Below are 55,706 nucleotides of genomic sequence, written 5' to 3'. Positions count from 1 at the left end.
TCTGAATCCGTGGACAAGTGGACTGATGTGATCTTTGGCGGCAGCGTTAATTTCAACAAAGTCAAAAAACCTCCGCAGTACATTGTCTTCTGCTGGGATTCCTATATTGACCAGCAGACCTATGAAACTAGCGCCGTCTTCGGCCCCGAAACCTGGCTGAGGATGAAAACACCTGCCGATCATACCTGGTATGGCGAGACCGTCTGGTACGACAGTATGGTGTTTGGCCTGTCTCCCGGCGGCAAGGTCAAAATCTGGTTTTCCGATGTCGCCGGACGCCCCAGCCTGCCGGTCACGCCCCTGAAACTGACAACCCGCTCCGGCAAGGACCTGACCCTGTGTAAAGACTACGTCGTCCCGGGCGGCAGTTTTACCTTCCTCCCGTCAACGCAGGCATTTATCAACGGTAAAACCTACCCCTATGGCAACTGGGATTAAGACTAGCTCTAAGAAAAGGGCCGCGAATGCGGCCCTGATGGGGATTATTTAGCAACTTTGCTAATCTGTTTCACGTCGATTTCAACGGAGTTCCAGTCTTTATCCACTTCGCCCTGGATCTCAACCACATCCTGCGGCGTTACGGTTACGCCGTTCCAGCGCTTATGGTCAATATCCACATTCACCGTGCCGGTCGCATCTTTAAACACATACAGATCGTCGGAAATACGCTCAACGATGTTCCCACGCAGGGTAACCCACGCGTCATCACGCAGCGATTTAGCACTTGCTACCGTCGTGATGCTGCCGTTCGGGCCAACAAACCCACCGCTTTGGCTTTGTGTGGTCGTCGTTGGCCCAGAGAAGCCGCCCTGTTGCGCTGCCAGAACAGGTGCGGAACACAGTGCCATTACGGCAACCAGTGCTGCTAATTTTTTCATCGTCATGTCTCCCTTTCATGTTGGTTTACGACTATTAAATAAGTTAATCCTTAACAAGTTCTTAAGGAAAAAAAGATTCTTTTTTGCTGTACAGATGCGGCGGCGACAAGGTTTACTGACGGCAAAGAGAGTTATCGCAGGGAAGAATATATGCGCATTTTACTGGTTGAAGATGATACGTTGATCGGCGATGGCCTTAAAACCGGTCTGAGTAAAATGGGTTTTAGCATCGACTGGTTTACCGAAGGACGTCAGGGGAAAGAAGCACTCTACAGTGCCCCGTATGATGCGGTAATCCTCGACCTGACGCTGCCAGGCATAGACGGACGAGACATCCTGCGCGAGTGGCGAGCCAACGGGAAGCAGGAACCGGTGCTGATTCTGACCGCCCGCGACGCGCTGGCGGAACGCGTTGAAGGCTTACGTCTGGGCGCGGACGACTATCTGTGTAAGCCCTTCGCGTTGATCGAAGTTGCCGCCAGGCTGGAGGCGCTGGTGCGTCGTGCCAGCGGCCAGGCCAGCAACACATTGCGCCATGGCGAGGTGACGCTCGATCCCGGCGCGCTGGTCGCCACGGCGGCGGGCGAACCTTTGTCTCTTAAGCCCAAAGAGTTCGCGCTGTTGGAGCTGCTTATGCGCAACAAGGGCCGCGTCCTGCCCCGTAAACTGATTGAGGAAAAACTGTATACCTGGGACGAAAACGTCTCCAGCAATGCGGTTGAAGTACACGTCCATCACTTACGCCGTAAGCTCGGCAGCGACTTTATCCGTACCGTGCATGGCATTGGCTACACCCTGGGTGACGCATGAAATTCGCACAACGCCTCAGCCTGCGCGTCAGGCTAACGCTTATCTTCATGATTTTGGTTTTAGTGACCTGGCTGATTTCCAGCTTTGTCGCCTGGAAGCAAACCACCGATAACGTGAATGAGATGTTCGACACGCAGCAAATGCTGTTCGCCAAGCGTCTTGTCACGCTGGATCTTGATGAACTCAAAGCCTCTGAACGTATCGCGCATACCCCGAAAAAATTCAAACATGGTCATATTGACGACGATGTACTGACCTTTGCGGCCTACACGCCAGAAGGGAAAATGGTTCTTCACGATGGCGACAATGGCCAGTACATTCCCTATAGCTATCGCCGGGAAGGTTTTGACGATGGCTATCTGAATGGCGACAACGATAAATGGCGTTTTGTGTGGCTGACTTCCGCAGATAAAAAGTATCGAATTGTTGTCGGCCAGGAATGGGAATATCGTGAAGATATGGCTTTAGCGATTGTGACAGCGCAATTGGTGCCGTGGTTGGTCGCTCTGCCGCTGATGCTGTTGATCCTGATTGTGTTGTTAAGTCTTGAACTTAAGCCACTGAAAAAACTGGCGCAGGCGCTACGTTTACGCGACCCGGAATCAGAAGAACCGCTCAGTTTGAAAGGCATTCCTGGCGAGGTTCGCCCGCTGGTTGAATCACTCAACCAACTCTTCACCCGTATTCATACCACCATGGTACGTGAACGGCGCTTTACTTCAGATGCCGCTCACGAGCTGCGTAGTCCGCTGACGGCGCTGAAAGTGCAAACCGAAGTGGCGCAACTGTCTGACGATGACCCGCAGGCACGGCAAAAAGCCTTAATGCAGATGCAGGCCGGGATCGATCGCGCCACGCGTCTGGTCGATCAGTTACTGACGCTTTCGCGCCTTGACTCCCTCGACAATCTTCAGGATGTGGCGGAAATCTCGCTGGAGGAGTTGCTGCAATCTTCGGTGATGGATATCTACCATTCGGCCCAGCAGGCGCATATTGACGTACGTTTGCAGATTAACGCGCATGGCATCACATGTACCGGGCAACCGCTGTTACTCAGCCTGATGGTGCGAAATCTGCTGGATAATGCGATTCGCTATAGTCCCCAGGGAAGCATTGTGGAAGTGACGCTCAACGCCCGCAATTTTAGCGTCAAAGATAATGGTCCTGGTATTGCGCCGGAAGTTCTGATGCACATTGGAGAACGCTTTTATCGCCCACCAGGGCAAAGCGTGACCGGCAGTGGTCTGGGGTTGTCGATTGTCCGTCGCATCGCGTCCTTACACAGAATGTCAGCCTCGTTTGGCAATGCTCCGCAAGGTGGCTTTGAAGCTAAAATCAGTTGGTAACTGCGTTATTATTGCGCAGCCAGCAAAAGACTTTGCACATTTTGCTAATTTCACCGTACCGATCATCAGCGTAGAATCGGCCTCAAACGTTATTCTTTGAGGACACAAAATGAGCAATATCCTGATTATCAACGGTGCGAAAAAATTCGGCCATTCTAATGGGCAATTGAATGACACCCTGACCGAGGTCGCGGACGGTATCCTGCGCGACCTCGGGCATGATGTTAGAGTCGTACGCGCTGACAGCGATTATGACGTGCAGGCAGAAGTGCAGAACTTCGTCTGGGCAGACGCCGTTATCTGGCAGATGCCGGGTTGGTGGATGGGCGCGCCGTGGACGGTGAAGAAATACATTGATGACGTGTTCACTGCCGGGCACGGTACGCTGTACGCCAGCGATGGTCGCACGCGTTCAGATGCGTCAAAAAAATACGGTTCCGGCGGACTGATTCAGGGCAAAAAATACATGCTGTCTCTGACCTGGAACGCACCGATGGAAGCCTTCACTGAAAAAGACCAGTTCTTCCATGGCGTGGGGGTTGATGGCGTTTATCTCCCGTTCCATAAAGCAAACCAGTTCCTGGGAATGGAAGCGCTGCCGACCTTTATCACCAATGATGTGATTAAAATGCCGGATGTCCCGCGTTATATCGCAGAATATCGCAAGCATCTGAACGAAATTTTTGGTTAACTGGTAATCTGGAATTAGAAGGAGTTAACCATGCTTACCGTTATTGCAGAAATCCGTACACGTCCAGGTCAACATCACCGCCAGGCGGTACTGGATCAGTTCGCTAAAATCGTTCCGACCGTACTGAAAGAAGAAGGCTGCCACGGCTACGCGCCGATGGTCGATCATGCTGCTGGCGTCAGTTTTCAGACGACAGCCCCGGATTCTATCGTCATGATTGAACAGTGGGAAAGCATCGCCCATCTTGAAGCGCATTTGCAGACCCCGCATATGAAAGCCTACAGCGAAGCCGTCAAAGGCGATGTGCTGGAGATGAATATTCGTATTCTGAAGCCGGGCATTTAAGTTTGTCGATTTGCCGGATAAGGCGTTTACGCCGCCATCCGGCATTTAAGGATCGATTACCCTTCGAGATCCGCCAGGTCGCCTTTCTCCTGCAACCAGTTACGACGATCTTCAGAACGCTTCTTGGCCAGCAGCATATCCATTACCGCGTTGGTGCGCTGATCGTCTTCATCATCAATGATGAGCTGCACCAGGCGGCGCGTGTTCGGATCCAGCGTGGTTTCGCGCAGCTGCATCGGGTTCATTTCGCCCAGACCTTTAAAGCGCTGCACGTTCGGCTTGCCTTTCTTGCGTTTTAGCTGCTCCAGTACGCCCGCTTTTTCTTCTTCCGTCAGCGCGTAATACACCTCTTTACCGAGGTCGATACGGTATAACGGCGGCAGCGCCACGTAGACGTGACCGTGTTTCACCAGCGTGCGGAAGTGTTTCACAAACAGTGCGCACAGCAGCGTGGCGATGTGCAAACCATCGGAGTCCGCATCCGCCAGAATACAGATCTTGCCGTATCGCAGCTGGCTCAGATCGTCGCTGTCCGGATCGATACCGATCGCCACCGAAATATCGTGAACTTCCTGCGAGGCCAGCACTTCATCGGAAGAGACTTCCCAGGTATTGAGGATCTTACCTTTGAGCGGCATGATCGCCTGGTACTCACGATCGCGCGCCTGTTTGGCCGATCCGCCCGCAGAGTCACCTTCGACAAGGAACAGTTCGGTGCGATTGAGATCCTGTGCGGTACAGTCCGCCAGCTTCCCTGGCAGCGCCGGACCGCTGGTCAGCTTTTTACGCACCACTTTTTTCGCCGCGCGCAGGCGACGCTGGGCGCTGGAAATCGCCATCTCAGCCAGCAGTTCGGCTGACTGCACGTTCTGGTTCAGCCACAGGCTGAAAGCATCTTTCACCACGCCAGAGACAAATGCCGCGCACTGGCGCGAGGAGAGGCGCTCTTTGGTTTGCCCGGCAAACTGCGGATCCTGCATTTTCACCGACAGCACGTAGGCGCAGCGATCCCAAATATCTTCCGCCGACAGCTTCACGCCGCGCGGCAGGATATTGCGGTATTCGCAGAACTCGCGCATCGCATCCAGCAGGCCCTGACGCAGACCGTTAACATGCGTACCGCCCTGCATGGTTGGGATCAGGTTTACATAGCTTTCGGTCAACAGCTCGCCGCCTTCCGGCAGCCAGAGCAACGCCCAGTCAACGGTCTCTGTCTCACCGCTAAAATTACCGATAAACGGTTTTTCAGGCAGCGTCGGCAGGCCATTCACCGCTTCGCTCAGATAATCATTCAGACCATCCTGGTAGCACCAGCGCTGTTCGCTATTGTTGACCTCATCTTTAAAAGTGATCTCAACACCCGGACACAATACCGCTTTAGCTTTCAGTACGTGCGTTAAGCGCGAAACGGAAAAACGCGGGCTGTCGAAGAAGGTTTCATCCGGCCAGAAGTGCACGCTGGTTCCGGTATTGCGTTTACCGCAGGTCCCGACAACCTGTAAATCCTGCACCTTATCGCCGTTCTCAAACGCGATGTTGTACACCTGTCCGTCGCGACGTACGTTCACTTCCACACGCTTCGACAGGGCATTGACCACAGAGATCCCCACCCCATGCAAACCACCAGAGAACTGATAGTTCTTATTGGAGAACTTACCACCCGCATGTAAACGGCAGAGGATCAACTCAACCGCCGGAACACCTTCTTCAGGGTGAATGTCTACTGGCATGCCGCGGCCATCATCAATGACTTCCAGAGATTGGTCGGCATGTAAGATCACGTCCACACGTTTTGCGTGGCCCGCCAGTGCTTCATCCACACTGTTATCAATCACTTCCTGCCCAAGGTGGTTCGGACGGGTTGTATCGGTGTACATCCCCGGGCGACGGCGTACCGGCTCAAGCCCAGTGAGTACCTCAATGGCATCAGCGTTATAAGTTTGCGTCATGGTTTAAATAAGCAATTCGAATTGATCGTCAGAAACTGTGCAGTCCAAGAAAATCGACAATCTGGTTGAAATAATCTTCGAAGCCCGTGAATGCGTGGTTTCCGCCCTCAGTCACTGTCTGACGGCAGGAGGCGTAATACGCCACCGCCTGGCGGTAGTCCAACACTTCATCGCCCGTTTGTTGGAGCAGCCAGATTAAATCCGGCGCTTCCAGCGGGTCAATCTGCATGACTTTAAGATCGTAAATATGGCGTGACTCTAGCACATATTGCTGCCCCGTGTAGGGGTTCTCGTTTTGACCGAGATAGTCGACCAGCAGTTCATAAGGCCGGACCGCCGGATTCACCACCACCGCTGGCAGCATAAAACATTGTGACAGCCAGGTGGCGTAATAGCCGCCCAACGAGGAACCGACAATCCCCAGCGACTCGCCGCCATGCTCAAGAACGATCGATTCCAGCATCTCTGCGGCCTGAGCAGGATACGGCGGCAGCTGCGGTACGATCATCTCAACGTGCGGATGGTGTTCCGCCAGCCAGCTTTTCAGCAAACATGCCTTCGCCGAACGAGGAGAACTGTTAAATCCGTGGAGATAGAGAAGTGTAGACATCAGTAGCCTTCTGAAGCGGTATCAGGGTGGAACCGATTACCCTGCAGACGACACACCTGAGTCTGCAACGTACCGTCAGCAAATAGCTCCAGCGTACGCCAACCGGGGCTGATGGTATCTAACGTGAAATTAGAACAATGCGGCTTAAACTGCACGCAGGTCGACGGCGTCGCCAACAGGCGGCGACCGTTCCAGTCCAGATCCAGTTCCTGATGAATATGCCCGCAGAGCAGATACTTCGCGCGCGGGTAGTTCACCAGCACGTTGTCCAGTTCGGCGGCATTGCGCAGACTGTGCTGATCGAGCCAGCTGCAGCCCGCAGGCAGAGGATGATGATGCAGAAGCAGCAAAGTATTGCGTTCAGGCGCATCGGCGAGTTTACGCTCCAGCCATTCGAGCTGAAATTCGCTTAACTCGCCGTGGGGAACGCCAAACACCTGACTGTCCAGCAACAAGATTTGCCACTGTTCGCCAATGAAGACGCGCTTAGCCGGGGAAATGCCAGCTTCCTGCAGCGCGCTGTACATTGCAGGCTGAAAATCATGATTACCCGGGAGCCAAACGCAGGGCGCACGAAAACTTGCGATGCCCTCAGCAAAATGCTGATAAGCCGCAGCGGATTGATCCTGCGCCAAATCGCCAGTCGCGACGATCAGATCGTACTCTGGCGACTCAGCATGTATTGCATCCAGTACGGATTGATAACTGTCCCAGGTGTTCACACCCAGCAGCGTCTCATGCTTTTCGGCAAACAGGTGAGTGTCTGTAATTTGTAAGATCCTGACTCTGGCCTCACCAGCCAAAGGAAGGGTTAACAGGCTTTCCAAATGGTGTCCTTAGGTTTCACGACGCTAATAAACCGGAATCGCCATCGCTCCATGTGCTAAACAGTACCGTAACCAGTCGGCCAGAAACTGGTTAATTTGATGCTTTTCGTCGCGTTGATGCAACTTTTTATTTGGATAATCATACCGCGCTTTGAAGCGAAAGATCTGCTGACTTGAACACACTTCAGCGACCCTCGCATCATGATACAGACGCACGGTTAACGACGGCAGGCTCCAGTAAGTCACAGCCGGTGCCGTTTGTTCGATCGCGACAAGCGTAGTGTATCGGGTCGATTCAACGATCGTTAACCGATATTGTGCGTTTGCCACCTGATAGCTCACTGTTTCGCCGGCTGCGTCATTACGCGGCAACAGGCGGCGCAATTGCGAATAATTGGTTTCGCACAGGCGCATCATTTCAGGGAAGTCAGGTGTGTAACGCTTCATTTTTTCCACTCAGTTTTTAACTCTTGATAGTGCAGCTGTAACCATTGCAAGGCGATGACAGAAGCCGCGTTGTCGATTATCCCCTCTTCTACCCATTGATAAGCCTGTTCCCGGCTCACCACATGAACACGAATATCTTCGTTTTCATCAGCCAGACCATGAATTCCGCTCGCGGTCGTGGCGTCCACTTCACCCACCATAATCGATGAGCGTTCGCTCGTGCCTCCCGGGCTTGCCAGATAACTTAGCACCGGTTTTACGCGTTTAACGTTAAGCCCAGCTTCTTCCATCGCTTCACGGCGCGCGACATCTTCAACACTCTCGCCTTCTTCGATCATCCCGGCCACCATTTCCAGTAGCCATGGGCTGGCGCTGGTATCAAACGCCGCGATGCGGATCTGCTCGACCAGCACAACTTCGTCCCGCTCAGGGTCAAAGGGTAGCAAGACTGCCGCGTGTCCGCGCTCAAAAATTTCGCGCTTTACCTCACCGCTCATCCCACCGTTAAACAGGCGATGGCGGAATCGATAAAGATCCAGTGAAAAAAATCCGCGGTATAGCGTTTCTCGTGCAATAATTTCTACATCATTTTTAGTGAAAGTCATTGGCAAGTTGTCTGGTTTACGCATTGTGCTGTCCTGAAACCAATAGTGTTTAAAATGTGAATTTCAAGGTCGTTTGACTGATGTTTCAACGCCCTTGTGTTAAATTGATGCAAATTAACGCCGTATGGCACGTAACGCCAACTTTTTGCAGTGGCGGATTCTGCTAGAATCAGCAAATATTTTTACAATTTGATCAGCGCTAAATACTGCTTCACAACAAGGAATGCAAATGAAGAAATTGCTCCCCATCCTTATCGGCCTGAGCCTGTCGGGGTTCAGTACTCTGAGCCAGGCAGAAAACCTGATGCAGGTTTATCAGCAAGCACGCCTGAGCAACCCGGAATTGCGTAAATCCGCCGCCGATCGCGATGCTGCATTCGAAAAAATTAACGAAGCGCGTAGCCCATTACTGCCGCAACTGGGATTAGGTGCCGATTACACCTACAGCAATGGCTACCGTGATGCAAATGGCGTCAACTCCAACGCCACCAGCGCATCTCTGCAGTTAACTCAGTCCATTTTTGATATGTCAAAATGGCGTGCCCTGACGCTGCAAGAAAAATCAGCGGGCATCCAGGACGTGACCTATCAGACCGATCAGCAAACGCTGATCCTGAATACCGCCACCGCCTATTTTAACGTACTGAACGCGATTGACGTGCTGTCTTACACCCAGGCACAGAAAGATGCGGTTTACCGTCAGTTAGATCAGACCACTCAGCGTTTTAACGTTGGCCTGGTCGCTATCACTGACGTGCAGAACGCCCGTTCACAATACGATACCGTGCTGGCAAACGAAGTTACCGCGCGCAACAATCTGGATAACGCGGTGGAACAGCTGCGTCAGGTAACCGGTAACTACTACCCGGAACTGGCTTCGCTGAACGTTGATGGTTTTAAAACCAACAAACCGCAGGCGGTGAACGCACTGCTGAAAGAAGCGGAAAACCGCAACCTGACCTTATTGCAGGCACGTTTAAGCCAGGATCTGGCGCGTGAACAGATCCGCCTGGCGCAGGACGGTCATTTACCAACTCTGGACCTGACCGCATCTACTGGCGTATCTGACACCTCTTACAACGGTTCCAAAACTAACAATAACGCCCAGTATGACGACAGCAACATGGGCCAGAACAAAATCGGTCTGACCTTCTCTCTGCCTATTTATCAGGGTGGAATGGTTAACTCGCAGGTGAAACAAGCACAGTACAATTTTGTTGGCGCAAGTGAACAACTGGAAAGCGCACACCGCAGCGTAGTGCAGACCGTTCGTTCTTCGTTTAACAACATTAATGCGTCCATCAGTAGCATCAACGCGTACAAACAAGCGGTTGTTTCTGCGCAAAGTTCTTTGGATGCAATGGAAGCCGGTTATTCCGTTGGTACACGTACCATCGTGGATGTATTGGATGCCACTACCACGCTGTACAACGCTAAGCAACAGCTGGCTAATGCGCGTTATACCTATCTTATCAATCAGTTAAACGTTAAATCCGCGCTCGGTACGCTGAACGAGCAGGATCTTGTGGCCCTGAACAATACGCTGGGTAAACCGGTATCCACTACCCCGGATACCATCGCCCCGCAAAACGCGCAGCAAGACGCCGCAGCGGATGGTTATACGTCCAACAGCACGACGCCGGCGGCGCAGCCGACAGCAGCACGTACAACCAGCAGCAACGGCACCAACCCGTTCCGTAATTGATGCTGATGACGGGGCTTCGGCCCCGTCTGAACGTAAGACAACGTAAAGATCCGCCCCTTCCTACGCATTCTCGCCTCTTCCCGCTTCAATTTCGACCAGTCATCCTCTATTCTGAGCAGTATTTACCACTGGGTCCTGGAAGACATAAATGAAACGGACAAAATCGATACATCACGCCTCGTTCCGCAAAAGCTGGAGCGCACGCCACCTGACTCCTGTCGCCCTGGCAGTTACCGCTGTGTTTATGCTCGCGGGCTGTGAAAAGAGCGACGAAACGGTTTCGCTTTATCAAAACGCGGACGACTGCTCGGCAGCGAATCCGGGTAAAAGCGCCGAATGTACTACCGCGTTCAACAATGCGCTGAAAGAAGCGGAACGCACCGCGCCAAAATATGCCACTCGAGAAGACTGTATCGCCGAATTCGGCGAAGGCCAGTGCCAACAGGCACCTGCGCAAGCGGGTATGGCGCCGACCGGCGAAGGCCAGGCTCAGGCGCAGAACCAAAGCAGCGGCAGCTTCTGGATGCCGCTGATGGCAGGCTACATGATGGGCCGACTGATGGGCGGCGGTATGGGCGCGCAGCAACCGCTGTTCAGCTCGAAAAATCCGGCCAGCCCAGCATACGGCAAATACACTGATGCCAGCGGTAAAAACTACGGTGCAGCGACGCCGGGTCGTACCATGACCGTGCCGAAAACCGCCATGGCGCCGAAACCAGCCACCACCACTACCGTCACCCGCGGCGGATTTGGCGAATCTGTGGCTAAACAGAGCACTATGCAGCGTAGCGCCAGCGGCACCACCACACGTTCAATGGGCGGCTGATGGTCATGGAAAGAGTCAGTATTGTTGAGCGCCCGGACTGGCGCGATAAGGCCACCGAATACGGTTTCAACTTTCACACTATGTACGGCGAGCCGTACTGGTGTGAAGACGCGTACTATAAGCTCACGCTTGCTCAGGTTGAAAAGCTGGAAGAGGTCACCGCAGAGCTGCATCAAATGTGCCTCAAAGTGGTGGAAAAGGTCATCGCCAGCGATGAGCTAATGACCAAGTTTCGCATTCCAAAGCATACCTGGGGCTTTGTTCGTCAGTCCTGGCAGACACAGCAGCCGTCACTTTATTCGCGTCTGGATCTGGCGTGGGACGGCACGGGTGAACCCAAACTGCTGGAAAACAACGCCGATACGCCAACGTCACTGTACGAAGCCGCGTTTTTCCAGTGGATCTGGCTGGAAGATCAGCTCAATGCCGGCAACCTGCCGGAAGGCAGCGATCAGTTCAACAGTCTGCAGGAAAAGCTGATCGAGCGCTTCACCGAGCTGCGTGAACAGTATGGTTTTCAGTTGCTGCATCTGACCTGCTGTCGTGATACGGTTGAAGATCGCGGAACGATCCAGTACCTGCAGGATTGCGCTGCCGAGGCTGAGATCGCCACTGAATTCCTTTATATCGAAGATATTGGCCTGGGTGAAAAAGGTCAGTTCACGGATATGCAGGATCAGGTTATTGCTAACCTGTTCAAGCTTTATCCGTGGGAATTCATGCTGCGTGAAATGTTCTCCACTAAGCTTGAAGACGCGGGCGTTCGCTGGCTGGAACCGGCCTGGAAGAGCATTATCTCCAACAAGGCGCTACTCCCGCTGTTGTGGGAAATGTTCCCGAACCATCCGAACCTGTTGCCTGCTTATTTCGCCGAAGACGACTATCCGCAGATGGATAAATTCGTCGTTAAGCCAATCTTCTCGCGTGAAGGCGCTAACGTCTCCATCATTGAAAACGGGAAAACGATCGAAGCCGTGGAAGGGCCGTATGGCGAAGAAGGTATGATCGTACAGCAGTTCCATCAGCTCCCGAAATTTGGCGACAGCTATATGCTGATCGGCAGCTGGCTGATTAACGATCAACCTGCTGGCATCGGCATTCGTGAAGACAGAGCATTGATCACGCAGGATCTCTCGCGCTTCTATCCGCATATTTTTGTCGAATAATCGTTGTGCCGGATGGCGACTCCGCTTTGCCCGGCCTACGGCATGAACCGTAGGCCCGATAAGCGCAGCGCCATCGGGCATTAATTACCCTACCAGCACCGACAGCATACTCAAACTGCCCATCTCAATACCGTCAACCGGGATCGTCACCGGTTCCTTACCGTCCCATGCGCCCAAAACGTACAGTAGCGGCAGATAGTGATCCGGCGTCGGGTTCGATAACGATCCACCTTCATGATCGAGATAATTGACCAGCGGGTGCTGTTCAACCGGTCCCTGCCATGTCAGGTTTGCCTTCACATAATCGTTGAATGAGATCGCCCAAGGGTATGGCGTGTTCTCACCGTGCCAACGCGCAGTACGCAGATTGTGTACCACATTGCCGCTGGCCACCAACATAATGCCTTCATCACGCAACGCCGCCAGCTTACGGCCCATCTCAAAATGCCAGGCCGCGGGTTTGGTGCTGTCGATGCTCAACTGCACCATCGGAATATCCGCATTCGGATACATCTTGATCAGCACGCCCCAGGAGCCATGGTCGAATCCCCACGCTTCTCTATCTAACGTGACGGGCACAGGGGAAAGCACGTCAACCAGATGCTGCGCCAGTTCCGGTGAACCGGGGGCCGGGTAATGCGTGTCATACAGCGCCTGCGGAAAACCGCCAAAATCATGGATTGTTTTTGGCGCTTCCATCGCCGTCACGCCTGTTCCACGGGTAAACCAATGCGCCGACACCACCACAATGGCTTTCGGACGCGGCAACGTTTCCCCCAGTTGCTGCCAGGCACGGGTATAAACGTTATCTTCCAGAACATTCATCGGGCTACCGTGGCCCAAAAACAATGCTGGCATACGAGCTGAAGACATGATGATATCCTTACTGAGGGAGTCATTTTGATACCATCACAATACGCTTTTTCGGTTAATGAAGAACTCAGATAACCATGATGAAGATCATCAGTTATTTTGACGATCTGGCCCGGACAGCAGATTGATAAGGAGTTAGATTTGTCGATGTCAGTACCTTTACTTCTGACTTTACTGGCAGGCGCCGCCACGTTTATCGGCGCATTTCTCGGCGTGCTGGGGCAAAAACCCTCTAATCGCGTTCTTGCCTTTTCTTTAGGTTTCGCTGCCGGAATTATGTTACTGATATCCCTAATGGAGATGCTGCCCGCTGCGCTGGCCGCTGACGGCATGTCGCCGGTGTTGGGCTACGGGATGTTTATTGTGGGCTTGCTGGGCTACTTTGGCCTCGATCGTATACTGCCGCATGCTCACCCCCAGGATCTGGTGCAAAAAACCACGCAGCCTTTACCCGGTTCCATCCGGCGTACCGCGATTTTATTAACGCTCGGCATCAGCCTGCACAACTTCCCGGAAGGAATTGCGACATTTGTTACTGCCAGCAGCAACCTCGAACTGGGCTTTGGTATTGCCCTTGCCGTCGCATTACACAATATTCCTGAAGGATTAGCCGTGGCGGGTCCGGTCTATGCGGCTACGGGATCTAAACGCACCGCGATATTCTGGGCCGGGATTTCGGGCATGGCGGAAATATTGGGTGGCGTACTGGCGTGGTTAATTCTCGGTAGTCTGATTTCGCCGGTAGTAATGGCGGCGATAATGGCGGCCGTTGCAGGTATTATGGTCGCGCTGTCCGTCGATGAATTGATGCCATTGGCAAAAGAGATCGACCCCAATAATAATCCCAGCTATGGGGTATTGTGCGGAATGTCGGTGATGGGGTTAAGTCTCGTCATTCTCCAGTCTATGGGAATCGGCTAATTCATAGAGCGGATGCCACCCTGCTAATTTACAGCATCCGCTCATCCATAGCAGAACGTGAAGGACTATTCCTGTTCCTTAACCGCGCTGTTATCCTCGCCAGAATGACGAAAGAGTTTGTTTCGCGCCTCGAGTAATGCATCCCGGTCTTGCCGAAACGCCCGACAATAACGCTTCATATGGCAATAATAACCCACCGCAACGAGTGCAATTAATACAATCCAGTACCAGGCAATAAACATTCTTTCACCCTTAAAATTTAACATCATTAAACATTTAACGTTAAAATTTTACACAACCTTATTCTGACATACTCCTATAGTGGCATATTCCAGAAACAAATATATGATTTCGATCATATAAGTAAGCGACTAAGCCAATAGCCCAATCGTTATAAAAAAACAAAACTATGTCGACAGGATCACACAACGCAATAATAAATATTGTTCTTAAAATACCTCGCTCATACTATCCAAAAAATAATAAAAATTAGATCCTGCAGAATAATACGCTTCATCAATATTAATTGATTCATCATAAAAGCAGTACAGCAATCCTATTCCTTGGTTAATTGACATCGTAAAAACATAATATATTCAGCATCATTATATTTACAGGTAATATAAGGAGATATATCCATGTTTACACAATACCGAAAAACACTTCTCGCTGGAACGCTTGCACTGACGTTTGGATTAACTGTGGGGAATTCGTTTGCCGCAGGATTTCAACCCGCCCAACCCGCAGGAAAGCTGGGTGCAATAGTTGTTGATCCTTATGGAAATGCCCCACTTACCGCACTGATTGAATTAGATAGTCACGTTATCTCAGATGTTAAAGTCACCGTTCATGGTAAAGGTGAAAAAGGAGTTCCGGTTACTTATACCGTTGGCAAAGAATCACTCGCCACTTACGATGGCATTCCTGTTTTTGGCCTTTATCAAAAGTTCGCTAATAAAGTTACCATTGAATATAAAGAAAATGGCAAGGCCATGAAAGAAGATTACGTGGTGCAAACATCCGCCATCGTTAATCACTACATGGATAACCGTTCTCTTTCTGATTTACAGCAAACTAAAGTTATTAAGGTAGCTCCCGGCTTCGAAGACCGTCTGTATCTGGTGAATACCCATACTTTCACCGCGCAGGGCGCAGAATTCCACTGGCATGGTGAAAAAGACAAAAATGCCGGCATCCTTGATGCGGGTCCCGCCGGCGGCGCATTACCCTTTGATATCGCCCCTTTCACCTTTGTCGTCGATACGGAAGGTGAATACCGTTGGTGGCTGGATCAGGATACCTTCTATGACGGCCATGACATGGATATCAATAAGCGCGGTTACCTGATGGGCATTCGGGAAACACCACGCGGAACCTTCACCGCCGTGCAGGGCCAGCACTGGTATGAATTCGATCTGATGGGACAGATTCTGGCCGACCATAAGCTACCGCGAGGATTCCTGGACGCGTCGCATGAATCGATCGAAACGGTCAATGACACCGTGCTGCTTCGCGTGGGTAAACGCGATTATCGCAAGGAAGATGGCATTCACGTGCAAACTATCCGCGACCAGATTATTGAAGTCGACAGATCCGGTCGCGTTGTTGACGTATGGGATCTGACAAAAATTCTCGACCCCATGCGTGACGCCCTGCTGGGTGCGCTGGACGCGGGCGCGGTATGCGTCAACGTCGACCTCGCTCACGCAGGCCAACAGGCGAAACTGGAGCCAGATACACCCTACGGTGATGCCCTCGGCGTTGGTGCGGGTCGTAACTGGGCTCACGTCAACTCCATTGCCTATGACGCTAAAGACGACTCTATCATTATCTCTTCCCGTCATCAGGGAGTCGTAAAAATTGGTCGCGATAAACAGGTGAAGTGGATCCTGGCGCCATCTAAAGGCTGGAATAAAGCGCTGGCAAGTAAGCTGTTGAAACCGGTAGATGCTAAAGGCAACGCGCTGAAATGTGATGAAAACGGCAAGTGTGAAAACACTGAGTTCGATTTTACCTACACCCAGCACACCGCATGGCTCTCCAGCAAAGGGACATTAACCGTTTTTGATAACGGCGATGGTCGTGGACTTGAACAACCGGCTTTGCCGACGATGAAATACTCCCGTTTTGTCGAATATAAAATTGACGAGAAAAAAGGAACCGTTCAGCAAATTTGGGAATACGGAAAAGAGCGCGGCTATGATTTTTATAGTCCCATCACCTCGGTTATCGAATATCAAAAAGATCGCGACACCATGTTTGGCTTTGGTGGATCGATTAATTTATTTGATGTTGGACAGCCGACCATTGGCAAAATTAATGAAATTGACTACAAGACCAAAGAAGTCAAAGTTGAAATTAATGTCCTTTCCGATAAGCCAAACCAAACACACTACCGTGCATTACTGGTCCACCCACAACAAATGTTTAAATAATCACGTTAGATTAAGGATTAATTATGTCATCTAAATGGATCGCTTCATTATTTAAAAGCGTGGTATTAACCGCCGCACTTGTCTCACCGTTTGCCGCATCGGCTTTTACCGAAGGCACTGATTATATGGTGCTGGAGAAACCAATTCCTAATGCGGACAAGACGTTAATCAAAGTATTCAGCTACGCCTGTCCGTTCTGCTACAAATACGATAAAGCCGTAACGGGCCCCGTGTCAGAAAAAGTCGCCGACGTAGTTACCTTCACACCGTTTCATCTGGAAACCAAAGGAGAATACGGCAAACAGGCTAGTGAAGTATTTGCGGTAATGATTAATAAAGACCAGGCGGCAGGAATTTCATTGTTTGACGCCAAATCTCAGTTCAAAAAAGCCAAGTTCGCATATTACGCAGCCTACCATGACAAGAAAGAACGCTGGTCAGACGGTAAAGATCCTGCCTCATTCATTATGACGGGGTTGGATGCTGCGGGTATGAGTCAGGCGGATTTTGAAACCACACTGAAGGAGCCAGCTGTCCAGCAAACGCTGGAGAAATGGAAAGCGGCATATGATGTCGCCAAAATTCAGGGCGTACCGGCTTACGTCGTCAACGGCAAATACCTGATCTACACCAAAAACATCAAATCCATTGATTCTATGGCTGAGCTTGTCAGAGAGCTGGCGGCAAAATAAACAGGGACCCGGCTATGGCTTTCATTAAAGGATTGTGGCGAGACTTATGTATTGCACCGGTTGATACCCTGGTGAGATGGCAGGAACGGCGCTTTCTGTGGTTACTGATGGCTTGCGCAATGGGTGGGTTAATTATTCTGGCGCACTCATTCTTCCAAATCTATCTCTACATGGCCCCCTGCGAGCAATGTGTATACATTCGCTTTGCCATGTTCGTGATGGTTTTTGGTGGGCTGATCGCGGCGATAAACCCTAAGAATATTGTTCTGAAGCTCATCGGCTGCATCGCGGCATTTTACGGCAGCATCATGGGCATTAAGTTTTCCATCAAACTTAACGGCATTCATTATGCAGTACATAACCCGGACCCGGATTCGCTCTTTGGCGTACAGGGATGTTCCACCGATCCGACCTTCCCGTTCAATTTGCCACTGGCAAACTGGGCGCCGGAATGGTTTAAGCCCACAGGAGACTGCGGTTATGACGCACCTGTCGTTCCCGATGGCGTGGCGCTCAGCAGTATGCAAAAGTGGTTTGTCGATCTGTACCAACAATCCGAAGGTTGGTATCTCCTGCCGCCGTGGCATTTTATGAATATGGCGCAGGCCTGCCTACTGGCCTTTGGCGTATGTTTGCTGCTATTAGTGATTATGAGCGGTGCCTGGGCAATCAAGCTGACCAGAACTAAATAGTCAGGCTGCAATAACAAAAAACCGAAGCCAGAAAACTGACTTCGGTTTTTTTATCCCTACCACGACAAGCGTGGTTATGAGCAATTAGCTGGCTTTACGCTCATGCGCCTGACGGTAAGCCACCAGGTCTTCGATAGTGACCACAGCCATATTATGCTTGCCGGCAAATTCGATGCACTCCGGCGCGCGCGCCATGGTGCCATCGTCATTGGTCAGTTCGCACAGCACACCGGCTGGTTTAAAGCCTGCCAGCGTCATCAGATCGATGGTGGCTTCAGTATGACCGCCGCGAGTCAACACACCGCCTGCCTGAGCCCGCAGCGGGAAAACGTGTCCCGGGCGGTTCAGATCGGAAGGTTTTGCGCCATCCTTAATTGCCGCACGTACCGTAGTGACACGGTCTGCAGCGGAAACGCCGGTGGTCACGCCTTCTGCGGCTTCAATGGTCACGGTAAAACCGGTACCATAAGCACTGGTGTTATTTTCCACCATCATTGGCAGATCGAGCTGTTTGCGTCGGTCTTCAGTGATGCACAGGCAAACAATACCGCTGCCGTGACGGATGGTCAGCGCCATCTGTTCAACGGTCATGGTCTCTGCCGGGAAAACCATATCGCCTTCGTTTTCACGATCTTCGTCGTCAAGCACCATCACACCGCGTCCTTCACGCAGCGCAGAAAGCGCATGTTCAACACGTTCGAAAGGCGTACCAAAAGAGGAAAGTAGCGTCTGATTCATGGTAAAAAAACCTCACTAAAATTATGGTTACCAGAATCAGGGCAGTCTTAGGAGTACCGTCTAAGCGGCAAAAAAATAACGTGAGCGGGTCCATGCCCGACTGGATCGTTACTCTCTCCCATCCGGACTTTAACCGTCGGCCCCGGAATTACACCGGATCTGCTGACCTTTGAGTTTGCACCCAAAGCGCTCGCGGGCTTTCAGCATTAAGCTGATTTACCGCCGGTGGGGAATTTCGCCCCGCCCTGAGAATAAGCGGGTTAACTATAACGCTATTGATTACCTTCATCAACGCCTTTACTCGACTTAGCTTCACACAATTCTGGTTTATGCCTGCGCCCATTCGCACTACAATAAGCAGCAACACGTACCAGTTCAGGGAAACCACAATGATTGACCCGAAAAAAATTGAGCAAATTGCTCGTCAGGTTCACGAGTCGATGCCGAAAGGGATCCGGGAGTTTGGGGAAGACGTCGAGAAGAAAATTCGTCAAACGCTGCAGTCACAACTGACCCGTCTGGACCTGGTAAGCCGTGAAGAGTTTGATGTGCAGACTCAGGTTTTGCTGCGTACCCGTGAAAAGTTGGCGCTGCTTGAACAACGCCTGACTGAGCTGGAAGTGCGTGAAAAAACGGCAGAAGTTAAGCCTGCCCCTGCGCTCCCCTCAGTCGATCCGCAAGAATAAAAACGACAACGGGCCGCAAGGCCCGTTTTTTGTTAGTGTTCCAGTTCGAGTTTCTTCGCCTCTGTCGCCTGCTGGCAGTACAGCGCATAACGTTTACAAAACCAGCTACGATGTTCCTCATCCATATTGCCCGTGACGGCCTGGATATCAACAGGGTGGCCCTCAGCCTGCATCCTGGCAAAACTGCGGGCCAGGAAATCGAAATTGTTCATTGAATACATGTTGCTGTGCATGAGCATACCCTCCAGTTATTGAATATCTGCTAAGGCCATATGCTTTTTCTAGTTTCAGTATTTCCCTATACGCGAAATGGTTTTGTACATAATGTGCGCAAATTTATAGCCCAGGCTCACACTTTCCTATGAAACCTACGCCTCGTGCTGAGAGTGAAAAGATGCTGTAGCAAAACGCGACAATCGCCGCCTTTGAGACAGAGCGTCATCATAAAGCTGAACCGCTGAAAAACAGCCCACAGCCTGTTGAGAAAACGACTGAAGAATAAGAAACAGAAATGCCGGATGGCAGCGCTTACGCGTTTTATCCGCCATCCGGCAAACTTCCCGGCGATTATTTATCGCTGTCTTTTTGGATCTTTTTGATGATATTGGTCGTTGAGCAGCCGTCTTCGAAGTTCAGCACCAGCACTTCACCGCCGTTCGCCCACACCTCTTTGCTACCCGCAATATCTTCCGGCTTATAATCGCCGCCTTTTACCAGCAGATCCGGCAGGATGCCCGCAATCAGACGTTGCGGTGTATCTTCTTCAAAAGAGACCACCCAATCGACGGCCTCCAGCGCACCCAGTACGATCATCCGCTGTTCCAGCGGGTTGACCGGACGCGTTTCGCCTTTCAAACGTTTGGTCGAAGCATCGCTGTTTACCGCTACGATCAGGCGATCGCCCAGCTTGCGCGCGTTTGCCAGATAGGAGACGTGACCCGCATGCAGGATGTCGAACACCCCGTTGGTCATCACGACTTTCTCACCGCGTTTGCGGGCGCTGGCAACGGCCTGTTTCAGCTCAGATTCGCTCATCACGCCAAAGCCAGTATCTGCCCGACCTCGCACGGCGTTTTCCAGTTCAATGGGAGAAACGGTGGAAGTCCCCAGTTTACCTACGACAACACCGGCTGCGGCGTTAGCAAAGTAGCACGCTTCTTCCAGAGAGTTACCCGCCGCAAGCGTCGCCGCAAGCACGCCAATAACCGTATCGCCCGCGCCGGTCACGTCATACACTTCCTGCGCCTGGGTCGGCATATGCAGCGGTGCTTTACCCGGTTGCAGCAGCGTCATCCCCTGCTCGGAACGCGTGATCAGCAAAGAGGAAAGGTCAAAATCAGCAATCAATTTCATGCCGCGTTCCACCAGCTCATCTTCGCTTTTGCACTTACCAACAACCGCTTCAAACTCAGACAGATTCGGCGTCAGCAGCGTGGCGCCACGGTAGCGTTCAAAATCGGTTCCTTTCGGATCGATAAGCACCGGAACTCCGGCCTTACGCGCCAGCGCAATCATCTGCTGGACGCTTGCCAGCGCGCCTTTGGCGTAATCAGAGAGCACCAGCGCGCCGATAGAACCCAGCGCCTGATTAATACGCTCGTGCAACGGCTGCGGATCCACACCTTCAAAACCTTCTTCGAAATCCAGACGAATCAGCTGCTGGTTACGGGAAAGCACGCGCAGTTTGGTAATCGTCGGATGGGTCGGTACGGAGACGAAATCACATTTTACGTTCACATCCGCCAGCGTTTTGCTCAGCGCACGCGCCGCGTCATCAATACCAGTCAGGCCCACCAGACGCGAATTCGCTCCCAGGGAGGCAATGTTCATCGCCACGTTTGCTGCGCCACCGGGACGTTCTTCGATGGTATCCACTTTCACCACCGGAACCGGCGCTTCAGGCGAAATACGGCTGGTAGGACCGTACCAGTAGCGATCCAGCATCACATCACCGACAACCATTACTCCTGCACGTTCAAACTCTGGCAGCGTTACTTTCATTCCTGTCTCCTGAGAGATTCTCTGAGGGTCTTAAAATTTGCGCGCGATAATAGCACACTTCACTCGGCAACCAGCCACTTCTGCCAGCTGTCGCGCACCAGCGTGCGTTCAGCCTCAAAGCACTCTGGCGCCACATGGCCCGGAAGCTCCTGCAAGGCAAGATGGTGAAGTTCATCACGCAGCGTCGTATAAGCACGGGTAAGCGCCAGCGCCTCCTGCTCATCCATAATGTCGTTTTGCGCCAGTAATTCCAGAATGCGCACGTTATCCGACCAACGCGTCAGCTTCGGTTTTTCATGGGCATAGCGCAGCACCAGGTATTGCGTAATGAACTCAATATCGGTGATGCCGCCTTCGTCCGCTTTGATATCAAAACGATCGCGATGCTTATTGCCCAAATGGGCACGCATTTTCTCACGCATTTCGCGCACCTCGGTTTGCAAGGTTTTTCCGTCACGGACGAGGGTCATGATAGCGCGACGCACCGCGTCAAACTGAGAGGTCAACTGCGGGTCACCGTACACTACGCGCGCACGCACCAGCGCCTGATGCTCCCATGTCCAGGCTTCATTGCGCTGGTAATCGGCGAAAGCGTCCGCTGATGTTACCAGCATCCCCGCCGCACCGGACGGACGCAGTCGCGCATCCACTTCGTACAAAATACCGGAGGAGGTACGGGTGCTGAAAAGGTGCATAATGCGCTGCGCAAGACGCAGATAGAACTGTCGCCCGTCAATCTCACGTTCGCCATCCGTCATGACATCCATCGGACAATCGTGCAGGAAGATCAGATCGAGATCCGAGCTATAACCCAGCTCCCAGCCGCCCAGCTTGCCATAGCCGACCACGGCAAAACCGCGTCCCTCGCGATCGCCAAGATGGGTGGGTTGCCCGTAGCGAGCGACCATCTGCGTCCACGCCTGCTGGACTACCGCATCGATAATGGCTTCCGCCAGCCAGGTTAAGTGATCGCTCACCTTCATCACCGGCAACGTACCGGCGATATCAGCCGCGGCAATACGTAACAGCTGGGTTTGCTTAAACTGACGCAGCGCTTCCAACTGTTGCTCTTCGTCATCTTCCGGCACGCGCAGTAAATACTGACGCAGCTCATCACGGTAGGCATCTGTCGCCGTGGGTTGATACAGCGTGTTCGGATCCAACAGCTCGTCGAGCAACAGCGGATACCGCGCCAGTTGGCTGGCGACCATCGGCGAGGCGGCACACAGTGAAATCAGGTGTTTGAGCGCGCCGGGAAATTCGCTCAGCAGCTCCAGATAGGTTGTACGGGTGACAATGCCCACCAGCAGCGGCGTAATGCGCGACAGCGGTACCGAGGCGTCGTCACGCGAACAGACATCGCTCAGCAGATGCGGCATTAGATGATCCAGCACCTGGCGTCCGCGCGGGCCAATGGTGCGTTTATCCAGCTCTTTACGGAAATCCGCGATCAGCGACAGGACGCGTCGCCGATCGTCATCCGCCAGATGCGTCAGCACCGGCGTGCTGTCATCTTCCTGTAAGGCGTCCTGCCACAATTCGCGCCACTGTTCTGACAGTGACTCCTCCTGTGTTTCGGCTTCGTCATCGCCAATCAACTCGTTAAATACCCGACGCACATTGTGCATATGGCCAGCCAGCACATCTGTCAACTGCTGCCAGTCATCAACGTTCATTCCCCACGCCAGCCGCGCACGATTCAGTTCATCACCCGGCAGCGTCTGGGTCTGTTCATCATTGATGCTTTGCAGCAGGTTTTCCAGACGGCGTAAATAGAGATAGGCTGCGCGCAATTGCTCCGCATCAGTATCTGGCAACAGGTTTAATGCATTGATGGCGCTCAGCGTCGGTAACAGCGAGCGGGATTGTAGCGACGGCTCGCGTCCGCCGCGAATAAGCTGGAATACCTGCACGATAAATTCGATTTCACGAATACCGCCCGCCCCCAGCTTAATGTTGTCCTTCAGTCCGCGACGGCGCACTTCACGGGCAATCATCCCTTTCATGTTACGCAGAGACTGGATCACGCTGAAATCGATATAACGACGGAAGACAAACGGTCGCAGCATGGCGCGGAGTTCATTGACGTAAGTGCCATCGGCATCGCCCATAATGCGGGCTTTGACCATTGCATAACGTTCCCAGTCGCGGCCTTGTTCCTGGTAATAATCCTCCAGCGCGGAGAAGCTCAGCACCAGCGGACCACTGTCGCCAAATGGGCGTAGGCGCATGTCCACCCGATAAACAAAGCCATCCATTGTGGGCTGATCCAGGACCTTGATGAGCCGCTGGCCCATACGGGTAAAGAACTGCGCGTTATCCAGCTCGCGTCGCCCGCCCTGCGTACTGCCGTGCTCCGGCCAGGCAAAAATCAGGTCGATATCGGAGGAAAAATTCAGCTCGCCGCCGCCCAGTTTCCCCATGCCTAAAATCAGCAGCGGTTGCGCAACACCGTCTGGATTACAAGGCGTTCCCCATTCGCGACAACAAGCGGCGTATAACCAGTCACGCGCGGCAACGATCAGCGTTTCAGCCAGATGGCTTAGCTGCTGCAAGATACTCTCTTCCGTCACCAGCGACAGCGTCTGCACCCACGCGATACGCACCATAATACGACGGCGAAACAGGCGTAGCTCACGCATCAGCGCGTTTTCGTCGCTGACCTCGGTCAAAGCCTGCTGTAACCAGGCGGCATAATGTTGCCATTCGTCCACCTGAGGCGCTGCGCTTTCCAGCTCCAGCAGCCATTCAGGATGGGCAATAAGGCTGTCGCGGACAAAATCACTGAATGTAAGCACTGACTTCGCCTGCACGCTAAGCGAGGACTCAGATATTGTTGTTGGCAGCCGCTCAACAACGGTCGGCCAGTACTGCTGTAACGGTGAAGAGAGCTGCTTCATTTATGAGTTATCCTTTGAATAGCGCCAGATGGCGGCCTCAGTCCTGATTATCGTTTTCCGCTGTGCAGCCAGAACGGTTCCAGCGCGATTGCCTCATTGCGGAAGTGTTCAATTTCAATATATTGGTTGGCCGCAATGGCGTGACGCAGGCCCTGCCAGTTGGCGATCCATTCCGAGGCGACATTTTCGTCATAATATCCCGCCAGCATCAGCATGCTATCAATGTTGCGCGTCAGGCGTGGAAGCTGATCGGCATACTGATCGCCCAGCGGCTGAGCAAACGCGGTTTTCAGTTCAGCGGCATGGCGCGAGAGATGAATATCTGAGAAACGCTTAAAGGAGTCGGCAATTTTACCCTGCGCCTTCGCATCAAGGAACGGCTGCCACCCTTTGGTTACCAACCATTCGGTCAGCGCCAGTTTTGCCATCGCCGTTTGTGTGCTGTAAACCGCCGAAACGGCAGAAACGTCCGACGCCATGATCGCTTCCGACTGGGTCAGCAAATCGCGTAAGTGAGCACTCGCTTTTCGTGGCACAATACCGCCAAACAGCATCAGAATGTGGCGCACCAGGCCCATTGCCCCCAGTACCTCGGCTTTTGCCCCCTTGACGCCACGTACCCACAGCTCTTCATGGTACTGCCACTGTGATAATGCCAGCTCCAGCGCCGCTTCCAGACCTTGCTCGATGCTCGCCTTCGCGGGAACCCGTAAAATGCGCGTCGGTTTGAGTTCACGCGGCGCATTCCCCTGCGCTAAATGATAGCCGCGCGCCGCTTTGCTCAGGCTACCCTGCCGTAAACCAGTTTGTGAAACCAGCTGGTTTGCCAGCTTCAGTACCGCACGGGTATCGCCACTTAGCAGTTCCAGTTCAAGCTCACAGATAGGTTCAGCAAACTCGCCCGCTTTCACTTCCCCAAGGTCGAGGGCTATCTCAATCCGACTACCGTCGACATCAAGGCACCATTTCTCACGGTAAAAATCGGTGCTAAACAGCGGCTGCACCTGAGAAGCGAGTTCCGTGGGTAGCTTGCCATCAGGCCAGACTTCAGCGGGAAACAGGGCGAGATCCAGCTCAGGCGTGCTCAGCGCAATGTTATATTCTGGTCGCTGATGCAGACCGCCCGTTACCCGTCCGGCAATTTTCATGGTCATTTCATAATGACCGTTTTCACCGCGAATACGCAGTCCCATATCGTGACCACGCAACCAGGCATCCGGCGTTTCGTAGTAGATATTCAGCAACTGGCTGGGCGCGTGATGCTCTCCTCCCAGCGTATTCAGACGCTCACGTAGCGCATCTACAGCATCACTATTGACGATAAATTTTAATTCGATTTCCTGGGCCATGGTCTTGTACTTATGGGTTATGTCACAGTTGAGAAAACTGACTGCGAACTAAGTTCGTTCTTAATGGTCAAGTAGATAGTATTTTGCGCCAAATTGCCATGCAACGAGCAATTTGACGGGCGTAAAAGTTTCGGGTGGTGGCAAAAAGGACACAGATGATTCCGATTGATGTCGAATGCTTTGCGTAGAGACACTGATGCCACTACTATCGTTCCACTTTCTATGACAATAACGACAGCCTGATGCCAAAATTACGCCTGATTGGATTAACTTTACTCGCACTTAGCGCCACTGCAGTCTCACATGCCGAAGAAAAGCGCTATGTCTCTGACGAACTGAACACCTGGGTCCGCAGCGGTCCGGGAGATAATTATCGCCTCGTGGGTACGGTTAACGCCGGCGAGGAAGTCACGCTTTTACAGACTGACGCCAACACCAACTACGCCCAGGTGAAAGACAGCACCGGACGTACCGCCTGGATCCCGCTGAAAGAGCTGAACAGTACGCCGAGCCTGCGCACCCGCGTTCCCGATCTGGAAAACCAGGTTAAGACGCTGACAGATAAGCTCAATAATATCGATACCACGTGGAATCAGCGCACCGCCGATATGCAGCAAAAAGTGGCGCAAAGCGACAGTGTGATCGACGGGCTGAAACAAGAAAACCAGAAGCTGAAAAACGAACTTATCGTGGCGCAAAAGAAGGTCAGCGCAGCCAATCTGCAGCTTGATGACAAACAGCGCACCATCATCATGCAGTGGTTTATGTATGGCGGCGGCGTGCTGGGTCTTGGTCTGCTGCTCGGCCTGGTTCTGCCACACATGATCCCAAGCCGTAAACGCAAAGATCGCTGGATGAACTGAATCGCCTTCTCCGCCACACTGACATATGATTAAGGGATGATTTTTTTCAGAAGGAAAGTGGCGTGAAGATTTATCTGGTCGGTGGTGCTGTTCGGGACGCGTTAATAGGGCTACCGGTTAAAGATAAAGATTGGGTTGTTGTCGGCGCCACGCCGCAAGAGATGCTTGACGCGGGCTACCAGCAGGTAGGCCGCGATTTTCCCGTGTTTCTCCATCCGCAAACCCGGGAAGAGTATGCGCTGGCGCGTACCGAACGTAAATCTGGTTCGGGTTATACCGGGTTCACCTGCTACGCCGCAGCGGATGTCACGCTGGAGGACGATCTTCAGCGTCGCGACCTGACTATCAACGCGATGGCCCGCGATGACGACGGGGAAATTATCGACCCCTATAACGGACGCAGCGATCTGGAAAACCGCCTGCTGCGCCATGTTTCTCCCGCCTTTAGCGAAGATCCGCTACGCGTGCTGCGCGTGGCGCGCTTTGCTGCCCGCTATGCGCACCTCGGTTTTCGTATCGCTGACGAAACCATGACATTGATGCGCAACATGACCGCTGCCGGTGAACTGGAGCATCTGACGTCAGAGCGGGTGTGGAAAGAAACGGAAAACGCCTTAACCACCCGTAATCCACAGGTATTCTTTCAGGTTCTGCGCGACTGCGGCGCATTGCGCGTCCTGTTCCCGGAAGTTGATGCCCTGTTTGGCGTTCCAGCGCCCGCGCAGTGGCACCCGGAAATCGATACCGGTATTCATACCCTGATGACGCTGTCGATGGCTGCCATGTTAAGCCCCGAGGTCGACGTGCGCTTTGCCACGCTGTGCCACGATCTTGGCAAAGCATTAACGCCCAAAGCGCTGTGGCCACGCCATCACGGTCACGGTCCGGCGGGCGTCAAGCTGGTCGAGCAACTGTGTCAGCGCCTGCGCGTGCCAAATGACATCCGTGATTTAGCCAAACTGGTGGCCGAGTTCCACGATCTCATTCATACCTTCCCCATCCTGCAGCCAAAAACCATCGTGAAGCTGTTTGATTCCATCGATGCCTGGCGTAAACCGCAGCGTGTAGAGCAAATCGCCCTGACCAGCGAGGCCGACGTGCGTGGGCGTACCGGCTTTGAAGCGGCGGATTATCCACAAGGGAGACTACTGCGTGAAGCCTGGCTGGTTGCGCAGGCGGTGCCAACGAAAGACGTCGTTGAGGCCGGATTTAAAGGTCAGGAAATTCGGGAGGAGCTGACGAAACGGCGAATTGCGGCGGTGGCCAGTTGGAAAGAGCAGCGTTGTCCGAAACCAGCCCAGTAAACTGACGTTACCTGATGACGGCATAAATGCCGTATCCGGCCTACATATCGCGCCCGTAGGCCGGATAAGCGTAGCGCCATCCGGCATTTAATAGCGATCAGAAAAAAACCACATAGACGGCGGCCGCCACAATAAAGCGGTAAATCGCAAACGGAATAAACGAGATGCGTTTAATCAGTTGCAGGAAGGTTTTGATCGCTACCAGCGCCACGATAAACGCCGTCACGAAACCGACTGCAAACATCGGAATATCTGACGCACTGAGGAACGACCAGCTCTTGTAGAGATCCAGGGCCGTTGCGCCCATCATCATCGGCACCGCCAGCAGGAAAGAAAACTCAGATGCCGCGTAACGGCTGACCCCCATCAGCATACCGCCAGAAATCGTCGCGCCAGAGCGGGAAAAACCCGGCCACAGCGCCAGACACTGGAAACAGCCAATCATAAACGCCTGACGATAAGTCATATCATCCAGCCCCGGCGCGCGCGGCTCTTTCGGCTTCAGGCATTCTGCGGCTATCAGCAGCACGCCCCCTACCACCAGCGCATACATCACGTTGATCGGGTTAAACAGTGATTTGATTGTATCGTGGAAAACCAGACCGAGGACAACGGCCGGAATCATCCCGAGCAGGATATGTCCCAGCGTCAACCGACCTTTGCCAGTCCCTTCGTGTTGGACCTTGCCAAAGTGAATGCCAATCAGGCCAAACAGACGTCGCCAGAACATCACTACGACGGCCAGAATAGAACCGAGTTGGATCACCACTTCAAATGTTTTTGCGGTATCGCCCTCAAAACCCAGCAGGTGGCCAACAATAATCATATGGCCGGTACTGGAAACGGGTAAAAATTCCGTCAATCCTTCGACCACACCCAAAATTGCCGCCACCAGCAGCGAGTGCATATCACTCATTAATAAACCCCTAGATAGAGAAACCACGGCAAAAAAGAGCCGACGAAAGGACCCTTTTATACCCGTTTGTTTTAGAAATTATTAAATTAATTATTTTCTTTCAGATTACTGCCACGCTCAATGATAACCCCGACGTTTGCCGCACGCGCCACCGCGCCAGGTTTACTGAGTTTGATACGCACCCATGGGGAATTAAAGCGACTAAGCAGGAGGTCAGCCACTTCTTCCGCTACGCGCTCTACCAGAGCAAAACGCCCGCCTTCCACATGATTAACAACCGTTTGAGCAATATCAGCATAGCTCAGGCAATCAGCGACATCATCGCTTTTAGCCGATTTACGGTTATCCCATGCCATTTCGATATCGAACACCAACTTTTGCTCGATTGTCTGTTCCCAGTCGTAAACACCGATGGTGGTGATTACTGAAAGTTGCTCTATAAATACAATATCCATCACGACCCGCCTGCTTTTTGGCTAACCCGGATACCACTTCCGGCGAAATATGCGTATTATCCACAGAAGTAGCGTTTTACACGACATTTTCAAAACGGAACAGCTTATGAGTGCAATCGCGCCTGGAATGATTATCTTCGCGTACCTCTGCGGCTCTATTTCCAGTGCCATTCTGGTATGCCGCCTCGCTGGATTGCCGGACCCGCGTGACAGCGGCTCTGGGAATCCGGGCGCGACAAACGTGTTGCGCATAGGTGGCAAGGGAGCCGCCGTCGCCGTACTGATTTTCGACGTACTGAAAGGCATGTTGCCCGTCTGGGGTGCCTATGCGCTAGGCGTCAGCCCCTTCTGGCTGGGATTGATAGCGATCGCCGCCTGTCTGGGACACATCTGGCCGGTATTCTTCGGCTTTAAAGGTGGGAAAGGCGTTGCCACCGCCTTTGGCGCAATTGCGCCAATTGGTTGGGACTTAACGGGCGTAATGGCGGGAACCTGGCTGCTGACTGTCTTACTCAGCGGCTATTCGTCATTGGGCGCTATCGTCAGCGCGCTGATTGCTCCCTTTTATGTCTGGTGGTTCAATCCCCAGTTCACCTTCCCGGTTTCCATGTTGTCGTGCTTAATTCTGCTACGTCACCATGACAACATTCAGCGTCTGTGGCGCCGTCAGGAGCCGAAAATCTGGACCAAACTGAAGAAAAAACGCGAAAAAGATCCTGAGTGACGATACTGCCGGATGGCGGCGCTTAAGCGTCTTATCCGGCCTGAGGGACGTGATACCCTTCAATTGGCTTGCCTAATCTGTGCTGACACCACGTCGCCAGAAACTCCACACAGACGCGAAGCTTCACGCTGCGATACAGCGGCTCCTGATAAACCGCCCAGATATTGGCGCTTTGTGCATAGTCCGGAAGTACACGCACCAGTCCACCGCTTGCCAAAAACGGTTGTACGTCCCATTCGGAACGCAACATGATCCCTTTTCCCTGCAGCGCCCACTGCAACACAATCTCACCGCTGTTCGATGAAAGGTGCCCAGCTACCTTGACCGATTTTTTCTCCTGGCCGTTATCCAGCTCCCACACTCCGTGGGTCATATCGCGTTCTTTGGTGACCAGGCAATCATGCCGACTTAATTCCTGTAGCGTCATCGGCTCGCCATATTTTTGTAAATAGGTCGGGGCCGCACACAATATTCTTTTGTTTTTCGTTAACAAATGCGCAATATAATAATCAGGAATTTCATCATTAATACGAATATCCAAATCGATATTATCCTGCGCCAAATCAATTTGCCGATCGTAAAGCTCAAAATGCACCTGTAATTCAGGGTAGCTATGCATCAGTTCGGTAATGGCCGGCGCAATATAGCTGCGCCCAAAACCAAAGCTACAGCCGATACGAATCATCCCCGCCGGGCGCGTTTTGATTTGCGTGACGTCATCAACCAGATGCTGGTAGCCCGCGAGGATCGTCTGTGCATGTTCATAGCAACGTTGACCACTCTCAGTTAACGCCACGCCGCGCGCAGAGCGGTTAAGCAACGTCGTCCCCAGCGTGGATTCGAGGATTTGAATACGTTTTGTCACAAACGCTGGCGTCTGTCCCAGCGTGGCGGCAGCGGCGCTAAAGCTGCCGCTATGAACAATTTCAACCAGCACCTGCAGGTCTTTCGCCAGGGGATACGTGTTCAGCATGGTCGGTATATCCGTAATGTTGTTAACCGCAGTGTAATTCTCTCACGCGTATTAAACCCTGCCTTTGCGCAATTTTTATTGCCTTATTTGGACATCATTCACGAACTGTTAATTGGATATTCACAGTGGCAAATAATATAAACCCCTATTTTTAGTGGTAGTTTGTGGCGGAGAATTTATTTCCAGAAAATAAAAGAACTGGAGTTTACAAGATGAGCAATCAAAATAACCAAAATGCGATAAATACGCTGACAAACATTGTCGCGAATTTTACCGCCATGATTTCTACCCGTATGCCCGACGACGTAGTGGATAAATTAAAACAGCTGCGTGAAGGCGAAGACTCGCCGATGGGTAAAATCATCTACCACACCATGTTTGACAACATGCAGAAGGCAATCGATCTGAACCGTCCGGCCTGTCAGGACACCGGCGAGATTATGTTCTTTGTAAAGGTCGGTTCCCGTTTTCCGCTGTTGGGTGAGCTGCAAAGCATCCTGAAGCAGGCCGTTGAAGACGCCACGGTCAAAGCGCCACTGCGCCATAACGCGGTAGAAATTTTTGACGAAGTGAATACCGGCAAAAATACCGGCACCGGTGTGCCGTGGGTCACCTGGGACATCATTCCTGATAATGATGACGCGGAAATCGAAGTCTACATGGCTGGCGGCGGCTGTACCCTGCCAGGACGCTCGAAAGTGTTAATGCCTTCAGAAGGCTACGAAGGCGTAGTGAAATTTGTCTTCGAAAATATCTCCACATTGGCCGTTAACGCCTGCCCGCCGGTGCTGGTGGGCGTAGGCATTGCCACCTCAGTAGAAACTGCCGCAGTACTCTCCCGTAAAGCGGTGCTGCGTCCTATCGGCTCACGTCATCCCAACCCCAAAGCGGCCGAACTGGAACTGCGTCTTGAAGAAGGACTTAACCGCCTGGGTATTGGTCCGCAAGGGTTGACCGGCAATAGCTCCGTGATGGGCGTGCATATCGAATCCGCCGCGCGCCATCCGTCGACTATCGGCGTTGCTGTTTCCACCGGCTGCTGGGCGCACCGTCGCGGCACGCTGCTGGTTCATGCTGATCTCTCCTTCGAAAATCTGTCTCACACCCGGAGCGCGTTATGAAAAAGATCCTCACAACCCCGATTAAAGCCGAAGATCTGGAAGATATTCGCGTTGGCGATGTCATTTACCTGAGCGGTACGCTGGTGACCTGCCGCGACGTGTGCCACCGTCGCCTGATCGAACTAAAGCGCCCAATTCCTTATGACCTGAAGGGCAAGGCTATTTTCCACGCCGGCCCAATCGTGCGTAAGAACGGTGAAAAATGGGAGATGGTCTCCGTCGGTCCAACCACCAGTATGCGTATGGAAGCCTTTGAGAAAGAGTTCATCGAGCAGACCGGCGTCAAACTGGTGGTCGGTAAAGGTGGTATGGGACCGTTGACAGAAGAAGGCTGCAAGCAGTTCAAAGCACTGCACGTGATCTTCCCGGCAGGTTGCGCCGTACTGGCGGCTACTCAGGTTGAAGAGATTGAAGAAGTGCACTGGACGGAGCTGGGCATGCCGGAATCCCTGTGGGTGTGTCGGGTCAAAGAGTTCGGCCCGTTGATTGTGTCTATCGACACCCACGGCAACAACCTGATCGCCGAAAACAAAAAGCTGTTCGCTGAACGCCGCGATCCCATCGTGGAAGAGATCTGCGAGCACGTGCATTACATCAAATAATCCTTCCGGAGAGGCGCAGAGCCTCTCCCCATTCGCAGGGATATCACAATGGCACCTTTAGCTGGTTGGTGGCGATACCTGGCTCCGCTGGTGGTCATCGCCATTATTGCTGTTTTACCCGTTCCCACCGGTCTTGAGAGCCACACCTGGCTCTATTTTGCCGTCTTTACCGGTGTGATTGTGGGACTCATTCTGGAACCTGTACCCGGCGCGGTCGTGGCGATGATTGGTATTTCGATTATCGCCGTGCTTTCACCGTGGATCCTGTTCAGCCCGGAGCAACTCGCGCAGGACGGTTTTAAATTTACCGCCAAATCGCTGTCGTGGGCCGTGTCTGGCTTTTCTAACTCGGTTATCTGGCTGATTTTCGCGGCCTTTATGTTTGGTACCGGCTATGAGAAAACCGGCCTCGGTCGGCGTATCGCGCTAATGTTAGTAAAAAAGATGGGGCACCGGACGTTATTCCTCGGCTACGCGGTGATGTTCTCTGAGCTGATCCTCGCCCCCGTCACGCCTTCCAACTCCGCGCGCGGAGCCGGAATAATCTACCCGATTATCCGCAACCTGCCGCCGCTGTATAACTCCCAGCCCAATGACGCCAGTTCACGTTCTATTGGCTCCTACATCATGTGGATGGGCATTGTCGCCGACTGCGTCACCAGCGCGATTTTCTTAACGGCGATGGCGCCGAACCTGCTGCTGATCGGCCTGATGAAAGGCGCATCTCATACGGCGCTCAGTTGGGGCGACTGGTTCTTGGGTATGCTGCCGCTGAGCATTTTACTGGTGCTGATCGTGCCCTGGCTGGCGTATGTGTTGTACCCGCCAGTGCTGAAATCCGGCGATCAGGTGCCTCGCTGGGCGGATACAGAGTTAAAAGCGATGGGACCGCTCTGCGCACGTGAGAAAAAGATGCTGGGGCTGATGGTCGGCGCGCTGGTGTTGTGGATCTTCGGTGGCGATTATATTGACGCCGCGATGGTCGGTTACAGCGTGGTGGCATTGATGTTGGTGCTGCGCATCATTAGTTGGGATGACATCGTCAGTAATAAAGCCGCATGGAACGTCTTTTTCTGGCTGGCCTCGTTAATAACCCTGGCGACCGGGCTGAATAACACCGGTTTTATTACCTGGTTCGGCAAGCTGCTGGCAAACGGGCTGAGCGGCTATTCACCGATCATGGTGATGGTGGCGCTCATCGTGGTCTTCTATCTGCTGCGCTACTTCTTTGCCAGCGCCACAGCGTATACCTCCGCCCTCGCACCGATGATGATCGCCGCCGCGCTGGCGATGCCGGAAATCCCATTGCCGGTCTTCTGCCTGATGGTCGGTGCCGCTATTGGCCTGGGCAGTATTCTGACTCCCTACGCCACCGGCCCAAGCCCTATCTACTACGGCAGCGGCTATTTGCCAACGGTCGATTACTGGCGGCTGGGCGCTATTTTTGGCCTGATTTTCCTCGTGCTGCTGGTGATCACCGGTCTGGTCTGGATGCCCCTCGTTTTACTGTAAAACCCCATTGGGGCGACCTCTTGTCGCCCCTTTATCCATAAGCTTCTCATATGATCGATTTCCCGATGCGCTGAGGCATACTTTTTTGTATGCAAACACCCTCTTGCTGATAAGGGAAACGCTCTGGACACGCTGGCGCACGAGACACTCACACGAGGCTGGCAGGCCGAACTGGATCTGCACTTTACCCGCACCGGACACAAAACGGTGCTCGCCTCGGCGCGTCACTATGGACCTTTGGCGGTTCAACGTCCGTTTTATCCCGAAGAAGAGGTATGTCACCTCTATTTGCTTCATCCACCTGGCGGGATCGTCGGCGGGGATGAGCTACATATTTCCGTATCACTCGATGAAAACAGCCATGCGTTAATCACTCAGCCCGGCGCGGGAAAATTTTATCGCAGCCGTGGGCCGCAGGCGTTGCTACGCCAGCATTTCACGCTCGCCCCACACGCCACACTGGAGTGGCTGCCGCAGGATACGATCTTCTTTCCCGGCGCTAATGCCACCGTCCAATCCGTATTTCATCTGACGTCCGCAAGCCATTTGCTGGCCTGGGATCTGCTGTGTCTCGGACGCCCTGTCATGCAGGAAACGTTCAGCCACGGCACGCTACAAAACCGTCTGGAAGTGTGGCGGGATGGGCAACCGCTGCTGATAGAGCGTTTGCAGGTGCAGGCAGGGGATCTGCATGGGATCGCACATCATCCCTGGGTCGGTACGTTGCTGTGTTACCCGGCCAGCGAACACATGCTGGAGGGGACGCGCGAGCGGCTTACGCCACTGGGGGATTATGCCGGGGCAACGCTTAACGACTCGCTGCTGACAATCCGCTTTCTTGCGAACGACAACCTGATTGTTCAGCGCGTTATGCGCAATATCTGGCAATTTCTGCGCCCGCTGCTGACACACAAAGCGCCCATGCTACCGCGAATCTGGCAAACCTAAGAGGCCCATTATGGAACTGACCCCCAGAGAAAAAGACAAGCTGTTGCTGTTTACCGCCGCGCTGGTGGCAGAACGTCGCCTGGCCCGCGGGCTGAAGCTGAATTACCCGGAATCAGTGGCGCTGATTAGCGCTTTCATTATGGAAGGGGCGCGCGACGGGCAAACCGTGGCCGCGCTGATGGAAGACGGGCGTCACGTCCTGCGCCGCGATCAGGTGATGGAAGGCGTACCAGAGATGATCCCGGATATTCAGGTTGAAGCCACGTTTCCGGACGGTTCGAAACTGGTCACCGTCCACAACCCGATCGTCTAAGGAGCGGCAATGATCCCAGGTGAGTATCAGATCTCAGCAGGCAACATTGCGATCAATCAGGGGCGCGAAACCTGCACGATCGTGGTGGAAAATCACGGTGACAGACCCATCCAGGTGGGATCGCACTATCACTTTTACGAGGTGAACCCGGCGCTGCGCTTTGACAGGGCGGCTACGCGGGGCTTCCGTCTGAACATTGCCACAGGTACAGCGGTACGTTTTGAACCGGGGCAAAAGCGCGAAGTCGAACTGGTGCGCGTCGCTGGCGCACAAAGGATGGTGGGTTTTCGCAGTGAAGTGATGGGCGCGCTGGAGGCAGATAATGAGTAACATTTCCCGCCAGGCGTACGCCGACATGTTTGGCCCAACCACCGGCGATAAAGTGCGCCTGGCGGATACTGATCTGTGGATCGAGGTGGAAAAAGACTTCACCACTTACGGCGAAGAGGTCAAATTCGGCGGCGGAAAAGTGATCCGCGACGGTATGGGCCAGGGACAAATGCGCGCCCAGGCGTGTGTGGATCTGGTGATAACCAACGCGCTGATCGTTGATCACTGGGGGATCGTCAAAGCGGATATCGGCATCAAAGACGGCAGGATCTTCGCCATCGGCAAAGCGGGTAATCCCGATATTCAGCCCGACGTCACGATCCCGATAGGCGTAGGAACAGAAGTCATCGCCGGAGAAGGCAAGATCGTCACCGCGGGCGGCGTGGATACGCATATTCACTGGATCTGCCCACAGCAGGCGCAAGAAGCGCTGGTTTCAGGCGTGACGACGATGATCGGTGGTGGTACCGGTCCGGCCGCAGGCACTAACGCCACCACCTGCACACCGGGCCCGTGGTACATCGCCCGCATGCTGCAGGCAGCGGACACGTTGCCGGTTAACATCGGTTTGCTGGGCAAAGGCAATGGTTCAAACCCTGACGCCCTGCGCGAGCAAATCAGCGCCGGCGCCATTGGCCTGAAGATCCACGAAGACTGGGGCGCCACGCCTGCCGCAATCGACTGTGCGCTGACCGTGGCCGACGAGATGGACATCCAGGTGGCGCTGCATAGCGACACGCTCAATGAGTCCGGGTTTGTTGAGGATACGCTGGCGGCGATTGGCAATCGCACCATTCATACCTTCCATACCGAAGGCGCAGGCGGCGGCCATGCGCCGGATATTATCACCGCCTGCGCACATCCAAATATTTTGCCCTCCTCCACCAACCCGACGCTGCCTTATACCGTCAACACCATCGATGAACATCTCGACATGCTGATGGTCTGCCACCATCTCGATCCGGATATCGCTGAAGACGTGGCCTTCGCCGAATCGCGCATTCGCCGGGAAACGATCGCTGCCGAGGATGTGCTGCATGACATTGGCGCGTTTTCCCTGACCTCGTCCGATTCACAGGCGATGGGGCGCGTGGGCGAAGTGATCCTGCGCACCTGGCAGGTGGCGCACCGCATGAAGGTTCAGCGTGGCTCGCTGGCGGAAGAAACGGGCGACAATGACAACCTGCGCGTTAAACGCTACATCGCCAAGTACACCATCAATCCGGCGTTGACCCACGGTATCGCCCACGAAGTCGGCTCCGTTAGGCCTGGCAAACTGGCCGATCTGGTGCTGTGGTCACCGGCCTTTTTTGGCGTAAAACCGGCGACCATCGTGAAGGGCGGGATGATCGCCTGCGCGCCGATGGGCGACATCAACGCCTCAATCCCCACCCCGCAGCCGGTGCATTACCGCATGATGTTCGGCGCGCTTGGCGCAGCGCGGCATCACACCCGGCTGACCTTTATTTCACAGGCTGCCGACGCGCAAAACGTCCCGCAGCAACTTAATTTGCAAAGCGCTATCGCCGTCGTCAAAGGCTGCCGGACGGTAAAAAAGGCTGACATGATCCACAACGGTCTACAGCCCAATATCACCGTCGATGCTCAGACCTACGAGGTACGCATTGATGGTGAACTGATTACCAGCGACCCGGCAGACGTTTTGCCGATGGCGCAACGCTATTTCCTGTTTTAAGGAGTGAGGATGATCTACCTGACCCAACGCCTTGACCACGCCCACCGCGTCACCGCAAGCGTCACGCTACCCATTGATGTTCGAGTAAAAAGCCGCGCCAGAGTGGCGCTGAGCGATGGCCGCGAAGCCGGCTTAATGCTACCGCGCGGTTTACTGTTACGCGGCGGCGATCTGCTGACTACCGACGATGGCCGCGAGGTGATCGAAGTGATCGCCGCGCCGGAGTCGGTTTCCGTCGTGCGCTGCGCCGACCCTTTCCTGCTCGCCAAAGCCTGTTACCACCTTGGTAATCGCCACGTACCGTTGCAGATCCTGCCCGATGAGCTGCGCTACCACCACGATCATGTGCTGGACGATATGCTACGCCAGTTCAACCTCGAGGTGGCGTTTGCCCAGTTGCCGTTTGAGCCGGAAGCGGGTGCCTATGCGAGCGAGTCACACGGGCATCATCACGGCCATGCACACTGATGCATAGCACCCAACAGCTGCGCCTGATGCAGCTCGCCAGCAGCAGTCTCCCGGTAGGATCGTTTACCTGGTCTCAGGGGCTGGAGTGGGCGGTAGAAATCGGCTGGGTGAAAAGCGTCGATGACTTCTCTGACTGGCAAATCCAGCAGATGGAGCACAACTTTTTTACCGTTGACCTACCGTTGCTGGCGAGATTGTATCGCGCCTGTGAGCAGGACGATCTCGCCGCCGCGCGCCGCTGGACCGCTTACCTGCTGGCCTGCCGGGAAACCCGCGAACTGCGGGATGAAGAACGCAGCCGGGGCCTCGCCTTTACGCGGCTGGTCACCGACTGGGAACCAGACTGTTCCCAGGATTGGCGCACGCTCTTTGCCGATAGCCAGCTGTGCGGTATGGCCTGGCTGGGCGTACGCTGGAAAATCCCCCTGACGAATCTGGCGTTAAGCCTCGGCTACAGCTGGATTGAGAGCGCCGTGATGGCAGGCGTCAAACTGGTTCCCTTTGGCCAGCAGGCGGCTCAGCGATTGATTATTTCGCTTAGCGATCGTTATGCGCAAGGTCTGGCACAAGCGCTGGCGTGTCCTGACGCCTGCCTCGGATCCGCAACGCCGTTAGCCGCCATCGCGTCTGCCCGGCATGAAACCCAATATTCCCGCTTATTCCGTTCCTGAGGAGAAAAAATGAGTGATTACAAGCATCCCCTGCGCGTGGGCGTTGGCGGCCCGGTTGGCTCCGGCAAAACGGCGCTGCTGGAAGCGTTATGCAAAGCCATGCGCAGCAGCTATCAACTGGCGGTCGTGACTAACGATATCTACACCAAAGAAGATCAGCGCATTCTCACCGAGGCTGGCGCACTGGAACCGGACAGAATCGTTGGTGTGGAAACTGGCGGTTGTCCGCATACCGCCATCCGCGAAGATGCGTCGATGAATCTGGCCGCTGTAGAAGGGCTGAGCGAGAAATTCGGCAACCTGGATCTGATTTTTGTGGAAAGCGGCGGCGATAACCTGAGCGCCACCTTTAGCCCTGAATTAGCGGATCTGACGATCTATGTGATCGACGTTGCCGAAGGCGAGAAGATCCCGCGTAAAGGCGGGCCAGGGATCACCAAATCCGATTTTCTGGTGATCAACAAAACCGATCTGGCCCCTTACGTGGGCGCTTCGCTGGAGGTGATGGAACGCGATACCCTGCGCATGCGCGGCGAGCGTCCGTGGACGTTTACTAACCTGAAAGCGGGCGACGGTCTGGCGACGATTATTGCGTTTCTGGAAGAGAAAGGAATGTTGCGGGTGTAGCGTGGTTTATCGCCGGGAGGCGGCTTCGCCTGACCCGGCCTACGGTTTTGTTGGCCCGGTAAGTAAAGCCACCACCGGGCAAAAAACTCACGCCGCCGGTAATTCCGCCAGCGGCCAGCGTGGACGTACGGTCACGCCAAGATCCGCCGTTGCGCCCGCTTTAAAACGCACCATACCCGCGTAGGCGATCATCGCCCCGTTGTCGGTACAAAATTCCGGGCGTGCATAGAACACTTCGCCGCGGCGTTTTTGCATCATTTCGGCAAGCTTCGCGCGCAGCGTGCGGTTAGCGCTCACGCCCCCCGCCATCACCAGACGTTTAAAACCGGTGTGATCCAGCGCGCGTTTGCACTTGATCATCAGCGTATCAACCACCGCATCTTCAAACGCTCGGGCAATATCTGCACGCGTCTGATCGTCATTTTCGTTATTACGAATCGTATTCGCGGCGAAGGTTTTCAGGCCGGAGAAGCTGAAATCCAGTCCCGGACGGTCGGTCATCGGACGCGGGAAGACAAAGCGTTTTTCCACACCCTGTGACGCCAGCTTAGACAGCATTGGGCCGCCAGGATAATCCAGCCCCAGCAGCTTGGCGGTTTTGTCGAACGCTTCACCTGCCGCATCATCAATCGATTCGCCCAGTAATTCATACTGACCGATACCGGTGACGCTGATCAATTGTGTGTGCCCGCCGGAAACCAGCAGCGCGACGAACGGAAAAGCAGGAGGATTCTCTTCCAGCATCGGCGCCAGCAGATGCCCTTCCATATGGTGCACAGGAATTGCCGGCACGTCCCAGGCGAACGCCAGTGAACGTCCTACGGTTGCACCGACCAGCAGCGCGCCAACCAGACCCGGACCTGCAGTGTACGCCACCGCATCGATCTCTTTCGCCGTCAGTCCCGCTTCTTTCAGCGCGGCCTGAATCAACGGTACGGTTTTACGTACGTGATCGCGCGAGGCCAGTTCTGGCACTACGCCGCCGTAGTCAGCGTGTAATTTCACCTGACTATACAATTGGTTGGCTAAAAGACCTTTTTCATCGTCGTAAATGGCGATGCCGGTTTCATCGCAGGATGTTTCAATACCCAGTACACGCATGACTTGTTTTACCTCGCTCTATTACCGCGCAGTGTAGGACCAATGCGGGTTGATGTAAAACTTTGTTCGCCCCAGGCGAATGCCTCGTGTATACTCCTTGTCCTTATAAAAGTCCCTTTCAAAATCGCGTGGGTGCTTTACAAAGCAGCAGCAATTGCAGTAAAATTCCGCACCATTTTGAAATAAGCTGGCGTTGATGCCAGCGGCAAACCGAATTTATTAAAGGTGAGAGTTACATGCCGGTAATTAAAGTACGTGAAAACGAGCCGTTCGACGTAGCACTGCGTCGCTTCAAGCGTTCATGCGAAAAAGCAGGTGTTCTGGCGGAAGTTCGTCGTCGTGAGTTCTATGAAAAACCGACTACCGAACGTAAGCGCGCTAAAGCTTCTGCTGTGAAACGTCACGCGAAGAAACTGGCTCGCGAAAACGCACGCCGTACTCGTCTGTACTAATCCATTGAGAGCTAAGGCTCTCAATTCAGACTGAGTTGTAGTTGTAAGGCCGTGCTTCCGGAAGGAATGCGCGGCTTATTTTCGTTTATACACGTCATCATTCAAGCTGCCTCAGTGTTGGCTGCAGTCGCTCACCCCAGTCACGTACTTGCTGTACGCTCCTGAGGATTCGCTTCCTTGCCGCCTTGATGCATCCTGAATGATTTTGTGTATATGAGTCATCAAAAAACAGGGGCTTATGGCTGGACGAATTCCTCGCGTTTTTATTAATGACCTGCTGGCAAGAACCGACATCGTCGATCTCATCGACGCGCGGGTAAAGCTGAAAAAGCAGGGCAAAAATTATCACGCGTGCTGTCCGTTCCATAACGAAAAAACCCCCTCTTTCACCGTAAACGGTGAAAAACAGTTTTATCACTGCTTTGGGTGTGGCGCGCATGGCAACGCCGTCGACTTTCTCATGAACTACGACAAGCTCGAGTTTGTGGAAACCGTCGAAGAACTGGCCGCAATGCACAACCTTGAAGTGCCCTATGAAGCAGGCAGTGGCCCCAGTCAGATAGAGCGCCATCAACGGCAAAGCCTTTATCAATTGATGGACGGCCTGAACACTTTTTATCAACAGTCTTTGATGCAGCCCGCCGCTACCCCTGCGCGCCAGTACCTGGAAAAGCGAGGATTAAGTAGCGACGTTATCACCCGTTTTGCTATTGGTTTTGCGCCCCCCGGCTGGGACAACGTCCTGAAACGGTTTGGCGGCAATGCTGAGAATCGCAAATCGTTGGTCGATGCGGGGATGTTGGTCACCAACGATCAGGGACGTAGTTACGATCGCTTTCGCGAACGGGTGATGTTCCCCATCCGCGACAAACGTGGTCGGGTCATTGGTTTTGGTGGACGCGTGCTGGGCGATGCCCTGCCGAAGTATCTGAACTCCCCGGAAACCGATATTTTCCATAAAGGTCGCCAGCTGTATGGCCTTTATGAAGCCCAGCAGGATAACGCCGATCCGCAGCGCCTGTTAGTGGTGGAAGGCTATATGGATGTGGTAGCGCTGGCGCAATACGGCATTAACTACGCCGTGGCATCTCTTGGGACGTCAACCACCGCCGATCACATCCAGCTGTTGTTTCGCGCGACGAACAACGTGATTTGCTGCTACGACGGCGACCGCGCCGGACGCGATGCAGCATGGCGCGCGCTGGAAACCGCACTGCCCTATATGACAGACGGCCGCCAGCTACGCTTTATGTTTTTACCTGATGGCGAAGACCCCGATACGTTAGTGCGTAAAGAAGGGAAAGAGGCCTTCGAAGCCCGGATGGAGCAGGCGTTGCCGCTCTCCGCGTTTTTATTTAATAGCCTGTTGCCACAGGTGGATTTGAGTACCCCGGACGGACGCGCACAGCTCAGCACGCTGGCGCTGCCGCTGATCACTCAGGTGCCGGGCGAAACGTTGCGCATTTACCTGCGACAGGAGTTGGGAAACAAGCTCGGCATTCTGGATGACAGTCAGCTTGAACGTTTAATGCCAAAACTGGCAGAAAATGGCGCTTCCCGCCCTGTTCCACAGCTAAAACGTACGACCATGCGTATACTTATAGGGTTGCTGGTGCAGAATCCGGACCTTGCTCCACTGGTTCCGCCGTTAGGCGCACTGGACAGTAATAAACTGCCTGGACTTGGCTTATTCAGAGAACTGGTCAACACTTGTCTGGCTCAGCCAGGCCTGACCACCGGCCAACTGTTAGAGCACTATCGTGGCACAAATGATGCTGCAACCCTTGAAAAACTGTCGATGTGGGACGATATAGCAGATAAAGATATCGCAGAAAAAACCTTCACCGACTCACTCAACCATATGTTTGATTCGATGCTTGAACTGCGCCAGGAAGAGTTGATAGCTCGTGAGCGCACACACGGTTTAAGCAGCGAAGAACGCCGGGAACTCTGGACGCTGAACCAGGAACTGGCCAAGAAATAGCTGAAAGACAAAAGTATTTAACGGCTTAACTGCCGAATATCGATCGGGAAGCCCCCGACAGCCGCACGGAGAGGCAGCGGCAAAATATAAGTATGCCCTCGTTTTGCCGTTGGCGGTTTTACCGCCCAACACCAATCAAACGAATTAAGTGTGGATACCGTCTTATGGAGCAAAACCCGCAGTCACAGCTGAAGCTTCTTGTCCAACGTGGTAAGGAGCAAGGCTATCTGACCTATGCCGAGGTCAATGACCATCTGCCGGAAGATATCGTCGATTCAGATCAAATCGAAGACATCATCCAAATGATCAATGACATGGGTATTCAGGTGATGGAAGAAGCACCTGATGCCGATGATCTGCTGCTTGCTGAAACCTCCAACAGCACCGATGAAGACGCGGAAGAAGCGGCTGCCCAGGTTCTGTCCAGCGTTGAGTCCGAAATCGGCCGTACAACTGACCCGGTCCGCATGTACATGCGTGAAATGGGTACCGTTGAACTGTTAACCCGTGAAGGCGAAATCGACATCGCTAAGCGCATCGAAGACGGGATTAACCAGGTTCAATGCTCCGTTGCTGAATACCCGGAAGCCATCACCTATCTGCTTGAGCAATACGATCGCGTAGAAGCTGAAGAAGCGCGTCTGTCCGATCTCATCACCGGCTTTGTCGATCCTAACGCGGAAGAAGACATGGCGCCAACGGCGACCCACGTTGGTTCTGAACTCTCTCAAGAAGAGATGGATGAAGATGAAGACGAAGATGAAGAAGATGACGACGACAGCAGCGATGACGACAACAGCATCGACCCTGAATTAGCGCGTGAAAAATTCGCTGAGCTGCGTACCCAGTACGAAATCACCCGCGACACGATCAAGGCCAAAGGCCGCAGCCATGCTGCCGCACAGGAAGAAATTCAGAAGCTGTCTGAAGTGTTCAAACAGTTCCGCCTGGTGCCGAAGCAGTTCGACTACCTGGTAAACAGCATGCGCGTCATGATGGACCGCGTGCGTACTCAGGAACGTCTGATCATGAAGCTCTGCGTTGAGCAGTGCAAAATGCCGAAGAAAAACTTCATCACTCTGTTCACTGGCAATGAAACCAGCGAAACGTGGTTCAACGCGGCAATCGCGATGAACAAACCGTGGTCTGAAAAACTGCACGACGTGGCAGATGACGTTCACCGCGGCCTGCAGAAACTGCAGCAGATTGAAGAAGAAACCGGCCTGACCATCGAGCAGGTTAAAGATATCAACCGTCGCATGTCCATCGGTGAGGCGAAAGCCCGTCGCGCGAAAAAAGAGATGGTTGAAGCGAACTTACGTCTGGTTATCTCTATCGCCAAGAAATACACCAACCGTGGTCTGCAGTTCCTGGATCTGATTCAGGAAGGCAACATCGGTCTGATGAAAGCGGTTGATAAGTTTGAATACCGTCGTGGTTACAAGTTCTCCACCTACGCAACCTGGTGGATCCGGCAGGCAATTACCCGCTCTATTGCGGATCAGGCGCGTACCATCCGTATTCCGGTGCATATGATTGAGACCATTAACAAGCTCAACCGTATTTCCCGTCAGATGCTGCAAGAGATGGGCCGTGAGCCGACGCCGGAAGAGCTGGCTGAACGTATGCTGATGCCGGAAGACAAGATCCGTAAAGTGCTGAAGATCGCCAAAGAGCCTATCTCCATGGAAACGCCGATCGGCGACGATGAAGATTCGCATCTGGGTGATTTCATCGAGGACACCACCCTCGAGCTGCCGCTGGACTCTGCCACTACCGAGAGCCTGCGTGCCGCAACGCACGACGTTCTGGCTGGCCTGACCGCTCGTGAAGCGAAAGTTCTGCGTATGCGTTTCGGTATCGATATGAACACCGACCACACGCTGGAAGAAGTAGGTAAACAGTTCGACGTTACCCGCGAACGTATCCGTCAGATCGAAGCGAAGGCGCTGCGTAAACTGCGCCACCCGAGCCGTTCTGAAGTGCTGCGTAGCTTCCTCGACGATTAATCTCGCCGTATAAGTTCAAACGCCACCGCAAGGTGGCGTTTTTATTTACATCCCGCGCATGACCAGCGCGTCATCCAACTCGCGATACGCCTCCACCAGCTTATCCAGTGTAATCCGGCTCAATCCGCTGGGATTTGGCAATACCCAAATCTGCGTCGCGCCAATGGTCAGCGTCTGCTTTCCCCACTGCGCTCCACGCTGACTGAAGCCTTGCTCGAACGCCTGCTTACCAAGGATCGCCAGCGCGGCAGGCTGATAGTCATCAATCTTTTCGATAAGCTTACGGCCACCGCTACGCATCTCCTGTAGCTTCACTTCATTAGCCTGCACCGTCGGTCTGTCGACAAACTTGGTCACGCCACAGCGGAAGTCCAGCAGGTGTTGCGCCTCTTCTGGTTTGAGCTGGCGATCGGTAAATCCCGCCTGATGGATGACCTTCCAGAAGCGATTGGCGGGGTGCGCAAAGGGGAACCCTGTACCTGCGGAAGATAGCCCCGGATTGATGCCGCAAAACACCACCCGCAGCCCTGGTGCCAGTATGTCCTTAACCATAATTACTCCGAACAATACATCAGAGTAACAGTATAACGGACTGATAATACATTGTTTATAAAATCAGCATCCGTACGCTTATGTCTGGATTGCGACGCGGAGTTACTTTATAATCCACCGCCACGGCCCCTTAGCTCAGTGGTTAGAGCAGGCGACTCATAATCGCTTGGTCGCTGGTTCAAGTCCAGCAGGGGCCACCAAATTTTGTTATTAAAATCATATAATTAAGCCACTCTAATGAGTGGCTTTTTTGTTTGCACATTTTAGAGGGGCGATGAAATGGCGGTGGAAACAGTAGTGCAATGTGATTGGCTCACTCTTTTAACAACCGAAACACTAATCCCTGCATCCGCTTTTGTTGCAATTTGTCTTTTCATAGTAAGAGAGCTGCTAGATTGTTACCGTAAGTCAAAATCCAAAAAAAATGAGATTCGAGCTCTAAAGAAGATATTTGCCCGAGAGTGTCAGCTAGCGTGGAGTACAAGCGGTAAAATTAAGGGCTTATGCGAAAGGTTCGCCCCTTACGAAGAAAAACCTATGCACGAATGTCCACTTGGCTTCAGTATCATAAAAACTACAGCAGGCAAAACACGTTGGCTCGTCACTGAAAATGAAAAACCAGTTTCAGGTGGCGAACTCAGTAAGCCCTCAGCAGCAGCTTTCACAAAGTATTTATACGATATATCTAAACTTGACCCTGTCTTTTATGATAAAGCGAATTTAGCTTACACGGCAGTAATCGAGTTAAAACATTTTTATGACTCATTAGTGGATAATGAAGATACATCTAAACTATTGGAACTAAGTAGCGTCATGTATGGTTTTTCAGGATATGCCCTTGGAGAGATGGAATGGATCGAACGAGAAATTAAGAGTCTTTATCTGTACTGTACTGGTGAGGAGTTGACGGAAGGGCTTTTAAGATAGAACCCGCATATAGCGGGTCCATTTTACAACCAAGGTAAAGAGTTTTGCCCACTTGATGACGGGTGCGGCGGCGCAGGAATGACAATACCGGGAGTAACGATATAACGCTCGACCGATTCCATCGTCACAAATGTACAACTACAGTTTATGTTTGTGCATTGGTGATAGCGTTCTTTCGTATTTTCACTTAAATAGCGACTGGTGCGCGCATGTGCTGCGTGCTGGCACTTAGGACAATGGAACATGACGCCTCATTCATTCACTAATAGTGAATGAATGACACTAAGTTATTCACTATTTGGAAATAACTTTATTCTCTCCATACTCCACACCTGAAAGCATCACCTCAAGCTCTACAGCCGTCGTGAAGCCGTTCCCGCCGAGGCTATGGGTCACTTTGCTGATTATCCATGACTGGTCATCTATGACGCTCTTAAAGCCCGAGACCCTGACCGGCATTTCGGGATAAATATCTTCCCGACCAGTTGCCAGCATGATTGAGAACTCCGCAACGCCACGCTGTAATTTATCCCACTTCGCCTGAGCCGCGCGCATCGCTTGCGCCTTTGTCGCGTAAATGGTCGTCAGTGCGAAAACGTTGTCAGCCTCACCAGCCATATATTCACCCTCGCGGGCTTCCTGTTCTTTCTTCTTTTTCGCTGCGGTTTTACTGCTCACGACTTTTGCTTTCGGGTGCTGTAGCGCCCGGAGGTGTTGCTCTTTGGGCTTGCGCTTCAGCTTCACCGCTTGCTTTTGCTTCGCCGGTTTTGGGTCTTTGGTGTGCAGCCATTTAGCTGTTACGCCGGTGTAAGCGCCACGGTCAGCAATAGCAAACTGCTGCCGGTCGCCGTCACTGCGCTGGATAGTAATCTGAGGGATAGCTTTTCCGCTGGCCGTCGTACCACTTCCCGCTTTGAGCATCAACAATTTACCCGCTTTGACCGATACCGCACCGCCGTTGCGTTCCGCGAGGCGAGTCAGGAAAACAACGTCGGATTCCTGCGACTGGTCGATATGCGGAATTTTTATCCCGGCAAGAGAATCCGCGACACTGGCCGTTAATTTATTCCGGGCGGCTATCGCGCTGACAATAGCGCCGAGTGTGGTGTCGTGCCATGATTCCTCGCGGCGTGAATTGAGCGTTCCGCGAAAATCAGCGCTACGGGCGCGAATGGTCACCGTATCTGGTGCCCCCCGGTGCTCCACCTCATCGACGGTAAATCTCCCCTTATCAACGAGCGCGAAACCTTTCCATCCGAGGTACAGTGACAGCACCGCGCCGCGAATAGGCAGCGTGACAAGTCCGTCAGAATCATCGAGCTCAATGTCGAGCTGGTCAGCTTCAAAGCCCCGGTTATCCGTCATCGAGAGATTAATCAGCCGGTCGCTGATATTACCGGTGATATCTTTGCTTTCCAGTGTCAGCATAAAATCGGGCGTCAGTGTGACACCCGCGCCGGTGATAATATCCAGCATGATTAAGCCCCCATCTTAGACAGCAGATCACCCGCTTTACCGACCAGACTTTCGGCCTGTTTCCCGATATCGCCATAGACCGCCGCGAGCGATTCATCGACACGGGTCAATGACAGAGTGAAGCTGATTTTACGGGGCGACCTATCCTCAAAAAATACCGTACCGGTCTCCGAGACATTGCTGACAATAAACATCCCGTAAATCCAGCCTGAGCCAGAAATAAGCGGCCATGCACGACCCTGCTCGGCCATCGCATAAAGCGTCAGCATCGAAAACTTGCCGCCGGTCAGCTCAGGATACAGGTCACCACTCAGGGTGATTTTGTCTTCTCCCTCGCCGAGATACTGAAAGGCGTCACGCTTCCCGACGCGGGAGTTTGACGCCCAGCTATAATCCGCGCTGCGCTGCATACTCTGATAGGGCAGCGTCTGACGCATAAAAACAAACATACCTAATCAGAGTCTGATTCCATCACCGCCGCCACCGGGGGAATTGCCGATTTATCAGCAGGTGTGATAACCAGCCGTTCGACGTTGAAGTTTGCGCCGATGACGTCAAGGTCGTTGCCCTCTGCGTACGCCAGCGTGACCGCCTTTGCCGCATTATTTACACGCTGACGCCAGATAACCTCCCGATAGGGGTTTTCTTCCAGGTACTTCACCACCGGCTCAGACTCGAGGGCGAGCGTCCGGGCAATGGCATCCTGTTGGTCTTCAGGATAAAGAGATACAAATGTCGCCTTACGCTCAGCAAGGATGGTTTCAAAATCCAGCGTTTCCACAACGTCAGGCGCTGGAAGCTGGCTCAGGTCGATGGTTGCCATAAATTCAACTCACAGGAATCGTTAGAGAAAGGGGCTGGCCGGTATCTTTTGTCTCGCCATGCAGCTCGACAATCATCTGACCATTAAACTGACGTTCTACCGTCAGCGAGCTGATGCTGATGCGCGGCTCCCACTTGAGCAGCGCCATATAACAGGCGCACATAATTTGCAGCCTCAGCGCGTCGGTCTGTGGCATATCAATCAGGGAGAACAACAGCGAGCCATAATCGCGGCGCATCACGCGAGAGCCGACCGGCCTTCGCAAAATATCGCCACAGCTCTGACGGATATGGTCGGCGTCAGTGATGGTGCGCCCGGTCTCGCGATTCATGCCGATATATCGGGTCGTCATTTCGTGCCCTCCGTCCAGTCATCACCGCGCTTAATACCACCGTGGCCGTGGTCATCCACCACCACGCCATTTGAGGAGAGCTTGCCGCCGGTGTGCTTGATATCGCCGCTCATCTTCCCGCCTTTAGTGACCTCGAGTGTGGCGGTCGTCAGTTTGTTGGTGCAGACGACTTCCGGGGTGTCGAGGGTAATGCGGGTCTCGGCTTTCACCGTCACCAGCGGTACCGTCGCGGTGATGGAATCCGACGCCGTAACGTCTGCGGTTTTAATGCCGCTCACAGTCAGCGCGCCGGTCTCCGGTTCGTACTCTATAACAGCCCCGTCAGGAAAGGTGATGTGAAAAGCATCAGCCGACGCCGACGGCGCGGGGTGGTCATCAGAGAAAATACCGGGCAGCACAAAAGCGGTGTCGAGCTCACCACCGACGGCCAGCAGTAAAACCTGCTCACCCACAGACGGAGCCCACCAGACACGTGAGCGACCGGCGCGCGTGGTCAGCCACTGAAGCCAGTCGGTAACAATGCCACCAGTCTGCACACTACAACGCCCGTCATTGAGGTCAACTTCGACAATGACGCCGGTACGAATCAAATTACGCAAGATTCTTTCGATATTGCTAAGTCTGTTTAATGTGCTCATGCCTTCAATATAGATGTCATTTTCGACATAACCAATTGACAACAGTTTGCAGGTAGATGACACTACAAAGAAAACAGTAAAACTTAATTATGATAAACAACCTTTCTATTTTCTGGAATTTCATTCAAAGACGTTACACCGACACATTTGAGTGGCGCCAAAAGATAAAAAAAAGTCTCACCAATGAAATTCAAAAGTCCTTGAGCACAATTCGCGACATGGATTACATTACTGCTGTATTCATTAGCTTTGTTATTATTGTATATGTATTTTCCGAAATTAACTCCGTGTACGACAGTGGGTTCTTAAACTCTCTACTTGGAAATTTAAATGCTTCCATATGGGAATTTCTGGTTCTTGGCGTTATATTATTTTTCTTCGAAAAGAGAAGACAGAACGAAAGTAGCATATCCGACCTTCTAAGCGACCTTGAGAATTACGGCACCGCTTCTGAATTAGCCTTAGATATACAAAGATTAAAAATAATAAAGGAATTAAACAGGCGAGGATGTTTTGACATCAAAGTTCAAGGTATAAAACTTCAGAACATGAGCGCAGTGAAGGGTTTGAAATTCATTGACGCTCAAATAGCTGAATTAAGCTTTCATAGTTCAACCTTAAATAACTGTGAATTTATTAATTGTGACATAAGAAATTTATGCCTAGTAAATTCCAAATTGAAAAATGTAAAATTCACAAATTGCAAAATGAAGAATAGCGACTTCAAAGAAGGAAAGTTTAGCGGACTTACTATTGAAGATTGTACTCTCGACGGTACTGACATGTCAGATGCTGATTTGCAAAGCTGCTTATTAGCTGGAAATAAATTTAACGGCGCTAATTTTTCCAGAGCTAATCTGAAAATGACAAATTTAACAAAATCAACTAACCTTAATGCTCAGCAACTCGCGACCGCCGGGAATCTAGATTATATAAAATGCGACCAACACATACTTAGAGAATTAACTCAATTACGAGACGATATAAAAATGGCCAAAGGAACACGGCGTTAGGGGAATCGAACCCCTACGAAGCCAGGCTATAGCCCAACAACGGAACCATCCCACCCACATATAAAACTATCACTTGAAATAGCTATTGTCAATTAAAATAGATACAACAAGCTCTTCTATCTCATTGATTTCACGCGCGTTAAACCCCATAAGTGGCCGTGAATCATATTTCACCAATTGACTGTTTCGTCCTGGTTTATCTTTGAGACCATACTGATGCACATTCGCCATCCGTTGTACTTTGCCGGTAAATTCCACGACCGCAGCGTCATTCCCCGCTGAGGCTTTCATAAAACGACTGGTGCGGAGTTTGGCGAACATTTCCCGCTTAACCCGGCCTTTTTTGGTTTTTACCGGCTGGCGCTTTCTGGCGGCGTAAGGTGTCCCGTCCGGGGTTTTCTGCGTTTTAATCCGGCGCTGTTGACGAGCTCGCAGGGTCTTCGCGATATCTGCGGCCATTCTGCGACGGGCAGCAGGTGACAGCGCCGCTATCAGCCCCGCGAGCTTATCGTCAAAGGGTTTAAAGTCATTCATGCAATCGACTCACGAGCTCACCGTTAACATACAGCTCAACCGGTCGGGTACGCGAGTAAAAACTGTGTGACCGACTGGCGCGAGCAGAAGCGCCGCACGCGCGAATTTCTTAAGGGGCTGGATTTCGAAGACGAAGAAGGCAACCGCATTAGCCTGATTGAAAAATACGACGGCTCGGTCGCTAATCCAGCAATACGCCGCTGTGAGCTGATGGCTCGCATTCGTGGGTTTGAAAATATCTGTAATGAGCTCGGTTATGTCGGGATACTTACAAAAACCGCACCGTTCCAATTAGCAAAGAGCTCTATGAGTTTCTGCCTGATGATAAAAAAGGCCGGTTGTTTAGTGATTGTTATGGCGCGTTCCGATCTGCGCTGGAAAGAACAGGCATCGAACTTCCCGCAGGACAACTAACCCACGTTTTGCGCCACACCTTCGCCAGCCACTTTATGATGAATGGCGGAAATATTCTGGTTTTGTAGCGCGTACTAGGCCATACCGACATAAAAATGACAATGCGGTATGCACACTTTTCTCCAGATCATTTAGAAGATGCAGTAAAATTTAATCCGCTTAACGTGTTATGTTTAAATTCTAACATCATTTGAAACTAAATTATTTGAAAGCTAATAGATAGAGTATAAAATCGATAAGCAGCACCCGCTGCTTATCGATTTTTATTTATTCATAATCATTGTAATCTAATTCTAGATATCCAAAATGAATTGTATCCAATTTATCAATAACCTCAACATTATCTATTTCAAGGCAATCAATATTTTCTTTAGCTTCCTCAAGATCACCTTCAAAGGTAATGAGGACTCTACACTCAAAATTCTCGTCCACTTCTTTTGTAACACAACCTAAGTATACTTGATCATGATCAATCGAATCATATTGATAAAGTGAAAACGTTCCTTCTGCATTCAGCTCAACATTAATTAAAGCCTCTACAACTATAGATGATTCAGCTTTCTCGATTAGTTTTAATTTATCATCAATTGTTGTGAAATCTATAAATGTTACATCAACACCATCAGGTTCCCAATTGAAAGGGGAATCGCCATCTTGATTGACATAGTATCCAGTAAAAATACGCTCCAACTCATTTCTTAATTGTAAACCAAACTTATTAGCCTTTAAAAATTGAAATGCAGATTCTAACTTTGACACCATCAAAAATGGAGCATCTTTATTATTAAAGTAGTTTAAGGCATCGCCAAGATTTTCATTATAATCAATACGTTCAGAACCTTCACAATAACCTTTCCAATCCCCATCCTTTGCTACAGCATAAATAACCTCACTATTTTTTTTTGCCCAATGCTCTAATGCAAGCAAAGCTATAGCATCTGGAAATTCATTCTTCTTTTTTCCAGTAACAGCGAATGGTGGTTTGTTATTAAAGTAATTATCCCTTAATTCTGCTACGCCTACATATTCAGCAGAATCTAGAATAATAGCTCCTGTCTGCTCCAAAAATGCGTTGACTCTTGAAGTCGCCAGTTCATTTATCTCTGGACTATCAATTAATTGCTGTTTTGCTTCAGTCAATAAACTACCTTCAAAAAATAGATGCTCATTTGCCTCCTCAAGTGCTTTTTGCAGCAATGTTTTGCTACTAATAATTTTTTCAGATAAATGTTTTGTAAGTTCATTAACAACGATATCAGTCAAAACAAATTTCGTCGGCGAACCATTAAACTGTTTTAATTTACCAAGCAGACCTTTCTCTAATTTTAATGCATTGCCGTCAAAGATTGAGGTATCTAAAGTTATTGCTGTATAATTCTTCTCATTCATTGTAACGCTCACTATCTATGATGTATTGATTCACTCTAATTTTATCATTGACTTAGTTAATGATAAGCAACAAAAACGTGATAACTGTCACATCAGTCATCAAAGCACAACTTCCTCAGATTCGATGTTTTAAACAAATGGCGATAAAATGGCGGTAGAAATGGCGAATATAGGGTATATCATTGGCAAACAGATGCAAACTATGTCAATGATAAATAACGCAAACTATTGATTTTCGGTTGTTCTGGTAGGAACTCATAATCGCTTGGTCGCTGGTTCAAGTCCAGCAGGGGCCACCAGATACAGCAAGGGCTGGAGAGAAATCTCCAGCCCTTTTGCTTTTCATGGGGATACTCCGGGGATACTTTCAAACGGGAAACATAGTGTTTTATGGTTAAACAATAACCAGATAGAAAGTGTTTAGCCAAAATATCCGTAATAGACCCGGTAAACAGCCATGAAGATGTCACGGATATCCCGGCCATCAACCAAAAAATAAGAGCTGTTCAGTAAATCTCCGCACTTCATCAGGCCAACTGGGGAACCGATAATTTCAACCGTCTCATGCTCCCGGTTCCTTTTCGGATCGCACGAGTAATGTTTGGTGTGATTGCACAACGACCGAACCACCTGGTATTCAGGTAGCTCCTGCAGTGCTTTATCAAGCGCTTCCTCCCTGCTTAGTTCATCGCAGGGCTTCCCGTCATAATCACTTTCCTTGCCCTGAAAAATCCATTCTCGAAGGTGGTACATGGGAAACAGCGTATCTATCAGCCCCTCCTCGGTCGGGTGCTTATAAAAATTCACCCACTTGATTTTGAGATGCTCGAACATCGACCCTGCATCACCCTTGTTGAATAAACCTGCCATAACGTTACTTCGCCTCCTGCAAAAAATTACCGCGATATTACAGCAAATCCATCTGCCCGGTGGCGCGAGGATCGTATTCTTCAACCAGAATGCTGAGTTCGCGCCGGAACCACCGGGAAACCAGCTGCCGATGACAGAACTCACCGGGTTTCTCCCAACACAGCAGTACCGGCTCATGTCCGCCAGCCAGGGCGTGAAGCTCATTCCATAAATCTCGATGATCTGAATCAGGGTATGGCAAATAACGCAGGTTGCATATGTCGCTAGTGCGCCAGTCGATGACAACTGAAATATCCCACCAAATCAGCACCCCATCAGACTGGGTCTGTTGGATACGTTCGCGCAGCTTGCGCTGTTCATCGCGGTCATAGACGGGCTGCAGGTACCCTGCACTTTTGAGCCGCCTGTGATTGGGCTTGCATCAAATCTATATTCGTTTTTTCAAACGCGCCATAACTGTAACCAATTCTAATTATTCCATCGTCTTTACTCCCTCCTACGGGAGTCATTTGTTTATGAACGGTACAGCCAATAACCCCCTCCCAAAAGCAAAATGCTATTTTTTCATGTTAAATCCTTTTCATTAGTTTTTTAACTTGCCCCCGTCATGTACGGAAACATACCTGCGCCCTTTTATTTTCGGAATTAGTTTAGGCTATCTCCTCGCGATTGATTCCGCCTGCTCTCAGCGCCAAACGCACTTGCCTTACACACCGCGTCACGCTTTCTGCGGCACTAAATGATTAACCTCCCTAATTAATTGGGTATCTATTAGCAACTCCTTTTAACTGGAATGGATAACAATCATGGGATGGGACACAAGAAGCGCCGGAAACTGGGCGAAAAATCATGCCGAACCGGGACCCACGAGTAACTGTGCATTGTATGTACGCAAGGCCATAAAGGCAGGGGGCGTGATCGTAACAAATACGCAAAACGCCAAAGATTACGGTCCAATGCTGGAGGCTGCGGGGTTTAGAAAAATATCTGCAACGCAACCCCCCAGAACTGGCGACGTGGTAGTGATTCAGCCTTACACTGGAGGACACGCCGCCGGTCACATGGCTATTTACGACGGCCAGGATTGGTATTCGGACTTTAAACAGCGGGATTTTTGGGGCGGCCCTGGCTACCGTTCATCAAAACCAGCGTATCAAATGTACAGGAAGGATTGATGAGAGCCCTTTATGTTGTTCTCATGATATTTGCAATTACCGCGTGCAGCTCAGGACGCGATAACGCAGAAAGGCGCGTTTTAGATTTCTACACTTACTATCTAAACGTGTTTGCAAATAGTGAAGGGAAAATAAAGCCTGCGCCTGAAAAGATGAATGAATATATTTCGAAGGATACACTAACCCAACTAAATACTATCTCTCATATTTATGAGCAGGAAATTATCGATACCGATTACTATACATATGCGCAAGATTACTCAGCAGATTGGATCCCCTTATTGAAAGTTGGAAAAGCGAAAAACTCTTTTGGTGGTAAATACGTTGATGTTTGGCTTGGTCGGCAAAATAATCAGACATATCAAATTGGAATTTACTTAAAAAGAGAGATGGGCAAGTGGAAAATATACAGAGTGACGAATGTAACCGCTGGTTATGAACATTACATATTTGATAAGCAAGCTATTGCAAAAGCTAAGGAAGGTGCGAATAAGCAGGTCATTTCTTCCCAAGCTGACTCGCTGATTAAAATTTCGCGGATCTGGGCCGATTTTTTTCCCGCAAACACATCGAATCAGCCTATTTAGGCTATTTTTTCCACCATTTCTGGCGTTATTTCCGGTTTTTACTGAGATCTCTCCCACTGACGTATCATTTGGTCCACCCGAAACAGGTTGGCCAGGGTGAATAACATCGCCAGTTGGTTATCGTTTTTCAGCAGCCCCTTGTATCTGGCTTTCACGAAGCCGAACTGCCGCTTGATGATGCGAAACGGGTGCTCCACCCTGGCACGGATGCTGGCTTTCATGTATTCGATGTTGATGGCCGTTTTGTTCTTGCGCGGATGCTGCTTCAAGGTTTTTACCTTGCCGGGACGCTCGGCGATCAGCCAGTCCACATCCACCTCGGCCAGCTCCTCGCGCTGTGGCGCTCCTTGGTAGCCGGCATCGGCTGAGACAAATTGCTCCTCTCCATGAAGCAG

The 55,706-nt window shown here is 52.1% G+C and carries 61 protein-coding genes, 1 tRNA gene, 4 pseudogenes and 1 riboswitch (1 of these 67 running past the window's edge); of the genes and pseudogenes, 36 read left to right on the top strand and 30 right to left on the bottom strand.

The window, feature by feature from the left end; translation table 11 throughout:
* Positions 1-438, top strand: the 3' portion of a protein-coding gene (locus FHD02_RS15195) for a DUF2931 family protein (RefSeq protein WP_220394054.1). Its footprint begins 243 nt before the window's first position; only the last 438 of its 681 coding nucleotides appear in the window; its start codon lies beyond the left edge, outside the window; its stop codon occupies positions 436-438.
* Positions 439-482: 44 nt separating this feature from the next.
* On the opposite strand, the gene FHD02_RS15190 is transcribed toward FHD02_RS15195, so the two are convergent.
* Positions 483-878: a YgiW/YdeI family stress tolerance OB fold protein gene (locus tag FHD02_RS15190; RefSeq protein ID WP_137361716.1), complete on the bottom strand. Its 396-nt coding sequence runs from the start codon at positions 876-878 to the stop codon at positions 483-485.
* Between the two features lie 150 nt (positions 879-1,028).
* On the opposite strand from FHD02_RS15190, the gene qseB reads away from it, so the two are divergent.
* The 4 genes from qseB (at position 1,029) to FHD02_RS15170 (ending at position 4,070) form a co-directional block, all read left to right on the top strand.
* Entirely contained in the window at positions 1,029-1,688 is a 660-nt protein-coding gene (gene qseB, locus FHD02_RS15185) for a quorum sensing response regulator transcription factor QseB (protein ID WP_032940770.1), read from the top strand.
* Positions 1,685-3,034, top strand: a complete 1,350-nt coding sequence (gene qseC, locus FHD02_RS15180) for a quorum sensing histidine kinase QseC (protein ID WP_079225990.1) — start codon at positions 1,685-1,687, stop codon at positions 3,032-3,034. Before qseB ends, qseC begins: the two co-directional genes overlap by 4 nt.
* Positions 3,035-3,143: 109 nt before the next feature.
* Positions 3,144-3,725: an NAD(P)H-dependent oxidoreductase gene (locus FHD02_RS15175; protein WP_006688047.1), complete on the top strand. Its 582-nt coding sequence runs from the start codon at positions 3,144-3,146 to the stop codon at positions 3,723-3,725.
* Between the two features lie 30 nt (positions 3,726-3,755).
* Positions 3,756-4,070 carry a putative quinol monooxygenase gene (locus FHD02_RS15170; RefSeq protein WP_220394053.1) on the top strand — a complete coding sequence of 105 codons (315 nt, stop codon included), beginning with the start codon at positions 3,756-3,758 and terminating at the stop codon, positions 4,068-4,070.
* Between the two features lie 56 nt (positions 4,071-4,126).
* Here FHD02_RS15170 and parE read toward each other — a convergent pair whose 3' ends face one another.
* The 5 genes from parE to nudF are packed head-to-tail and all read right to left on the bottom strand — an operon-like array spanning position 4,127 to position 8,532.
* Positions 4,127-6,019 carry a DNA topoisomerase IV subunit B gene (gene parE, locus FHD02_RS15165; protein ID WP_005123094.1) on the bottom strand — a complete coding sequence of 631 codons (1,893 nt, stop codon included), beginning with the start codon at positions 6,017-6,019 and terminating at the stop codon, positions 4,127-4,129.
* Between the two features lie 28 nt (positions 6,020-6,047).
* Positions 6,048-6,629: an esterase YqiA gene (yqiA, locus tag FHD02_RS15160; protein ID WP_038633915.1), complete on the bottom strand. Its 582-nt coding sequence runs from the start codon at positions 6,627-6,629 to the stop codon at positions 6,048-6,050.
* On the bottom strand, positions 6,629-7,456 hold the full coding sequence (gene cpdA, locus FHD02_RS15155) for a 3',5'-cyclic-AMP phosphodiesterase (protein ID WP_137360700.1): 828 nt from the start codon (positions 7,454-7,456) through the stop codon (positions 6,629-6,631). Before cpdA ends, yqiA begins: the two co-directional genes overlap by 1 nt.
* A gap of 24 nt (positions 7,457-7,480) precedes the next feature.
* Positions 7,481-7,903 carry a DUF1249 family protein gene (locus tag FHD02_RS15150; RefSeq protein ID WP_003024582.1) on the bottom strand — a complete coding sequence of 141 codons (423 nt, stop codon included), beginning with the start codon at positions 7,901-7,903 and terminating at the stop codon, positions 7,481-7,483.
* Positions 7,900-8,532, bottom strand: a complete 633-nt coding sequence (gene nudF, locus FHD02_RS15145) for an ADP-ribose diphosphatase (RefSeq protein ID WP_038633920.1) — start codon at positions 8,530-8,532, stop codon at positions 7,900-7,902. The genes FHD02_RS15150 and nudF overlap by 4 nt, the downstream gene beginning before the upstream one ends.
* Positions 8,533-8,737: 205 nt before the next feature.
* On the opposite strand from nudF, the gene tolC reads away from it, so the two are divergent.
* The 3 genes from tolC (at position 8,738) to FHD02_RS15130 (ending at position 12,205) form a co-directional block, all read left to right on the top strand.
* The gene (gene tolC, locus FHD02_RS15140; protein WP_042311027.1) at positions 8,738-10,213 is read left to right on the top strand and encodes an outer membrane channel protein TolC; all 1,476 of its coding nucleotides are present in this window, start codon (positions 8,738-8,740) and stop codon (positions 10,211-10,213) included.
* A gap of 148 nt (positions 10,214-10,361) precedes the next feature.
* Positions 10,362-11,039: a DUF1190 family protein gene (locus FHD02_RS15135; protein ID WP_006688037.1), complete on the top strand. Its 678-nt coding sequence runs from the start codon at positions 10,362-10,364 to the stop codon at positions 11,037-11,039.
* 5 nt (positions 11,040-11,044) lie between these two features.
* Complete coding sequence (locus FHD02_RS15130; RefSeq protein ID WP_042311167.1) at positions 11,045-12,205, top strand: glutathionylspermidine synthase family protein; 1,161 nt, start codon at positions 11,045-11,047, stop codon at positions 12,203-12,205.
* 84 nt (positions 12,206-12,289) lie between these two features.
* On the opposite strand, the gene ygiD is transcribed toward FHD02_RS15130, so the two are convergent.
* Positions 12,290-13,078: a 4,5-DOPA dioxygenase extradiol gene (gene ygiD / locus FHD02_RS15125; RefSeq protein ID WP_220394052.1), complete on the bottom strand. Its 789-nt coding sequence runs from the start codon at positions 13,076-13,078 to the stop codon at positions 12,290-12,292.
* Between the two features lie 147 nt (positions 13,079-13,225).
* Between ygiD and zupT the strand changes: the two genes are divergently transcribed.
* Positions 13,226-13,999: a zinc transporter ZupT gene (gene zupT / locus FHD02_RS15120; RefSeq protein ID WP_038633928.1), complete on the top strand. Its 774-nt coding sequence runs from the start codon at positions 13,226-13,228 to the stop codon at positions 13,997-13,999.
* Positions 14,000-14,064: 65 nt separating this feature from the next.
* Here the strand turns inward: zupT and FHD02_RS24685 are convergent, their stop codons facing one another.
* A complete protein-coding gene (locus FHD02_RS24685; RefSeq protein WP_072033368.1) occupies positions 14,065-14,241 on the bottom strand; it encodes a hypothetical protein in 177 nt (58 codons plus the stop codon).
* A 396-nt stretch (positions 14,242-14,637) separates the two neighbouring features.
* Here FHD02_RS24685 and FHD02_RS15115 point away from each other — a divergent pair, with 396 nt between their 5' ends.
* From FHD02_RS15115 to dsbI, 3 genes are read left to right on the top strand one after another with little or no spacing between them, the layout of a single operon-like run.
* Positions 14,638-16,434, top strand: a complete 1,797-nt coding sequence (locus FHD02_RS15115; RefSeq protein ID WP_220394051.1) for an aryl-sulfate sulfotransferase — start codon at positions 14,638-14,640, stop codon at positions 16,432-16,434.
* A gap of 23 nt (positions 16,435-16,457) precedes the next feature.
* A complete protein-coding gene (locus tag FHD02_RS15110) occupies positions 16,458-17,126 on the top strand; it encodes a thiol:disulfide interchange protein DsbA/DsbL (RefSeq protein WP_220394050.1) in 669 nt (222 codons plus the stop codon).
* Between the two features lie 14 nt (positions 17,127-17,140).
* A complete protein-coding gene (dsbI, locus tag FHD02_RS15105) occupies positions 17,141-17,818 on the top strand; it encodes a protein-disulfide oxidoreductase DsbI (RefSeq protein ID WP_137360696.1) in 678 nt (225 codons plus the stop codon).
* 84 nt (positions 17,819-17,902) lie between these two features.
* Here the strand turns inward: dsbI and ribB are convergent, their stop codons facing one another.
* On the bottom strand, positions 17,903-18,556 hold the full coding sequence (gene ribB / locus FHD02_RS15100; RefSeq protein ID WP_038633931.1) for a 3,4-dihydroxy-2-butanone-4-phosphate synthase: 654 nt from the start codon (positions 18,554-18,556) through the stop codon (positions 17,903-17,905).
* Positions 18,557-18,662: 106 nt separating this feature from the next.
* A riboswitch (FMN riboswitch) is annotated at positions 18,663-18,813 on the bottom strand.
* Positions 18,814-18,945: 132 nt separating this feature from the next.
* Here ribB and ubiK point away from each other — a divergent pair.
* Positions 18,946-19,242 (top strand): ubiquinone biosynthesis accessory factor UbiK, encoded by a 297-nt coding sequence (ubiK, locus tag FHD02_RS15095; RefSeq protein WP_137360695.1) that lies wholly within the window; start codon positions 18,946-18,948, stop codon positions 19,240-19,242.
* Between the two features lie 32 nt (positions 19,243-19,274).
* Here the strand turns inward: ubiK and glgS are convergent, their stop codons facing one another.
* From glgS to FHD02_RS15075, 4 genes are all read right to left on the bottom strand, one after another.
* Positions 19,275-19,481 carry a cell surface composition regulator GlgS gene (glgS, locus tag FHD02_RS15090; protein ID WP_087856824.1) on the bottom strand — a complete coding sequence of 69 codons (207 nt, stop codon included), beginning with the start codon at positions 19,479-19,481 and terminating at the stop codon, positions 19,275-19,277.
* Positions 19,482-19,809: 328 nt separating this feature from the next.
* A complete protein-coding gene (hldE, locus tag FHD02_RS15085) occupies positions 19,810-21,243 on the bottom strand; it encodes a bifunctional D-glycero-beta-D-manno-heptose-7-phosphate kinase/D-glycero-beta-D-manno-heptose 1-phosphate adenylyltransferase HldE (protein WP_038633941.1) in 1,434 nt (477 codons plus the stop codon).
* Positions 21,244-21,302: 59 nt separating this feature from the next.
* Positions 21,303-24,143, bottom strand: coding sequence for a bifunctional [glutamate--ammonia ligase]-adenylyl-L-tyrosine phosphorylase/[glutamate--ammonia-ligase] adenylyltransferase (gene glnE / locus FHD02_RS15080; RefSeq protein ID WP_137360694.1), 2,841 nt, complete (start codon positions 24,141-24,143; stop codon positions 21,303-21,305).
* A 47-nt stretch (positions 24,144-24,190) separates the two neighbouring features.
* A complete protein-coding gene (locus FHD02_RS15075; RefSeq protein ID WP_220394049.1) occupies positions 24,191-25,492 on the bottom strand; it encodes an inorganic triphosphatase in 1,302 nt (433 codons plus the stop codon).
* A gap of 242 nt (positions 25,493-25,734) precedes the next feature.
* Here FHD02_RS15075 and FHD02_RS15070 point away from each other — a divergent pair, with 242 nt between their 5' ends.
* Both FHD02_RS15070 and FHD02_RS15065 read left to right on the top strand, forming a co-directional pair.
* Positions 25,735-26,355, top strand: coding sequence for a TIGR04211 family SH3 domain-containing protein (locus FHD02_RS15070; RefSeq protein WP_048232822.1), 621 nt, complete (start codon positions 25,735-25,737; stop codon positions 26,353-26,355).
* 62 nt (positions 26,356-26,417) lie between these two features.
* The gene (locus tag FHD02_RS15065) at positions 26,418-27,659 is read left to right on the top strand and encodes a multifunctional CCA addition/repair protein (RefSeq protein ID WP_137349754.1); all 1,242 of its coding nucleotides are present in this window, start codon (positions 26,418-26,420) and stop codon (positions 27,657-27,659) included.
* 97 nt (positions 27,660-27,756) lie between these two features.
* Here FHD02_RS15065 and bacA read toward each other — a convergent pair whose 3' ends face one another.
* Complete coding sequence (bacA, locus tag FHD02_RS15060; RefSeq protein WP_042311049.1) at positions 27,757-28,575, bottom strand: undecaprenyl-diphosphate phosphatase; 819 nt, start codon at positions 28,573-28,575, stop codon at positions 27,757-27,759.
* Between the two features lie 86 nt (positions 28,576-28,661).
* The gene (folB, locus tag FHD02_RS15055; protein WP_042311051.1) at positions 28,662-29,030 is read right to left on the bottom strand and encodes a bifunctional dihydroneopterin aldolase/7,8-dihydroneopterin epimerase; all 369 of its coding nucleotides are present in this window, start codon (positions 29,028-29,030) and stop codon (positions 28,662-28,664) included.
* A gap of 106 nt (positions 29,031-29,136) precedes the next feature.
* On the opposite strand from folB, the gene plsY reads away from it, so the two are divergent.
* Entirely contained in the window at positions 29,137-29,754 is a 618-nt protein-coding gene (plsY, locus tag FHD02_RS15050) for a glycerol-3-phosphate 1-O-acyltransferase PlsY (protein ID WP_003024662.1), read from the top strand.
* A 31-nt stretch (positions 29,755-29,785) separates the two neighbouring features.
* Here plsY and FHD02_RS15045 read toward each other — a convergent pair whose 3' ends face one another.
* Entirely contained in the window at positions 29,786-30,727 is a 942-nt protein-coding gene (locus FHD02_RS15045; RefSeq protein WP_137370705.1) for a LysR family transcriptional regulator, read from the bottom strand.
* Between the two features lie 212 nt (positions 30,728-30,939).
* Here FHD02_RS15045 and ttdA point away from each other — a divergent pair, with 212 nt between their 5' ends.
* The 10 genes from ttdA (at position 30,940) to ureG (ending at position 39,015) form a co-directional block, all read left to right on the top strand.
* Positions 30,940-31,848 (top strand): L(+)-tartrate dehydratase subunit alpha, encoded by a 909-nt coding sequence (gene ttdA, locus FHD02_RS15040; protein WP_038633966.1) that lies wholly within the window; start codon positions 30,940-30,942, stop codon positions 31,846-31,848.
* Positions 31,845-32,450: a L(+)-tartrate dehydratase subunit beta gene (ttdB, locus tag FHD02_RS15035; protein ID WP_137370704.1), complete on the top strand. Its 606-nt coding sequence runs from the start codon at positions 31,845-31,847 to the stop codon at positions 32,448-32,450. The genes ttdA and ttdB overlap by 4 nt, the downstream gene beginning before the upstream one ends.
* Positions 32,451-32,498: 48 nt before the next feature.
* A complete protein-coding gene (locus FHD02_RS15030) occupies positions 32,499-33,962 on the top strand; it encodes an anion permease (protein WP_042311057.1) in 1,464 nt (487 codons plus the stop codon).
* A 123-nt stretch (positions 33,963-34,085) separates the two neighbouring features.
* Positions 34,086-34,910, top strand: a complete 825-nt coding sequence (locus tag FHD02_RS15025; RefSeq protein ID WP_220394072.1) for an urease accessory protein UreD — start codon at positions 34,086-34,088, stop codon at positions 34,908-34,910.
* A 10-nt stretch (positions 34,911-34,920) separates the two neighbouring features.
* Entirely contained in the window at positions 34,921-35,223 is a 303-nt protein-coding gene (locus tag FHD02_RS15020; protein WP_003024678.1) for an urease subunit gamma, read from the top strand.
* Positions 35,224-35,232: 9 nt separating this feature from the next.
* The gene (locus tag FHD02_RS15015) at positions 35,233-35,553 is read left to right on the top strand and encodes an urease subunit beta (protein WP_220394048.1); all 321 of its coding nucleotides are present in this window, start codon (positions 35,233-35,235) and stop codon (positions 35,551-35,553) included.
* Complete coding sequence (gene ureC, locus FHD02_RS15010; RefSeq protein ID WP_220394047.1) at positions 35,546-37,249, top strand: urease subunit alpha; 1,704 nt, start codon at positions 35,546-35,548, stop codon at positions 37,247-37,249. Before FHD02_RS15015 ends, ureC begins: the two co-directional genes overlap by 8 nt.
* A gap of 9 nt (positions 37,250-37,258) precedes the next feature.
* Positions 37,259-37,717, top strand: coding sequence for an urease accessory protein UreE (ureE, locus tag FHD02_RS15005; protein WP_042311069.1), 459 nt, complete (start codon positions 37,259-37,261; stop codon positions 37,715-37,717).
* Positions 37,717-38,388 carry an urease accessory protein UreF gene (locus tag FHD02_RS15000; protein ID WP_220394046.1) on the top strand — a complete coding sequence of 224 codons (672 nt, stop codon included), beginning with the start codon at positions 37,717-37,719 and terminating at the stop codon, positions 38,386-38,388. The genes ureE and FHD02_RS15000 overlap by 1 nt, the downstream gene beginning before the upstream one ends.
* Before the next feature lie 9 nt (positions 38,389-38,397).
* Positions 38,398-39,015 (top strand): urease accessory protein UreG, encoded by a 618-nt coding sequence (gene ureG, locus FHD02_RS14995; protein WP_220394045.1) that lies wholly within the window; start codon positions 38,398-38,400, stop codon positions 39,013-39,015.
* Positions 39,016-39,102: 87 nt separating this feature from the next.
* Here the strand turns inward: ureG and tsaD are convergent, their stop codons facing one another.
* Positions 39,103-40,116 carry a tRNA (adenosine(37)-N6)-threonylcarbamoyltransferase complex transferase subunit TsaD gene (tsaD, locus tag FHD02_RS14990; protein WP_042311072.1) on the bottom strand — a complete coding sequence of 338 codons (1,014 nt, stop codon included), beginning with the start codon at positions 40,114-40,116 and terminating at the stop codon, positions 39,103-39,105.
* Positions 40,117-40,352: 236 nt separating this feature from the next.
* Between tsaD and rpsU the strand changes: the two genes are divergently transcribed.
* From rpsU to rpoD, 3 genes are all read left to right on the top strand, one after another.
* On the top strand, positions 40,353-40,568 hold the full coding sequence (gene rpsU / locus FHD02_RS14985) for a 30S ribosomal protein S21 (protein ID WP_001144069.1): 216 nt from the start codon (positions 40,353-40,355) through the stop codon (positions 40,566-40,568).
* Between the two features lie 238 nt (positions 40,569-40,806).
* Complete coding sequence (gene dnaG, locus FHD02_RS14980) at positions 40,807-42,552, top strand: DNA primase (protein WP_038633998.1); 1,746 nt, start codon at positions 40,807-40,809, stop codon at positions 42,550-42,552.
* Between the two features lie 164 nt (positions 42,553-42,716).
* Positions 42,717-44,561, top strand: coding sequence for an RNA polymerase sigma factor RpoD (gene rpoD, locus FHD02_RS14975; RefSeq protein WP_038634001.1), 1,845 nt, complete (start codon positions 42,717-42,719; stop codon positions 44,559-44,561).
* 45 nt (positions 44,562-44,606) lie between these two features.
* Here rpoD and mug read toward each other — a convergent pair whose 3' ends face one another.
* Positions 44,607-45,113, bottom strand: coding sequence for a G/U mismatch-specific DNA glycosylase (mug, locus tag FHD02_RS14970; protein ID WP_069324359.1), 507 nt, complete (start codon positions 45,111-45,113; stop codon positions 44,607-44,609).
* 124 nt (positions 45,114-45,237) lie between these two features.
* Between mug and FHD02_RS14965 the strand changes: the two genes are divergently transcribed.
* A tRNA-Ile gene (locus tag FHD02_RS14965) sits at positions 45,238-45,313 on the top strand.
* 79 nt (positions 45,314-45,392) lie between these two features.
* Positions 45,393-46,040: a hypothetical protein gene (locus tag FHD02_RS14960; protein ID WP_220394044.1), complete on the top strand. Its 648-nt coding sequence runs from the start codon at positions 45,393-45,395 to the stop codon at positions 46,038-46,040.
* A 23-nt stretch (positions 46,041-46,063) separates the two neighbouring features.
* Here the strand turns inward: FHD02_RS14960 and FHD02_RS14955 are convergent, their stop codons facing one another.
* From FHD02_RS14955 to FHD02_RS14930, 6 genes and pseudogenes are all read right to left on the bottom strand, one after another.
* Positions 46,064-46,285, bottom strand: a complete 222-nt coding sequence (locus tag FHD02_RS14955; RefSeq protein WP_220394043.1) for a DNA-binding transcriptional regulator — start codon at positions 46,283-46,285, stop codon at positions 46,064-46,066.
* A 49-nt stretch (positions 46,286-46,334) separates the two neighbouring features.
* Positions 46,335-47,516: a phage late control D family protein gene (locus FHD02_RS14950; RefSeq protein ID WP_220394042.1), complete on the bottom strand. Its 1,182-nt coding sequence runs from the start codon at positions 47,514-47,516 to the stop codon at positions 46,335-46,337.
* Positions 47,517-47,518: 2 nt separating this feature from the next.
* Positions 47,519-47,965 carry a phage tail protein gene (locus FHD02_RS14945; protein WP_220394041.1) on the bottom strand — a complete coding sequence of 149 codons (447 nt, stop codon included), beginning with the start codon at positions 47,963-47,965 and terminating at the stop codon, positions 47,519-47,521.
* Positions 47,966-47,970: 5 nt separating this feature from the next.
* A pseudogene (locus FHD02_RS14940) lies at positions 47,971-48,339 on the bottom strand (baseplate assembly protein); the annotation flags it as partial.
* 4 nt (positions 48,340-48,343) lie between these two features.
* Positions 48,344-48,691, bottom strand: coding sequence for a GPW/gp25 family protein (locus tag FHD02_RS14935; protein WP_220394039.1), 348 nt, complete (start codon positions 48,689-48,691; stop codon positions 48,344-48,346).
* Positions 48,688-49,329: a phage baseplate assembly protein V gene (locus tag FHD02_RS14930; protein WP_220394038.1), complete on the bottom strand. Its 642-nt coding sequence runs from the start codon at positions 49,327-49,329 to the stop codon at positions 48,688-48,690. The genes FHD02_RS14935 and FHD02_RS14930 overlap by 4 nt, the downstream gene beginning before the upstream one ends.
* Before the next feature lie 89 nt (positions 49,330-49,418).
* Between FHD02_RS14930 and FHD02_RS14925 the strand changes: the two genes are divergently transcribed.
* A complete protein-coding gene (locus FHD02_RS14925; RefSeq protein ID WP_220394037.1) occupies positions 49,419-50,342 on the top strand; it encodes a pentapeptide repeat-containing protein in 924 nt (307 codons plus the stop codon).
* A gap of 69 nt (positions 50,343-50,411) precedes the next feature.
* Here the strand turns inward: FHD02_RS14925 and FHD02_RS14920 are convergent, their stop codons facing one another.
* A complete protein-coding gene (locus FHD02_RS14920) occupies positions 50,412-50,876 on the bottom strand; it encodes a phage virion morphogenesis protein (protein ID WP_220394036.1) in 465 nt (154 codons plus the stop codon).
* A gap of 48 nt (positions 50,877-50,924) precedes the next feature.
* On the opposite strand from FHD02_RS14920, the pseudogene FHD02_RS14915 reads away from it, so the two are divergent.
* Both FHD02_RS14915 and FHD02_RS24420 read left to right on the top strand, forming a co-directional pair.
* A pseudogene (locus FHD02_RS14915) lies at positions 50,925-51,161 on the top strand (replication endonuclease); the annotation flags it as partial.
* Positions 51,149-51,484 (top strand): annotated as a pseudogene (locus tag FHD02_RS24420) (tyrosine-type recombinase/integrase); the annotation flags it as partial. The pseudogenes FHD02_RS14915 and FHD02_RS24420, both read left to right, overlap by 13 nt.
* A gap of 73 nt (positions 51,485-51,557) precedes the next feature.
* Here FHD02_RS24420 and FHD02_RS14910 read toward each other — a convergent pair.
* The 4 genes and pseudogenes from FHD02_RS14910 to yecR all read right to left on the bottom strand — a co-directional run bounded on the left by FHD02_RS14910 (position 51,558) and on the right by yecR (position 54,058).
* Positions 51,558-52,679 (bottom strand): PIN domain-containing protein, encoded by a 1,122-nt coding sequence (locus FHD02_RS14910; RefSeq protein WP_220394035.1) that lies wholly within the window; start codon positions 52,677-52,679, stop codon positions 51,558-51,560.
* A 420-nt stretch (positions 52,680-53,099) separates the two neighbouring features.
* Positions 53,100-53,753 (bottom strand): hypothetical protein, encoded by a 654-nt coding sequence (locus FHD02_RS14905; protein WP_220394034.1) that lies wholly within the window; start codon positions 53,751-53,753, stop codon positions 53,100-53,102.
* Between the two features lie 37 nt (positions 53,754-53,790).
* Positions 53,791-53,928 (bottom strand): annotated as a pseudogene (locus FHD02_RS24885) (integrase); the annotation flags it as partial.
* Positions 53,915-54,058: a YecR family lipoprotein gene (yecR, locus tag FHD02_RS14900; protein ID WP_220394033.1), complete on the bottom strand. Its 144-nt coding sequence runs from the start codon at positions 54,056-54,058 to the stop codon at positions 53,915-53,917. The pseudogene FHD02_RS24885 and the gene yecR, both read right to left, overlap by 14 nt.
* A gap of 297 nt (positions 54,059-54,355) precedes the next feature.
* Here yecR and FHD02_RS14895 point away from each other — a divergent pair, with 297 nt between their 5' ends.
* Together FHD02_RS14895 and FHD02_RS14890 are read left to right on the top strand one after the other, a co-directional pair.
* A complete protein-coding gene (locus FHD02_RS14895; protein WP_220394032.1) occupies positions 54,356-54,724 on the top strand; it encodes an NlpC/P60 family protein in 369 nt (122 codons plus the stop codon).
* Positions 54,724-55,311, top strand: a complete 588-nt coding sequence (locus FHD02_RS14890) for a YbjP/YqhG family protein (RefSeq protein ID WP_255597288.1) — start codon at positions 54,724-54,726, stop codon at positions 55,309-55,311. The genes FHD02_RS14895 and FHD02_RS14890 overlap by 1 nt, the downstream gene beginning before the upstream one ends.
* A gap of 38 nt (positions 55,312-55,349) precedes the next feature.
* Here the strand turns inward: FHD02_RS14890 and FHD02_RS14885 are convergent.
* The coding region (locus tag FHD02_RS14885) for an IS5/IS1182 family transposase (RefSeq protein ID WP_074517268.1) at positions 55,350-55,706 on the bottom strand (357 nt) is incomplete at its 5' end.

Source organism: Citrobacter sp. EC_71 (assembly GCF_019584005.1).
GTDB classification, from domain to species: domain Bacteria; phylum Pseudomonadota; class Gammaproteobacteria; order Enterobacterales; family Enterobacteriaceae; genus Citrobacter; species Citrobacter werkmanii.
Note: the sequence above shows the minus strand (reverse complement) of the source record. Positions and strands in the feature narration are given on the sequence as shown.

Coding starts and splice junctions, on each gene's coding strand:
- dnaG (WP_038633998.1), top strand. CDS start 40,807: ATGGCTGGACGAATTCCTCGCGTTTTTATTAATGACCTGCTGGCAAGA.
- FHD02_RS15170 (WP_220394053.1), top strand. CDS start 3,756: ATGCTTACCGTTATTGCAGAAATCCGTACACGTCCAGGTCAACATCAC.
- ubiK (WP_137360695.1), top strand. CDS start 18,946: ATGATTGACCCGAAAAAAATTGAGCAAATTGCTCGTCAGGTTCACGAG.
- mug (WP_069324359.1), bottom strand. CDS start 45,113: ATGGTTAAGGACATACTGGCACCAGGGCTGCGGGTGGTGTTTTGCGGC.
- yecR (WP_220394033.1), bottom strand. CDS start 54,058: ATGACTCCCGTAGGAGGGAGTAAAGACGATGGAATAATTAGAATTGGT.
- ureE (WP_042311069.1), top strand. CDS start 37,259: ATGATCTACCTGACCCAACGCCTTGACCACGCCCACCGCGTCACCGCA.
- FHD02_RS14945 (WP_220394041.1), bottom strand. CDS start 47,965: ATGTTTGTTTTTATGCGTCAGACGCTGCCCTATCAGAGTATGCAGCGC.
- tolC (WP_042311027.1), top strand. CDS start 8,738: ATGAAGAAATTGCTCCCCATCCTTATCGGCCTGAGCCTGTCGGGGTTC.
- qseB (WP_032940770.1), top strand. CDS start 1,029: ATGCGCATTTTACTGGTTGAAGATGATACGTTGATCGGCGATGGCCTT.
- FHD02_RS14910 (WP_220394035.1), bottom strand. CDS start 52,679: ATGAATGAGAAGAATTATACAGCAATAACTTTAGATACCTCAATCTTT.
- rpsU (WP_001144069.1), top strand. CDS start 40,353: ATGCCGGTAATTAAAGTACGTGAAAACGAGCCGTTCGACGTAGCACTG.
- FHD02_RS14925 (WP_220394037.1), top strand. CDS start 49,419: ATGATAAACAACCTTTCTATTTTCTGGAATTTCATTCAAAGACGTTAC.
- ureG (WP_220394045.1), top strand. CDS start 38,398: ATGAGTGATTACAAGCATCCCCTGCGCGTGGGCGTTGGCGGCCCGGTT.
- dsbI (WP_137360696.1), top strand. CDS start 17,141: ATGGCTTTCATTAAAGGATTGTGGCGAGACTTATGTATTGCACCGGTT.
- nudF (WP_038633920.1), bottom strand. CDS start 8,532: ATGCGTAAACCAGACAACTTGCCAATGACTTTCACTAAAAATGATGTA.
- glnE (WP_137360694.1), bottom strand. CDS start 24,143: ATGAAGCAGCTCTCTTCACCGTTACAGCAGTACTGGCCGACCGTTGTT.
- FHD02_RS15110 (WP_220394050.1), top strand. CDS start 16,458: ATGTCATCTAAATGGATCGCTTCATTATTTAAAAGCGTGGTATTAACC.
- hldE (WP_038633941.1), bottom strand. CDS start 21,243: ATGAAAGTAACGCTGCCAGAGTTTGAACGTGCAGGAGTAATGGTTGTC.
- FHD02_RS15045 (WP_137370705.1), bottom strand. CDS start 30,727: ATGCTGAACACGTATCCCCTGGCGAAAGACCTGCAGGTGCTGGTTGAA.
- FHD02_RS15015 (WP_220394048.1), top strand. CDS start 35,233: ATGATCCCAGGTGAGTATCAGATCTCAGCAGGCAACATTGCGATCAAT.
- ureC (WP_220394047.1), top strand. CDS start 35,546: ATGAGTAACATTTCCCGCCAGGCGTACGCCGACATGTTTGGCCCAACC.
- zupT (WP_038633928.1), top strand. CDS start 13,226: ATGTCAGTACCTTTACTTCTGACTTTACTGGCAGGCGCCGCCACGTTT.
- FHD02_RS14895 (WP_220394032.1), top strand. CDS start 54,356: ATGGGATGGGACACAAGAAGCGCCGGAAACTGGGCGAAAAATCATGCC.
- FHD02_RS15130 (WP_042311167.1), top strand. CDS start 11,045: ATGGAAAGAGTCAGTATTGTTGAGCGCCCGGACTGGCGCGATAAGGCC.
- FHD02_RS15030 (WP_042311057.1), top strand. CDS start 32,499: ATGGCACCTTTAGCTGGTTGGTGGCGATACCTGGCTCCGCTGGTGGTC.
- qseC (WP_079225990.1), top strand. CDS start 1,685: ATGAAATTCGCACAACGCCTCAGCCTGCGCGTCAGGCTAACGCTTATC.
- FHD02_RS14930 (WP_220394038.1), bottom strand. CDS start 49,329: ATGAGCACATTAAACAGACTTAGCAATATCGAAAGAATCTTGCGTAAT.
- FHD02_RS14955 (WP_220394043.1), bottom strand. CDS start 46,285: ATGTTCCATTGTCCTAAGTGCCAGCACGCAGCACATGCGCGCACCAGT.
- ribB (WP_038633931.1), bottom strand. CDS start 18,556: ATGAATCAGACGCTACTTTCCTCTTTTGGTACGCCTTTCGAACGTGTT.
- FHD02_RS15075 (WP_220394049.1), bottom strand. CDS start 25,492: ATGGCCCAGGAAATCGAATTAAAATTTATCGTCAATAGTGATGCTGTA.
- FHD02_RS15020 (WP_003024678.1), top strand. CDS start 34,921: ATGGAACTGACCCCCAGAGAAAAAGACAAGCTGTTGCTGTTTACCGCC.
- folB (WP_042311051.1), bottom strand. CDS start 29,030: ATGGATATTGTATTTATAGAGCAACTTTCAGTAATCACCACCATCGGT.
- yqiA (WP_038633915.1), bottom strand. CDS start 6,629: ATGTCTACACTTCTCTATCTCCACGGATTTAACAGTTCTCCTCGTTCG.
- plsY (WP_003024662.1), top strand. CDS start 29,137: ATGAGTGCAATCGCGCCTGGAATGATTATCTTCGCGTACCTCTGCGGC.
- FHD02_RS14935 (WP_220394039.1), bottom strand. CDS start 48,691: ATGACGACCCGATATATCGGCATGAATCGCGAGACCGGGCGCACCATC.
- FHD02_RS14920 (WP_220394036.1), bottom strand. CDS start 50,876: ATGAATGACTTTAAACCCTTTGACGATAAGCTCGCGGGGCTGATAGCG.
- FHD02_RS15150 (WP_003024582.1), bottom strand. CDS start 7,903: ATGAAGCGTTACACACCTGACTTCCCTGAAATGATGCGCCTGTGCGAA.
- ttdA (WP_038633966.1), top strand. CDS start 30,940: ATGAGCAATCAAAATAACCAAAATGCGATAAATACGCTGACAAACATT.
- tsaD (WP_042311072.1), bottom strand. CDS start 40,116: ATGCGTGTACTGGGTATTGAAACATCCTGCGATGAAACCGGCATCGCC.
- bacA (WP_042311049.1), bottom strand. CDS start 28,575: ATGAGTGATATGCACTCGCTGCTGGTGGCGGCAATTTTGGGTGTGGTC.
- ttdB (WP_137370704.1), top strand. CDS start 31,845: ATGAAAAAGATCCTCACAACCCCGATTAAAGCCGAAGATCTGGAAGAT.
- FHD02_RS15070 (WP_048232822.1), top strand. CDS start 25,735: ATGCCAAAATTACGCCTGATTGGATTAACTTTACTCGCACTTAGCGCC.
- FHD02_RS15175 (WP_006688047.1), top strand. CDS start 3,144: ATGAGCAATATCCTGATTATCAACGGTGCGAAAAAATTCGGCCATTCT.
- ygiD (WP_220394052.1), bottom strand. CDS start 13,078: ATGTCTTCAGCTCGTATGCCAGCATTGTTTTTGGGCCACGGTAGCCCG.
- FHD02_RS15135 (WP_006688037.1), top strand. CDS start 10,362: ATGAAACGGACAAAATCGATACATCACGCCTCGTTCCGCAAAAGCTGG.
- FHD02_RS14950 (WP_220394042.1), bottom strand. CDS start 47,516: ATGCTGGATATTATCACCGGCGCGGGTGTCACACTGACGCCCGATTTT.
- glgS (WP_087856824.1), bottom strand. CDS start 19,481: ATGCTCATGCACAGCAACATGTATTCAATGAACAATTTCGATTTCCTG.
- rpoD (WP_038634001.1), top strand. CDS start 42,717: ATGGAGCAAAACCCGCAGTCACAGCTGAAGCTTCTTGTCCAACGTGGT.
- parE (WP_005123094.1), bottom strand. CDS start 6,019: ATGACGCAAACTTATAACGCTGATGCCATTGAGGTACTCACTGGGCTT.
- FHD02_RS24685 (WP_072033368.1), bottom strand. CDS start 14,241: ATGTTTATTGCCTGGTACTGGATTGTATTAATTGCACTCGTTGCGGTG.
- FHD02_RS14905 (WP_220394034.1), bottom strand. CDS start 53,753: ATGAGCTTCACGCCCTGGCTGGCGGACATGAGCCGGTACTGCTGTGTT.
- FHD02_RS14960 (WP_220394044.1), top strand. CDS start 45,393: ATGGCGGTGGAAACAGTAGTGCAATGTGATTGGCTCACTCTTTTAACA.
- FHD02_RS15000 (WP_220394046.1), top strand. CDS start 37,717: ATGCATAGCACCCAACAGCTGCGCCTGATGCAGCTCGCCAGCAGCAGT.
- FHD02_RS15190 (WP_137361716.1), bottom strand. CDS start 878: ATGAAAAAATTAGCAGCACTGGTTGCCGTAATGGCACTGTGTTCCGCA.
- FHD02_RS15115 (WP_220394051.1), top strand. CDS start 14,638: ATGTTTACACAATACCGAAAAACACTTCTCGCTGGAACGCTTGCACTG.
- FHD02_RS14890 (WP_255597288.1), top strand. CDS start 54,724: ATGAGAGCCCTTTATGTTGTTCTCATGATATTTGCAATTACCGCGTGC.